General features: G+C 62.9%; 27 protein-coding genes and 1 pseudogene (1 of these 28 running past the window's edge). 10 read left to right on the forward strand and 18 right to left on the reverse strand.

The window, feature by feature from the left end; translation table 11 throughout:
• The 3 genes from ACYP2A_RS26030 to ACYP2A_RS26040 form a co-directional block, all read right to left on the reverse strand.
• Positions 1-2,050 (reverse strand): condensation domain-containing protein (locus ACYP2A_RS26030; RefSeq protein ID WP_459748810.1); only part of this gene is annotated, 2,050 nt, incomplete at its 3' end.
• Between the two features lie 11 nt (positions 2,051-2,061).
• Complete coding sequence (locus ACYP2A_RS26035; protein ID WP_459748811.1) at positions 2,062-17,658, reverse strand: non-ribosomal peptide synthase/polyketide synthase; 15,597 nt, start codon at positions 17,656-17,658, stop codon at positions 2,062-2,064.
• 151 nt (positions 17,659-17,809) lie between these two features.
• Complete coding sequence (locus tag ACYP2A_RS26040; protein WP_459748812.1) at positions 17,810-18,796, reverse strand: TauD/TfdA family dioxygenase; 987 nt, start codon at positions 18,794-18,796, stop codon at positions 17,810-17,812.
• Positions 18,797-19,031: 235 nt separating this feature from the next.
• Here ACYP2A_RS26040 and ACYP2A_RS26045 point away from each other — a divergent pair, with 235 nt between their 5' ends.
• On the forward strand, positions 19,032-19,991 hold the full coding sequence (locus ACYP2A_RS26045; protein ID WP_459748813.1) for a siderophore-interacting protein: 960 nt from the start codon (positions 19,032-19,034) through the stop codon (positions 19,989-19,991).
• A 71-nt stretch (positions 19,992-20,062) separates the two neighbouring features.
• On the opposite strand, the gene ACYP2A_RS26050 is transcribed toward ACYP2A_RS26045, so the two are convergent.
• The 4 genes from ACYP2A_RS26050 to ACYP2A_RS26065 all read right to left on the reverse strand — a co-directional run bounded on the left by ACYP2A_RS26050 (position 20,063) and on the right by ACYP2A_RS26065 (position 35,496).
• Positions 20,063-20,797, reverse strand: coding sequence for a thioesterase II family protein (locus tag ACYP2A_RS26050; RefSeq protein ID WP_459748814.1), 735 nt, complete (start codon positions 20,795-20,797; stop codon positions 20,063-20,065).
• 10 nt (positions 20,798-20,807) lie between these two features.
• Positions 20,808-21,053, reverse strand: a complete 246-nt coding sequence (locus ACYP2A_RS26055; protein ID WP_459748815.1) for an MbtH family protein — start codon at positions 21,051-21,053, stop codon at positions 20,808-20,810.
• An 81-nt stretch (positions 21,054-21,134) separates the two neighbouring features.
• A complete protein-coding gene (locus ACYP2A_RS26060) occupies positions 21,135-22,532 on the reverse strand; it encodes a diaminobutyrate--2-oxoglutarate transaminase (RefSeq protein ID WP_459748816.1) in 1,398 nt (465 codons plus the stop codon).
• 55 nt (positions 22,533-22,587) lie between these two features.
• Positions 22,588-35,496, reverse strand: coding sequence for a non-ribosomal peptide synthase/polyketide synthase (locus ACYP2A_RS26065; RefSeq protein WP_459748817.1), 12,909 nt, complete (start codon positions 35,494-35,496; stop codon positions 22,588-22,590).
• A gap of 300 nt (positions 35,497-35,796) precedes the next feature.
• On the opposite strand from ACYP2A_RS26065, the gene ACYP2A_RS26070 reads away from it, so the two are divergent.
• Positions 35,797-36,342 (forward strand): RNA polymerase factor sigma-70, encoded by a 546-nt coding sequence (locus ACYP2A_RS26070; RefSeq protein ID WP_459748818.1) that lies wholly within the window; start codon positions 35,797-35,799, stop codon positions 36,340-36,342.
• 23 nt (positions 36,343-36,365) lie between these two features.
• On the opposite strand, the gene ACYP2A_RS26075 is transcribed toward ACYP2A_RS26070, so the two are convergent.
• The 6 genes from ACYP2A_RS26075 to ACYP2A_RS26100 form a co-directional block, all read right to left on the reverse strand.
• Positions 36,366-37,292, reverse strand: a complete 927-nt coding sequence (locus ACYP2A_RS26075; protein ID WP_459748819.1) for a cation diffusion facilitator family transporter — start codon at positions 37,290-37,292, stop codon at positions 36,366-36,368.
• Between the two features lies 1 nt (position 37,293).
• A complete protein-coding gene (locus ACYP2A_RS26080; RefSeq protein WP_459748820.1) occupies positions 37,294-38,820 on the reverse strand; it encodes an APC family permease in 1,527 nt (508 codons plus the stop codon).
• A gap of 43 nt (positions 38,821-38,863) precedes the next feature.
• A complete protein-coding gene (locus ACYP2A_RS26085; RefSeq protein ID WP_459748821.1) occupies positions 38,864-39,610 on the reverse strand; it encodes a gamma-glutamyl-gamma-aminobutyrate hydrolase family protein in 747 nt (248 codons plus the stop codon).
• A gap of 56 nt (positions 39,611-39,666) precedes the next feature.
• Positions 39,667-40,947: an NAD(P)/FAD-dependent oxidoreductase gene (locus tag ACYP2A_RS26090; protein ID WP_459748822.1), complete on the reverse strand. Its 1,281-nt coding sequence runs from the start codon at positions 40,945-40,947 to the stop codon at positions 39,667-39,669.
• A gap of 40 nt (positions 40,948-40,987) precedes the next feature.
• Positions 40,988-42,481, reverse strand: a complete 1,494-nt coding sequence (locus ACYP2A_RS26095; RefSeq protein WP_459748823.1) for an aldehyde dehydrogenase — start codon at positions 42,479-42,481, stop codon at positions 40,988-40,990.
• A 135-nt stretch (positions 42,482-42,616) separates the two neighbouring features.
• A complete protein-coding gene (locus ACYP2A_RS26100; RefSeq protein WP_459748824.1) occupies positions 42,617-43,999 on the reverse strand; it encodes a glutamine synthetase family protein in 1,383 nt (460 codons plus the stop codon).
• A 101-nt stretch (positions 44,000-44,100) separates the two neighbouring features.
• Here ACYP2A_RS26100 and ACYP2A_RS26105 point away from each other — a divergent pair, with 101 nt between their 5' ends.
• Positions 44,101-44,988, forward strand: coding sequence for a LysR family transcriptional regulator (locus ACYP2A_RS26105; protein ID WP_459748825.1), 888 nt, complete (start codon positions 44,101-44,103; stop codon positions 44,986-44,988).
• Between the two features lie 12 nt (positions 44,989-45,000).
• Here ACYP2A_RS26105 and ACYP2A_RS26110 read toward each other — a convergent pair.
• The 5 genes and pseudogenes from ACYP2A_RS26110 to ACYP2A_RS26130 all read right to left on the reverse strand — a co-directional run.
• Positions 45,001-45,519, reverse strand: a pseudogene (locus tag ACYP2A_RS26110) (methyl-accepting chemotaxis protein); the annotation flags it as partial.
• 647 nt (positions 45,520-46,166) lie between these two features.
• Complete coding sequence (locus ACYP2A_RS26115) at positions 46,167-47,315, reverse strand: MFS transporter (RefSeq protein ID WP_459748826.1); 1,149 nt, start codon at positions 47,313-47,315, stop codon at positions 46,167-46,169.
• Between the two features lie 43 nt (positions 47,316-47,358).
• Positions 47,359-47,862 (reverse strand): DUF3237 domain-containing protein, encoded by a 504-nt coding sequence (locus ACYP2A_RS26120; RefSeq protein ID WP_459748827.1) that lies wholly within the window; start codon positions 47,860-47,862, stop codon positions 47,359-47,361.
• A 14-nt stretch (positions 47,863-47,876) separates the two neighbouring features.
• The gene (locus ACYP2A_RS26125; RefSeq protein WP_459748828.1) at positions 47,877-49,211 is read right to left on the reverse strand and encodes an alginate export family protein; all 1,335 of its coding nucleotides are present in this window, start codon (positions 49,209-49,211) and stop codon (positions 47,877-47,879) included.
• Between the two features lie 105 nt (positions 49,212-49,316).
• Entirely contained in the window at positions 49,317-50,546 is a 1,230-nt protein-coding gene (locus ACYP2A_RS26130) for a serine hydrolase domain-containing protein (protein WP_459748910.1), read from the reverse strand.
• Between the two features lie 181 nt (positions 50,547-50,727).
• Between ACYP2A_RS26130 and ACYP2A_RS26135 the strand changes: the two genes are divergently transcribed.
• From ACYP2A_RS26135 to ACYP2A_RS26165, 7 genes are all read left to right on the forward strand, one after another.
• Positions 50,728-51,357, forward strand: coding sequence for a TetR/AcrR family transcriptional regulator (locus tag ACYP2A_RS26135; protein WP_459748829.1), 630 nt, complete (start codon positions 50,728-50,730; stop codon positions 51,355-51,357).
• 308 nt (positions 51,358-51,665) lie between these two features.
• Positions 51,666-52,904, forward strand: a complete 1,239-nt coding sequence (locus tag ACYP2A_RS26140) for an OprD family porin (protein ID WP_459748830.1) — start codon at positions 51,666-51,668, stop codon at positions 52,902-52,904.
• 132 nt (positions 52,905-53,036) lie between these two features.
• Positions 53,037-53,843, forward strand: a complete 807-nt coding sequence (locus ACYP2A_RS26145) for an NAD-dependent epimerase/dehydratase family protein (RefSeq protein ID WP_459748831.1) — start codon at positions 53,037-53,039, stop codon at positions 53,841-53,843.
• Between the two features lie 55 nt (positions 53,844-53,898).
• Positions 53,899-54,870, forward strand: coding sequence for a TRAP transporter substrate-binding protein (locus tag ACYP2A_RS26150; protein WP_459748832.1), 972 nt, complete (start codon positions 53,899-53,901; stop codon positions 54,868-54,870).
• A gap of 70 nt (positions 54,871-54,940) precedes the next feature.
• Complete coding sequence (locus ACYP2A_RS26155; RefSeq protein ID WP_459748833.1) at positions 54,941-55,468, forward strand: TRAP transporter small permease; 528 nt, start codon at positions 54,941-54,943, stop codon at positions 55,466-55,468.
• The gene (locus ACYP2A_RS26160) at positions 55,469-56,749 is read left to right on the forward strand and encodes a TRAP transporter large permease (protein WP_459748834.1); all 1,281 of its coding nucleotides are present in this window, start codon (positions 55,469-55,471) and stop codon (positions 56,747-56,749) included. It begins immediately after the preceding gene.
• A gap of 69 nt (positions 56,750-56,818) precedes the next feature.
• Positions 56,819-57,671, forward strand: the 5' portion of a protein-coding gene (locus ACYP2A_RS26165) for an EamA family transporter (protein ID WP_459748835.1). It continues 71 nt past the right edge of the window; 853 of the gene's 924 nt are visible here — the first part of the coding sequence; the start codon lies at positions 56,819-56,821; the stop codon falls past the right edge of the window.

Raw genomic sequence — 57,671 nt, forward strand, 5'->3', positions numbered from 1 at the left:
TGAAGTGGAAATTTTCATCGGTGGCCTGGAACAGGCGCAAAACGTTGTGATGCGGCAACAGCGTACCCTTGGGCTTGCCGGTCGAGCCCGAGGTATAGATCACATAGGCCAGGTTTTCAGGTCGAGTGAGGTTGACCGGGTTGGCATCGCTGTAATCCGCCAGCCAGTCAGGACCGGCCTCCAGGATCACCGTCTGCACGCCGCCTTCCAACACCGGCAGTTGTCCTTGCACATGCGCCTGCGTCAGCAGCAAGCGGATGCCACTGTCTTCAACCATGTACGCCAGGCGGTCCTGCGGATACTCAGGGTCCAGCGGCACATAGGCGCCACCGGCCTTGAGGATGGCCAGCAGGCCGACCACCATCTCCAGGCTGCGCTCTACCGCCAGGCCTACCAGCACGTCCGGACCTACGCCCAGCTCGCGCAGCTTGTTCGCCAGGCGATTGGCTTGCTGGTTCAGCTCGGCGTAGCTCAATGACTGCTCGCCAAACATCAAAGCCGGTGCCTGAGGCGTTCTCTCGACCTGCTGCTCGATCAGTTGATGAATACACAGCTCGCTCGGGTAACTGGCTTCAGTGCGGTTCCAGTCATGCACAATCTGCTGATACTCAGCCGTATCCAGCAATTGCACCTCGACAATCCGCTGCTGTGGTTGACGCACAACACCTTGCAGCAAATTGACCCAGTGCCGCCCCATCCGCTCGATGGTCTGCCGATCAAACAGTTCTGTCGCAAAGGTCAGCGAGGCCCATAACCCGGTTTCGGATTCAAAGGTGTCCAGGCTCAAATCGAACTGGGCCGTGTGGTTGTCGTACTCCAGCGGTTGCAACTCAAGCCCTGGCAGCGCAATGCCCTTGCCTTTGACTTGAGTCTGGTGGTTGTACATCACCTGGAACAGCGGGTTATGACTCAGGCTACGCTCGGGATGCAGCGCCTCCACCAGTTGCTGGAATGGCAGATCCTGATGCGCCTGGGCATCGAGCACCGTCTGCCTGACCTGCTGCAACAGATCGTTGAAGCTCAAGTGCAGATCGAACTCGGCCTTGAGCACCTGGGTATTGACGAAGAAGCCGATCAGTTGCTCGGTCTCGACCCGCGTACGGTTGGCAATCGGTACACCGACGCGGATGTCGTTTTGCCCGGAATAACGCTGCAGCAGCATCTGAAACGAGGCCAGCAACAGCATGAACAGCGTGACGCCCTGACCTTGAGCCAATTGCTTGAGCGCCCGAACCAGATCAGTTGGCAGCTCAATGCCCAGGTTGTCGCCTGTATAGCTTCTGACCACAGGACGCGAATGATCGAGCGGCAATTCCAGCACCGGTTGCTCGCCTCCCAGCTGAGCCTGCCAGTAAGCCAGTTGCCGTTCCTGTTCACCGGCCTCCATCCAGTGACGCTGCCAGATCGCATAGTCGGCGTACTGGATCGGCATGTCCGGCAGACTGGCCGCTTGTCCGCGGCTGTACCCCACGTACAACTGCACCAGTTCATCGACCATGATCGGCATCGACCAGCCATCGGAGACGATATGGTGCAACGTCAGCACCAACACATGCTCCTCGATGGACCGTTGCAGCAGTCTTACCCGCAGCAGCGGTCCATTGAGTAGATCGAAGGGACGCGCCATTTCTTGCTCGACCCGCGCCTGGACAAGCGAATCCTCCGCAGACTCAAGCCTTTCGACATCGATACTGAAAGGCAGATCGGGATGAATCACCTGGATCGGCTTTTCACCGTCCATCTCAAAAGTCGTGCGCAACGTCTCATGCCGGGCAATCAGTGCCTGAAAGCTGTGTTGCAAGGCCTCAAGGTCCAGAATCCCGTTGAAACTCAGGGCCGTTGCAATGTTGTAGGCCGAGCTTTCAGGCTCCAGTTGCCACAAGAGCCACTGGCGTTGTTGGGCGTAAGAGAGCAAGGGCTGCTCGTCCGGCTCCCGCTTGAAGATGGGAGTGACCCCATACAGATTCACTTTCTGTTTTTTAAGCAAGGCCGCCAGGGCCTTGCGTTGTTTACCAGATAGCGACTTTACGGAGTCGAGTAGCTCTTGCACTGATGTATCTCCTACGAAATCAGCTCGTCAATTTCCTCTGCAGTAAGACGTTTAAGGGCCTCCAGGGATTTAGCCAGTTCATCCTGTAAAGGCGCATCCTGGTTATCTTTCTGCTCGGCGAGCTGGCAGAAATCACTCAATTGCGGGTGATCGAACAGGTCGCGCAGCGCCATCGAGACACCCAGTTGCTCACGCACACGCAGCATCACCTGGGTGGCCAGCAACGAGTGCCCGCCAAGCTCGAAGAAGCTGTCGTTCAGGCCAACCCTCTCCAGCTTGAGCACTTCGGCCCAGATGGCCGCCATCTGCTGTTGCACCTCGCTCTGCGGCGCCACATAGGCTTGCTGCATCTGACTGATATCAGGCTTGGGCAGGCCCTTGCGGTCCAGCTTGCCGTTAGGCGTCACCGGCAGGCGCTCCAGCAGCACGATATGCGCCGGCACCATGTAATCCGGCAAACGAGCCTTGAGCGCGGCCTTCAGGGCTGTGCGCACCGCCTCTTCGTCCGTTACCGCTGTGCCAGCCACCACATAGGCCACCAGTTGCGCACCACCGACACCGTCGATGGCCAGTACCACGGCCTCACGGACCTGATCGTCCTGCAACAGGCAAGCCTCGATCTCGCCCAGCTCGATACGGAAACCGCGCACCTTCACCTGATGGTCAATACGGCCCAGATAATCCATCAAACCATCCGTACGGGCACGGGTCAGGTCACCACTGCGGTAGACGCGCCCACCGTCAGCCCCCAACGGATCGGGGACGAAGCGCTCAGCGGTCATCGCTGGCCGGCCCAGATAACCCCGCGCAACACCCGTACCGCCCAGGTACAGCTCACCGGCAATCCCGACCGGCAACAGGTCCAGGTCAGCACCCAGCACATACGCACGGCGCTGCCCGACCAATGTTCCGATCGGCGCATAAGCCGCCCCGCAGTCATCAGAGGCGCGGGCCGTCCACAGCAGTGGTGTCACTACGGTTTCGGTCGGCCCGTAGCCGTTGAAAATGCGCTGTGGACGCAGGGTTTTCCAGACCAGCTCATAGGCGGCCTGAGGCACCGCATCGCCGCCGAAGCAATACACGCGCACAGCAGGCGGGTTACCGGCGGTGGCGGCGTATTCGGCCAGTTGTTGCAGGTAGGCCGGCGGCAGCGCGGTAACGCTCACCTCGAAACGGTGCAAGACCTCATAAACCTCTTCCGGGGTCCACATGTCGTCGCCACGCAACAGCAAGCGCGCGCCATGGCTCAGCGTGGTCAACCAGCGCTCATGGGCACCGTCGAACGCCAGCGACATGAACTGCAACTCACAGTCGTTCGGGGTCATTTCATAGCGTTCGCCAATGGCCAGGCAGTGCATGACGATCTGCCCGTGAGTCACCGCAACGCCCTTGGGCTGGCCGGTGGAACCGGAGGTGTAGATCACGTAGGCGAGGTTGTCTGCCGACAGGGCGACATCCGGCGTAGTCAGTGGATAGCCCGCCCATTGTTCCGGCCGATCCACCGCCAGGGCTTGCAGACCGTCTGCCAGTTGCAGACGCGCCAGCAAGTCGCTCTGGGTCAGCACCAGCGCGGCCTCACAATCCTTGATCATGTACAGCAAGCGGTCCTGCGGATAAGCCATGTCCAGGGGGACGTAAACGCCGCCGGCCTTGAGCACGGCCAGGAAGGTCACGATGATGTCGACCGAACGCCCCAGAGCGACTGCAACCCGTACTTCAGGTCCGACACCTGCTTCACGTAGCTTATGAGCCAGTTGATTGGCGCGCTGCACCAGCTCGCGGTAACTGAGCTGCCGTTCGCCGCACATCACCGCCACCGCCTGCGGTGCCTTGTCGGCCTGTTCCTGAATCAACTGATGGATGCATTTGCCTTGCGGGTAATGCCTGTCGAGCTGGCTCCAGTCTTCAATGACCTGGCGGCTTTCGCCCTCATCAAGCAAAGGCAGTTGCCCCAGCGGCAGATCCGCATGGCCCAGCACCGCTTGCAGCAGATGAGCAAAGTGGTCGGCAATCTGGCGCACACTCTGGTCGCTGAAGAAGTGCCGGTCATAGCTGTAGTGGATCGATAGGCTGTCATCCAGAACAATGCCCAGGCTCAGCGGGTAGTTGGTCTGTTCATGGTTATGCACACCCGAGAACAGCAAGCCTTGCGGGGTGGCTTGCTGCAAGGCCTCGGCCACCGGGTAGTTCTCGAAGACCAGCAGCGTGTCGAACAAGTCCTCGCCACTCCAGCCGGCCCAACGCTGGATTTCGTACAGCGGCGTGTGCTCCTGCTCGCGCAATTGCAGGTTCTGCGCCTGAAGTTGCTCGACCCAATCGGCCAGGCGTTGATCGGGCCGCGGACTGGCGATAACCGACAAGGTATTGATGAACAGACCCAGTTGCTGCTCGACACCGACAAGTTCGGTCGGGCGTCCGGCGACGGTGGCGCCGAACGTGACACATTCCTGCCCGGTGTAACGCTGCAATAGCAGTAACCAAGTGGCCTGCACCAAGGTATTGGTGGTGACGCGCAATTGCCGGGCAAAATCGCCCAGGTTCTGGGTGAATCGGGCATCGAGCTGGCAGGTGTATTCACCGCGCCCCGAAGCCTGCTCGCCAGCCCCCGGAGTAACCGCTCGCGCAAGACGGGTCGGGCCGGCCAGCTCGCTCAGTTGCTGTTTCCAGAATGTCTCACTGACGGCGGGATCCTGCTGTTGCAGCCAGGCAATGTAGTCGCGATAGCCGCCCGCCACCTGTGGCACCGGCTGGTCGGTGTAGCGTTGCAGGACCTCACCGAGCAGTTGGGCGTTACTCCAGCCATCCATCAGGATGTGGTGACTGGTAAAGATCAGATGATGACGTTTGTCACCCACGCGAATCAGCGTCAGGCGCAGCAGCGGATCGTTGAGCAAATCAAAACCTTGCTGCAGCTCTTTGCGCGCCAGATCGTCAAGCGCCTGTACAAGGTCGCTGCGGGTGCGCCAGTCCTCGATCACGAACGGCACCTGCATTTGCCGGGCGATGGCTTGCAGAGGTACCGCCAGGCTGGTGATGAAATTGGCGCGCAATACGTCCTGATTGTCGACGGTGGCCTGCCAGGCCTGACGGAATTTCTCGACCTCAAGCCCCTCGACATCAACGCGCATCTGGTTGATGTAGTCGCCCGCTTCCTGCTCGTACAGGCTGTGAAACAGCATGCCCTGCTGCATCGGCGACAGCGGGTACAGGTCGGCTATCTGTTCGGCGGCAATCGGCAAGCTGTCGAGCTGCGCCTGGGTCAGTGCGGCCAGCGGGAAGTCCGACGGCGTCACGCCGCGATGGCGCGGGTCGCCGCAATGGGCAATCAGCGCCTTGAGTTCTTCGCCATAAGCCTGCGCCAGTTGCTCGATGGTCTGCGCGTCGAACACCTCGCGGCTATAAGTCCAGTCCAGGCTCAGCTCACCGTCATACACCTGACCGTTCAGGCTCAGCAGGCTGTCCAGCGGCGCCTCAGGGCTTTGCTCCAGCCCGCCATGCTCTTTGGCCGGGATGAACAGGCGGGTCTCGCTGTCGAAACCGCCGTCGAACTGACCCAGATAGTTGAAGACGATTTCACCTTGCGCCAACTGGCTCAGGCTCTGGCGGGCCTGGTCATTGCCCAGATAACGCAACAGGCCGTAGCCGATGCCCTTGTTGGGGATTGCGCGCAGTTGTTCCTTGATCTGCTTGATCGACGCACCCAGCTCAGGCTGCGGGCTCAGTTTCACCGGGTACATGCTGGTGAACCAGCCCACGGTGCGGGTCAGGTCGAGGTCGTCGAACAGGTCTTCGCGGCCATGGCCTTCCAGGCGGATCAACGCTTGCGCCTGGCCGCTCCAGCGGCAGATCACCCGCGCCAGTGCGGTCAGCAAAAGATCGTTGATCTGCGTGCGATAGGCCGCAGGCGCTTGCTGCAACAGCTTCGAGGTCAACTCGCGGTCCAGACGGGTGTTGGCGTAGGCAGCATGCTTGCGCTGACGACCGCCCTGCGGATAGTCACAAGGCAAGGCATCGCTGCTGTCTTTCAGCTGTTCATGCCAGTAGCCCAGTTCGGCCTCGCAGGCCGGGCTGACGGCATAGTCCTGCAAATGAGTCGCCCAGGCCTTGAACGAGCTGGTTTTGGTCGGCAGTGCCGCTTTCTGACCGTCGACCTGCGCACGATAGGCCTGTTGCAGGTCTTCGAGCAGTACCCGCCACGACACGCCATCCACCACCAGGTGATGGACAACCAGCAGCAGACGCTGGCTGCCATCCGTCAGTTCGGCCAGCACTGCGCGCAGCAGCGGACCTTGCTCCAGGTTCAGGCTGCGTTGCGCCTCATTGCCCAGCGCTTCCAGTGCCTGAACATCGGCAACCTGACGGGTCCACAACAGTGAGTCTGAAGCGGCGTCCTGATAGTCAGCCTGCCAGGCGCCTTGCTGCTGTTCGAAGCGCAGGCGTAAGGCATCGTGGTGTTGCACCAACACCTGCAAGGCGCCGTGCAGATGAGTGGCGTCCAGCGCCTGAACCGGCGCCAGAAGCACCGACTGGTTCCAGTGCTGGCGCTGCGTGATGGGCTCGGCGAAAAACCATTGCTGGATCGGTGTCAGCGGTGAACGGCCGGTCACCGGCCCCTGGTCGATGACCAGCCCTTCGGCACGCCGTGCCACCTGGGCCAGCGCCTGCACCGTCTGGTGCTGGAACAGGTCCTTGGGCGTGAACTGAATACCGGCCTGGCGTGCGCGGCTGACCACTTGCAGCGAAATGATCGAATCGCCGCCCAGCTCGAAAAAGTTATCGGTCAGGCCAACCCGATCAAGCTTCAGAACGTCCTGCCAGATACCGGCGATCTGCTGCTCCAGCGCGCTCTGCGGCGCCACATAGTGCTGCTGCAGGTTACCTTCCGGTGCCGGCAGCGCCTTGCGGTCCAGCTTGCCGTTGGGCGTCAGCGGCAACTGGTCGAGGAACATCAGGTGCGCTGGCACCATGTAGTCCGGCAGGCTGTCCTTGAGCGCGCCGCGCAAGGTCTCGCGCAGTGCGGAAGAAGACTCGGCATCTTCAAACGTCCCGGTAGGCACGACATACGCCACCAACTGGTGACCGTTCGGTCCCTCATGCGCCAGTACCACGGCATCGCGTACGACGCTCTGCTCCTGCAAACGCGCTTCGACTTCACCCAGCTCGATACGGAAACCGCGGATCTTCACCTGATGGTCGACGCGACCGGCGTATTCGATCACACCGTCATCGAAGTAACGCGCCAGGTCACCGCTGCGGTACAGACGCCCGCCGCCCTGTTCGTCGAACGGGTCGGGAATGAAGCGCTCGGCCGTCAGGGCCGGGCGGGCGTGGTAGCCACGGGCAAGCAGGTCGCCACCGATCACCAGCTCTCCAATCGCCGCCTGGGTCACGATGTCACCCACCGTGTCCAGCACGTAAATTGAGCGCCCGTCCAGCACATGGCCGATGGGCACCAGAGTCGGCAGCGACTCGCTGCCATCCAGGTACGCCTGGCAATCGTGGGCGGTGACCGTGACCGTCGCCTCGGTCGGACCGTAGGTATTGAGCAGGCGAACAGACTCAAGACCGGCTTTTTTCCACGCAGCAATGCCTTCTGGCGGCATGGCTTCACCGCCGGAATGAACCTGACGAAGCCGGCCATAATCACGGCCCTTCTTGCTCTGGAAGTCCTTGGCCAGCATGAACCAGTAGGCAGTGGTCAAGTCGACCACGCTGATGTCCTTGTCGATCAGCACCTGATAGAACGTGTCGCTGTCCCAGACCTCCTTGCCACGAATCACCACAGAAGCACCGCAAATCAGCGCCGGGTACAACTGCTCGACGAACCCGTCGAAGTTGAAGGTCGCAAACTGCAGAATGCGGTCCTGCGGTGTCAGGTTGAAGAAGTCGATCGACACCCAGGCATGCCGCGTCAAGGAGCCATGCTGAATGCCGACACCTTTGGGCCGCCCCGTAGAACCAGAGGTGTACATCACATAGGCAAGGTTCTGCTGCGCGGTGCGGTTGTGCGGATTGGCCTCGCTGTACTCGGCCAGCCAGTGCCCGGAGGCCTCCATTTCCAGGCTTTCGATACCGTCAGGCACAGGCAACCGGTCCCTGAACTGCGCTTGCGTCAGCAATAGACGGGCACCACTGTTCTCCAGCATGTAAGCCAGGCGATCACGGGGATATTCAGGGTCCAGCGGCACATAGGCGCCACCGGCCTTGAGAATGCCCAACAGGCCCACGACCATCTCCAGGCCACGCTCAACGGCAACACCGACCGGCACATCCGGGCCTACGCCCAGCTCGATCAAGCGGTGCGCCAGACGATTGGCCCGGCGATTGAGCTCGCGGTAGCTCAGTTGCTGATCACCGAACAACAACGCGGTGTCATCCGGCGTGCGTTCGACCTGCTCCTCGATCAACTGGTGGATACAGCGCTCGCTCGGGTAAACGGACTGCTTGCGGCTCCACTGATCGACCAACTGGCGTTGCGTGTCGTGGCGGTGGATCGAAAGTTCACCGATGGGCGTCTCGGCATTGACGATCAGTGCCTGAAGCAATGTGCCGAAGTGGGCGGCCACTTGCGCGACCGCTTGCGCGTCGAAGTGCTGGCGATCATAGCTGTAGTGAACAGCCAGCGCGTCTTCCAGGCTGACGGTCAGGGTCAATGGGTAGTTGGTCTGCTCCAGGCTGGCCGTCGAACTGAACGACAATCCCGCCGGTGAGCCTTGTTGCAGGGCCTGTGCCACCGGATAGTTTTCGAACACCAGAATGTTGTCGAACAGCCCGTCAGTGCCCCAACCGGCCCAGCGCTGAACATCGTACAGCGGCGTGTGCTCGTACTCGCGCAACTGCAGGTTCTGCGCCTGGACCTGAGCGATCCAGTCACGTACCGGTTGCTCGGCTCGCGGACTGGCGATGACCGGCAGGGTGTTGATGAACAAACCGATCTGATCTTCGACGCCGGCCAGTTCAGCCGGACGCCCGGCGACAGTTGCACCGAAGCACACGCCCGCATGCCCGGTATAGCGTTGCAGCAACAGCAACCAGGCCGATTGCACCAGCGTATTGACCGTCACCTTGTGCTGCTGGGCAAAGGCTTTCAGCTTCTGGGTCGATGCAGCGCCAAAATCCTGATAATGGTCGCCATACCCCGACTCGCCAACCGTCAGGCTGCGGGTGGCCGCAACCAGTTGCACTGGCCCCTCCAGCTCAGCCAGCCGCGCTTTCCAGAATGTCTCGCTGGCTGTCGCGTCCTGACGCTGCAACCAGGCAATGTAATCGCGATAGCGCCCTGCAGGCAGCGCCACGGGTTGACCGGTGTAGCGTTGCAGCACCTCGCCCAGCAGTCGCGAGTTGCTCCACCCATCCATCAGGATATGGTGGTTGGTGTAGATCAGGTGATGTCGACGCTCGCCGGTACGCACCACCACCAGACGCAACAGCGGCGCATGGGTCAGTTCGAAGCCCTGCTGGCGCTCCTCGGTGGCCAACCTGTCCAGCTTCGTCTCTAAATCGACTTGAGCACTCAGGTCATGGCTGGCAAACGGCAGTTGCACCTGTTTGTAGACCACCTGGACCGGATGCTCAAGATCGCCCTGCAAGACCATCGCGCTGCGCAGGCTGTCATGAGCATCGACGGTGTGTTGCCAGGCCTGACGGAATTTCTCGACCTCCAGCCCTTCAACGTCGACGCGCATCTGGTTGATGTAATCGCCCGCCTCCTGCTCGTACAAGCTATGGAACAGCATGCCCTGCTGCATCGGCGACAACGGGTAAAGGTCGGCAATCTGTTCGGCAGCCATCGGCAAGCTGTCGAGCTGCGCCTGAGTCAACGCGGCCAGCGGGAAGTCCGACGGCGTCACGCCGCGATGACGCGGGTCGCAGCAATGGGCGATCAGTGCCTTGAGTTCTTCGCCGTAAGCGTGTGCCAGTTGCTCGATGGTCTGTGCATCGAACACCTCGCGGCTGTAGGTCCAGTCCAGGCTCAGCTCACCGTCATAGACCTGACCGTTGAGGCTCAGCAGGCTGTCCAGTGGCGCATCAGGGCTTTGCTCCAGCCCGCCATGCTCCTTGGCCGGGATGAACAGGCTGGTATCGCTGTCGAAACCGCCGTCGAACTGACCCAGATAGTTGAAGACGATTTCACCTTGAGCCAACTGGCTCAGGCTGTGGCGGGCCTCTGCATTGCCCAGATAACGCAGCAAACCGTAGCCGATGCCCTTGTTGGGGATCGCGCGCAGCTGTTCCTTGATCTGCTTGATCGACGCACCCAGCTCAGGCTGCGGGCTCAGTTTCACCGGGTACATGCTGGTGAACCAGCCCACGGTGCGGGTCAGGTCGAGGTCGTCGAACAGGTCCTCGCGGCCATGGCCTTCCAAGCGAATTAGCGCCTGCGCCTGGCCGCTCCAGCGGCAGATCACCCGCGCCAGTGCAGTCAGCAGCAAATCGTTGATCTGCGTGCGATAGGCCGCTGGCGCTTGCTGCAACAGCTTCGAGGTCAACTCGCGGTCCAGACGGGTATTGGCGTAGGCGGCATGCTTGCGCTGGCGACCGCCCTGCGGATGGTCACAAGGCAAGGCATCGCTGCTTCCGTTTAGCTGTTCATGCCAGTAGCCCAGTTCGGCCTCGCAGGCCGGGCTGACGGCATAGTCCTGCAAATGAGTCGCCCAAGCCTTGAACGAGCTGGTCTTGGCCGGTAACCGCACCGCATTGCCTGCCTGCAACTGGCTGTAGATCATCTGCAAATCTTCCAGCAGCACCCGCCACGACACGCCATCGACCACCAGGTGATGGACAACCAGCAGCAGACGCTGGCTACCATCTGCCAGTTCGGCCAGCACCGCACGCAGCAGCGGACCTTGTTCCAGATTCAGGCTGCGTTGCGCCTCATTGCCCAGCGCTTCCAGTGCCTGCACATCGGCAACCTGACGGGTCCACAACAGTGAGTCTGACGCGGAGCCCTGATAGTCCGCCTGCCAGGCGCCTTGCTGCTGTTCGAAGCGCAGGCGCAAGGCATCGTGGTGTTGCACCAACACTTGCAAGGCACCGCACAGATGAGTGGCGTCCAGCGCCTGAACCGGCGCCAGAAGCACCGACTGGTTCCAGTGCTGGCGCTGCGTGATGGGTTCGGCGAAGAACCATTGCTGGATCGGGGTCAGCGGCGAACGGCCGGTCACCGGGCCCTGGTCGATGACCAGCCCTTCGGCACGCCGCGCCACCTGAGCCAGAGCCTGCACCGTCTGGTGCTGGAACAGGTCCTTGGGCGTGAACTGAATACCGGCCTGGCGTGCGCGGCTGACCACTTGCAGGGAAATGATCGAATCGCCGCCCAGCTCGAAGAAGTTGTCGGTCAGGCCGACCTGGGCAAGCTTCAGAACATCCTGCCAGATACCGGCGATCTGCTGCTCCAGCGCGCTCTGCGGCGCCACATAGTGCTGCTGCAGGTTGCCTTCCGGTGCCGGCAACGCCTTACGGTCCAGCTTGCCGTTGGGCGTCAGCGGCAACTGGTCGATGAACACCAGATGCGCTGGCACCATGTAATCGGGCAGGCTGCCCTTGAGCGCGCCACGCAAGGTCTCGCGCAGCGCGGCAGAAGACTCGGCGCCTTCAACAGTCCGGGCGGGCACGACATACGCCACCAGTTGGTGACCGTTCGGCCCCTCGTGCGCCAGTACCACGGCATCGCGTACGACGCTCTGCTCCTGCAAGCGCGCTTCGATTTCACCCAGCTCGATACGGAAACCGCGAATTTTCACCTGATGGTCGACGCGACCGGCGTATTCGATCACACCGTCATCGAAGTAACGCGCCAAGTCACCGCTGCGGTACAGACGCCCGCCGCCTTGCTCATCGAACGGGTCGGGAATGAAGCGTTCGGCCGTCAGGGCCGGGCGGGCGTGGTAGCCACGGGCAAGGCCCTGACCACCAATAAGCAATTCGCCATAACTACCCGGAGCAACCACCTCCAGCGCATTCCCCAGCACGTAGACCCGCCGCTCGCCTACCGGTCTGCCGATAGGGGCATGGCCCGATGTACCTGCATAGGCCTGATCGACCGGCCAGATCAGCGGCGATACGACCGCCTCGGTCGGACCATAGGCGTTGAACCATTGCCGAGCCTGAAGACCTCCTGTTCCATCAGCCAGACGCAGGTCCCACGCCTCCCCCCCCAGAATGCAAGCCCGCACGCTGAGTGCATCGTCCTGGGTGATGCTTTCACGCAATTGGCTGGCATAGCCAGGCGGCAAGTCGAGAACGGAAACACCCTGTCGCCGGATCTGCGCAGCCAGTTGCTCCAGTGAGCCGCGGGCAAAATCACCCAGCACGACACGCGCGCCTTGAACCAGCGGCATGAAAATCTGTTCGGCCGCCGCATCGAAACTGACGGATGCAAATTGCAGCACGCAGTCGCGCTGGCTGATCGAGTACGTCTCGGCCGCTGCCAGACAATGCATGGCCAACGCGCCATGCGCCACAGTCACCCCTTTGGGCAAGCCCGTCGAACCCGAGGTATAGATCACATAAGCCAGGTTTTGCGGATGAACATGGCTGTCCGGGTTTGCCTCGCTGTAATCCTCCAGCCAGTGTGCAGACGGCTCGACGATCAGCGTCTGCAACGGTTCAGCCACCGGCAAGCGCTCAAGCAGGTGCGCTTGCGTCAACAGCAAGCCTGCACCGCTGTCTTGCAGCATGTAAGCAAGACGTTCTTGCGGGTATTCAATGTCCAGAGGCACATAGGCACCACCGGCCTTGAAGACGGCCAACACGCTCACCACCATGTCCGGGCCACGCTCAAGCGCAATGCCGACCCGAGTGTCCGGGCCCACGCCCAGCGCTCGCAGCCTGTGCGCCAGACGGTTGGCACGCAGGTTCAAGGCCTGATAACTCAGTGCCTGATCATCACAAACCAGGGCGATGGCGTCTGGCGCCTGGCGCGCCTGGGCTTCGATAAGGTGATGGACGCATTGATCGTTCGGATAACGCTGTTGTGCATGAGCCCAGTCATCGGTGATCTGCCGGTATTGCTCACGGTCCAGCAACGGCAGCTCGAAGATGCTGTGCCGAGGGGTGCGGACAAGCGCCTCTAACAGGTTAACCCAATGCCCTGCCAGGCGACTGATGCGTGCAGGGGTAAACAGATCGCAGGCGTAGTTGAACGAGGCCATCAACCCATCGGTACGCTCCATCGTATCCAGCACTAGGTCAAACTGCGCATTGCTTTCGGACAGGTCGACTTCTTCCGCGTGAAGCCCCTGCAGGCTGTCGCTGGAAACCTGATCGCCGACATCGCGCAAATGGTTGTACATCACCTGAAACAGCGGGTTGTACCCCAGCGTACGCTCAGGCTTTAGCGCCTCGACCAGCGCATCGAACGGCACATCCTTGTTGGCCTGCGCCTCTAGCGTGGTCTCCTTGACCGACGCCAGCAGCGCATCGAACGTCTGCACCGGATCGACCGCCACCCGGGCAACGAGGGTGTTGACGAAAAAGCCGATCAGCCCCTCCAGTTCATGGCGATTGCGGTTGGTCACCGGAATGCCGATATTGATCTTCTCGCTGCCGCTGTAACGCGACAGCAGGATCGCAAAGGACGACAGAAACACATGGAATAACGTGGCATTGGCGCCCACGGCAAGCGCACGCAATTTATCCGTCAGCCCGGCTGGCAGATGGATATCGATGCGCCCGCCCCGGTAGCTTTGCTCCTGGGGGCGCGGGTGATCGGCCGGCAGTTGCAGTACCGAGAAATCATCTTCGAGCTGCGCTTTCCAGAAGGTCAACTGCGTCTGCAATTGCCCGTCGGCCAGACGCTGGCGTTGCCAGGCGGCGTAATCGGCGTATTGCACCGGCAAGGCTGGCCGGCTCAGCGGTTGACCGCTGGTCTGGGCGTTATAACTGGCGGCCAGCTCACGGACCATGACGCTCATCGACCAGCCATCGGAGACGACGTGATGCATCAGCAAGGTCAGCAGATGCTCGTCGTCTGCGGTCTTGAATACCGTGACGCGAATCAGTGGCCCGCTGGCCAGATCGAAAACGCTGGCGACTTGTTCTTCGATTCGACGAGTGACCGCGTCAGCGCCCTGCCCGCTCAGGTCTTCAGAGTGGATGACAACCGGCGCCGCCGGCAGAATCCGCTGCAATGGCTGACCGTCCTGTTCTTCAAAAATCGTGCGCAGCGACTCATGCCTGGCCACCAGCGCATCGAAAGCCGCCTGCAAGGCCCGCCAATCCAGTGCGCCTTGCAGCCTGACCGCCAGCGGCGTGTTGTAAGCCGTGCTTTGCGGATTGAGCTTCCAGAACAGCCACTGCCGGTACTGAGCATGGGAAACCGCCAGCGGCGTGCTGCGATCAAGCAGCTCGATACCGGCGTCATCGGAGCGTCCAAGCCCCTGAACCGATGCCGCGAAAGATTGCAGGTCATGGGTATCAAACAGCGCACGCAACGGGATATCGACGTCCAGTTGCTTCCTGGCCCGCGACACTACCTGAGTGGCCAGCAATGAATGCCCGCCCAGTGCAAAGAAGTTATCCGTCAGCCCCACCCGCTCGACCTGCAGCACCTGCGCCCAGATCTCGGCCAGTTGAATCTGCAACGCCGTGACCGGCGCCACATAGCTGGCCACATTCGCCATCGGCTCAGGTAACGCTTTTACATCCACCTTGCCGTTGGCCGTGACCGGCAATTGCTCCAGCGCCAGCATATGGGTCGGCTGCATGTGTTCGGGCAGGGTCTGTTTCAGCTCAGCACGAATCGCGTCGATAAACGCCTGTTGCGCGGCGTCACCCGAAACAGGCGTTGCCGGCACCAGCCAGGCCGCCAGTTGCGCGCTGGCGTCCTCGCCAATGACCCGCACCACGGCATTGCTGATCGCCGGCAATTGGCGCAGGCGGCTTTCGATTTCTGCCAGCTCCACACGATAGCCGCGAATCTTCACCTGGCCGTCCATGCGCCCGGCAAACACCAGTTCACCCTGGGCATTGCAGCGCACCCAGTCGCCGGTGCGGTACATGCGCGAACCATTGGAGCCGGCAGGATCCGGCACGAAACGTTCGGCAGTCAGTGCCGCCTGACCCAGATAACCCCGCGCCAGGCCAGCGCCGGCAATGAACAGCTCGCCACGCGCAGAACCTGGCACCGCGAGCAGGCAATCGCTCAATACCTGGGCGCGGATATTGTCCAGCGGTCGGCCCAGCACCGGCTGGCCAGCCATGTCATGGGTCAGGACACCGACGGTGGTTTCCGTCGGGCCGTAGTGGTTGATCACACGCAGTTCGGGCGCCAGTTGCGCGATGTGCGCCAGCAGGCCGGCCGAGCAGCTTTCGCCACCGACGATCAGGCAGCGGCGTGGCAAGGCCGTCGCGCCGGCCGCGAGCATGGCCTGCAAGTGTGACGGGACGATTTTCAAGGCGTCGATGGCATGCTGGTGCATGTAGGCGGCGAAGGCATCGGCGTCGAGCACGGCGGGCTTGTCGAGCATGTGCAGGGTCTTGCCGGCGCACAGCGCGCCGTAGAACACGGTATGCCCCAGGTCGGCCGCCGGGGTGGTGACCATCGCCAGGTTCTGGATGTCATCCAGCGGCAAGCGGCGCGACACGCCTTGCACATAGTTCACCAGCGCCGCATGACTGATCGCCACGCCCTTTGGCGTGCCGGTGGTGCCGGAGGTGTAAATCACATAGGCCAGGTTATCCGCGGCAACCGCGACTGCAGGCGCGTCGCTGCGACGCTGTGCCTGATCCAGATTGATCCGCTGTACCGCTTCAGGCAACGCACCGTTCCAGTCAGCTCTGGCCAACAGCAGGCGCACGTCGCTGTCGGCCAGCATGAAGTCCAGACGCTCACGTGGCTGATCAGGCTCCAGCGGCAGATACGCAGCGCCGGCCTTCAGTACCGCCAGAATGCCCACCAGCATGTCAGTGGAGCGATCAGCGATCACGCCAACCCGTTGATCAGGCTGTACGCCACTTTCGAGCAGCACATGAGCGAATGCATTGGCCCGCTCGGTCAGCGTCAGGTAATCGATCTGCTGCTCGCCGCTGACCGCCGCTACGCGATGTGGATCGGCCTTGGCGGCCTGCTCGATCAGTTGATGAATGCACAGGCCTGCGCCGTCGACGCTGGCTTGCTCAGTGGCTGTCGACCGCTCAGGCAACGACAGCGGCAACTCACCGACTGCATGGGCCGATCTGGCGGCCAGGCCTTCGAGCAATTGCAGCCAGTGTTGCTGCAAGGTGGCGACAGTCGAGGCCTCGAACACGTCCAGCGCGTAAGTGAAGACCGCCTGCAGCCGGCCGGCGCTTTCGTAGGTGTCCAGCGACAGATCGAAGCGCGCGCTGTGTTTGTCCAGTGCGACTTTTTCCAGCGCCAGCCCGGAGCGGGTGGTGATCTGCCCGGCATCGACCACGGTCGGCTGGTGATTGAACAGCACCTGGAACAACGGATTGCGGCCCAGGCTGCGCTGCGGCTCGAACACCTCGACCAGACGCTCGAACGGCAACTCCTGATGCCCTTGCGCACCCAGCGCCGTCTCCTTGACCCGTTGCAGCAACTCGCGCACATCGATCAGCGGATCGATCTCGGTATGCAGCACCTGGGTGTTGATAAAGCAGCCAATCAGCCCTTCAACCTCAGCGCGATTACGGTTGGCCACCGGCACGCCGACACGAATCGCCTGCTGGCCGCTGTAGCGATGCAGCAGCACCTTGAACGCCGCCAGCAGCACCATGAACAGCGTGACGCCCTGCTCGCGGGCCAGACCGCGCAGGCGCTCGGCAAGCGCCGGATCGACCTGAAACTCATGACGCGCACCGCGATAGCTCGGCGTCAGCGGGCGAGCGTGATCGAGGGGCAACTCCAGCGGCGCATGCTCGTCGCCCAGCTTGGTGCGCCAGTAGTCCAGTTGACGCTCCTGCTCACCGGCTTCCAGCCAGCTGCGCTGCCACAGGGCATAGTCGCGGTACTGAATCGGCAGCGGCTGCAACGCCGCTTCACTGCCGCTGCTGGCGGCGTCGTAGAGGCGGATGAACTCGTCGATCAGGACGTTATAGGACCAGCCGTCGGCAACGATGTGATGCAGGGTCAGCAGCAGCACATGCTCCTGCCCGGCCAGCTTCAGCAACTGCACGCGCAGCAGCGGCCCCTGGGCCAGATCGAAAGGCGCCAATGCTTCGGCGTCGGCCAATGCGCGAACCTGCTCCTCACGCTTGTCGGCATCCAGCCCGGTCAGGTCATGGCTGACGATGGTCACCGCAAACGGTTCGACAATCCGCTGGCTGACTTGGCCATCCTGCTCACTGAACACGCAGCGCAACGTCTCGTGACGCGCGACCAGGCCATCGAAGGCGCTGTGCAAGGCAGCCTGATCCAGTTCGCCATTCAGGCGCACGGCCATGGGCAGGTTGTAGGCGGCGCCCTGCGGATCGAGTTGCCACAAAAACCACATCCGCCGCTGGGCATAGGACAGTCCATCGCGCTCTTCGCTGGCCACCTCGCTCGGGATTGGAAAAAGAGCAAAATCCACCCCCTGCTGCTGCAAGCCGACGAGGAAAAGACGGCGTTTTTCCTGAGGCAGTTCGATAAAGCGGCGGGCGAGTTTCAGAGCGTCTTGGGCATTCATGCAATGCGTCCTTGTCGAATAGGAAGCGGGGCCAGTTGGCCCGGTCGATCCCACTAGAACGAAACAGCAAGAGGTTGATTTAGCCCGCCAGCGCAAATGCAAACCGGCCCATCAAGGGCCGGTCGCAAGGGTTTTGCCAAACGTATGAAGGTCAGCCGCGAAGCGCTTCGGAATACCCCTGCGCCATCGCCACGACCACCTTGCGGCTGCCGGTAAACGGCGAGCGCGCATGCGCCGCCAGCATGTTGTCGAGCATCAGCACATCGTTTTTGAGCCAGGGAAAACTGATGGTGCATTCGTCCAGCACGCCCCGAATCTCGTCCAGCAGGCTGTCTTCGATCGGGCTGCCGTCGCCGTAGTAGACGTTACGCGGCAGGTCTTCCTCATCGACGATGTCCAGCAGGCTCTCGCGCACTTCCGGTTGCAGGTTGGAGATGTGGAACAGGTGCGCCTGGTTGAACCAGACCCACTCTTTGGTCACCGGATGCTGAGCTACGGACTGGCAGATCTGCCGGGTGCGCAGTTCGCCGTCGTCTTTCCACTCGCACTGGATATTGTGTGCGCGGCAGTAGGCCTCGACGACCGCCGGATCCTCGGTGTTGAACACCTGGTCCCAGTCCACGTCCAGGCCGTTACCGTAATTGCGCACGTACATCAGGCGTTTTTCGATAAAGCGCTCGCGAATCGCGACCGGGATGCGCCGGTAGACTTCACGGCTGTCGGCAATCGGCGTCTCGCCACCGGTTTCAGCCGGGATCACACTGTAGAACCAGATCTTCATCGGCCACTCCAGGGTATAGGCCTGCTCGTTGTGCAGTGGAATGCTCTGGTGCGCCGGGTATTCGGTGGAGGTATAGACCCCCTTGGCAACATTGCTGCGCGGCGTCGAACCGAACTCGTAGTTCAACAGCGGATGGCCGAACGAAGAGGCGAACTCGCGGAACGCTTCATTGCCCGCCACCTCGAAACCGCGAAACAGGATGCCGCCACTTTCGATCAGGTGCCGGTCCACCAGCGGTTTCAACTCGGCAAACGCCTCTTGCAGGCTGATGCCCGGCTCAGGTGCCTGGATCAGCAGCGGCAGATTGCCCTTGTGCGCTTGCAGCGGCTTGATATCGAAACTCAGCACTTCACTCATGCAATAAACCTCGGGTGCTTGCGAATGCCGGCGGCCGGATCGTCCACGGGCCTGGCACTCGAACAATGATGGGTAGGCGGATCACCAACACACAGGCACAACAATTTCTGTTTCAGGCTGAACGAGTGCGCAGCCCGGAAAATTAGCCGCCCGTCGACAGATCGACGCATGGTTAAACCCTGTGGGCAACGGTTCGTCATTCAGGTATCCATCCTTGTAAAAGGCGGCTCTCCCCATGCTCTCCACCCTTTCCAAAAACCTGCGCAGCGCCGTACAGAAAGTCATCCCGGCGAAAAAGCCCAGTTACCGCATTTTCGACATTGCACTCAGAGAACGCATCGACATCAGCCCGTCCCTGACCCGCTTCGTCTTCACCGGTCCCGAGGTCGCGCACATGCAAACCCTCGCCCCGGACCAGCGCGTCAAGCTGCTGTTCCCCACCCCCGATGGCCAGCCTCCGCAATTGCTGCTGGAGGACAACTGGCACCAGACCCTGCGCAATCTGGAGGCGGCCAACAAGCCGCCGATGCGCACCTACACCATCCGCGCCTTGCGCACCGAACAGGCCGAGGTCGATGTCGAGTTCGTGCTGCATGGCGAAACCGGGCCGGCCTCGCGCTGGGCCACCCATGCCAAGGCAGGCGACCGGTTGCAGATGGTTGCGCCCTACCGTGATTACCCAGGCGATCCGGGCGGTTATGAATGGCAGCCGCCGGCAGGCATTCGCCATGTGTTACTGATTGGCGACGAGACGGCGTTGCCGGCGATTGCCGGGATTATCGAGGAACTGGCCGACAGGCCGCAGCCGCCGCAGGTGCAGGCGTTTATCGAGGTGCCGTATGCCGGTGACCGATTGGCTATTCGTCAGCCGGCCAATGCCCAGGTCAACTGGCTGGTGCGTGATGAACAGCAGCTTGAGCATGGCGAAGGCATGCGCAAGGCGGCGTTGGAGCTGGCGACCTTGCCGGAGTCAGCGGCACGGGCCAAGGCACCGCAGAAGATCCAGGAAGTGGATATCGACACACAGATTCTGTGGGATCTGGCCAGGCCGTCGGACAGCGAGTTTTACGCGTGGGTGGCGGGGGAATCGGCAGCGGTCATGGCGATTCGTCGGCATTTTGTTGGCGAGATGGGGCTGGATCGGCGGGCGTTGACGTTTATGGGCTATTGGCGGTTGGGGCGGGTTCTGGATTAAGGCCTTTCGCGGTTAAAACCGCTCCTACGAGTGCGCGCGACCGTAGGAGCGGCTTTAGCCGCGAACAGCCATCACGCACACGCAAGCCGTGAAGACCTGCGCACATCCACCTCAAGACAATTCCTGAGAATGCGCAGCACCTTGGCTTCCTGCTCGTGAATGAAGAAATGCTTGCCCGGCAGCATTTCCAGCGAGAAGTTGGCGGCGCTTTCGACCTGCCAGGCGATCAATTGCTCCTGGGTGGCCTTGTCTTCCTTGCCGCCCAATACATGCACCGGGCAGTTCAAGCGCGGCCTGCTGCGGTACGCGTAGAGGCCGCACAGGCGAAAGTCGGCGCGCAGGACCGGCAGGGTCAGGTCCATCAGTTCCTGGTTATCCAGCACCTCTTGCGGGGTGCCGTTCAGGTCGCGCAGCTCGGTCTTGAGTTCGTCGTCGGTCTTCGGGTCGGCGAAGCCTTTGGCGTAGTCGTCGCGCTGCGAGGGTGCGGCGGTGCCGGAGGCGAACAGCGACACCGGTGGCGGGGCGCCGAACTCGCGCAGGGCGTGGGCCATTTCAAAGGCCAGCAGCGCGCCCAGGCTATGCCCGAACAGGGCGTAGGGACCGTTGATGCGCGGGATGATTTCCTTGACCAGTTGCCGGGCCAGGGCCTGCATGTCGGTCTGCAACGGCTCGCCGAGGCGTGCGCCGCGGCCGGGCAGCTCGACTGGCTGCACGCTCAGCCACTCGGGCAGCTTGCGCCGCCAGCGGCTATAGACCATGGCGCTGGCGCCAGAATACGGCAGGCAGAAGAGTTGCACGTGTGTCATGGCGCAGACCTCAATGAACGGCTTGGCCTTCCTGTTTCAGGCGCGCCTGTTCTTCCATGTGCTTGCGCAGGCTCAAGGGGCGCATGTCGGTCCAGACTTCTTCGATGTAGGCCAGGCACTCTTTCTTGAAGCCGCTCTTGCCAACGGTGCGCCAGCCTTTCGGAACTTCCTTGTAGTCGGGCCAGATGGAGTATTGCTCTTCATGGTTGACGACGACCTGGAACAGGATGTCTTCGCGGTCGAATACTGAGGTCATGGTGTTGCTCCGTAGTAAGTCTGAAGGTCGCGAGCGGCGCCGGGCCGGCTCTAAGAGTTAAACGAGTGATACGGAAAAAAATTAAGCGGACGCCACTGCCGCGTGCACGGCCTTGGCAAAAATCCGCGCCACTTCATCGACCTGCTCGGCGGTGATGATCAGCGGCGGCAGGAAGCGCACCACGCTGCTGTGGCGGCCGCCCAGTTCCAGAATCAACCCGCGCTTGAGGCACTCGCGCTGAATGCGCCCGGCCAGCGCGCCGTCGGTCGGTGGGTGGCCCTGGGCGTCGGGCTGGCCGTGCGGGTCGACCACTTCGACGCCGAGCATCAAGCCCAGGCCGCGCACGTCGCCCAGTTGCGGCACCTGCTTTTGCAGCGCAAGCAAATGGTTGCGCAGGCGCTGCCCCACTTCGGCAGCGTGGCTGACGAGGTTGTGTTCTTCGATGTAACGAATCACCGCCGAACCTGCGGCCATGGCCATCTGATTGCCGCGGAAGGTGCCGGCGTGCGCGCCTGGCTGCCAGCTGTCGAGCCAGTCCTGGTAGACCATGACGGCCAGCGGCAGGCTGCCGCCGATGGCCTTGGACATCACCACCACGTCCGGGACGATGCCGGCGTGCTCGAAGGCGAACAGCTTGCCGGTGCGGCCGAAACCGGTCTGGATCTCGTCGATGATCAGCGGAATGTGGTGCCGCGCGGTGATCTCGCGCAAGCCGCGCAGCCAGGTGTTGGCCGCCGGAATCACCCCGGCTTCGCCCTGCACCGCTTCGACGATGATCGCCGCCGGCGGCTGCACGCCGCTTTCCGGGTCGCTGAGCAGATTTTCCAGGTAATGCAGGTTGGTCTTCACGCCCGCCTCGCCACCCTGACCGAACGGGCAGCGATAGTCGTAGGGGAATGGCATGAATTGCACACCGGTGCTGAGCAGCGCACCCAGCGGGGTCTTGGCCTTGAGGTTGCCCATCAGGCTCAGCGCGCCCTGGCTCATGCCGTGGTAGCCGCCATGAAAGGCGATGACCGTGCTGCGGCCGGTGGCGATGCGCACCAGTTTCAGCGCCGCCTCTACCGCATCGGTGCCGGTCGGGCCGGTGAACTGAATCCTGGCCTTGGTCGCGAATTCCGGCGGCAGTACGGCAAACAGGTCCTGGACGAAGCGGTCCTTGACCGGCGTGCTCAGGTCCAGGGTGTGCAGCGGCAGTTCATCGTCGAGCACCTGGCGAATCGCATCGGTGACCACCGGGTGGTTATGCCCCAGCGCCACGGTGCCGGCGCCGGCCAGGCAGTCGATGAACACCCGGCCTTCGACGTCCTCGACATAGATGCCACGGGCACGCTTGAGCGCCAGCGGAATCCGGCGCGGGTAACTGCGCGCGTTGGACTCCTGCTGTTTTTGCCGGGCCAGGATCGGGTTGTCCTCGAACCGGTAATCCTTGTCTTCGTCGTGGGCCTTGATCGGGCTTTCGGCAAACGCTGTGCTCATGGTTGCGCTCCTGAATAAGATGAAAAGCCGTAGGTGAAAATGTTGAAGACCATCGTCACAGCGCCTCCAGACGAGCCATCAGGTCGTCGATGGCGCTGACTTTCTGCTCGGTCAGCGCGGCACCGTCGAGGGTTTCGATGTGCTGCGCCAGTTCCTGCACGGTGCTGCACTCGAACATCGCCCGCAGCGGGACGCTGCGTTGCAGGGCCTGCTGGACCCGCGAGGCGATCTGGGTGGCCAGCAGCGAGTGGCCGCCCAGGTCGAAGAAGTTGTCGGTGACGCCGACCCGCTCGACGCCGAGCACTTCGCTCCAGATCCGCGCCAGGGTGATTTCAAGCTCGGAGCCCGGCGCCTGATAGTGTTCGCTGGCGCTGAACTCCAGGGCTGGCAGGGCCTTGCGGTCGAGCTTGCCGTTAGGGTTGAGCGGCAGTTTGTCGAGCACCTGCCAGTGACGCGGCACCATGTACTCGGGCAGGCTCTGCGCCAGATGCGTTTTCAGTGCGTCGACGTCCGGCGTGGTGTTTTTGCCGACCACATAGCCGACCAGGTACTGGCCGGTGGCGGTGTGTTGCGCGGCCACGGCGGCGTCGTGTACATCCGGCCACTGGCGCAGCCGCGCTTCGATTTCACCCAGCTCGATGCGGTAGCCACGAATCTTCACCTGATGGTCGACGCGGCCGACGTACTCCAGCACGCCATCGTCGCGACGGCGGGCCAGGTCGCCGCTGCGGTACAGGCGTTCGCCCGGTGCGCCGAACGGGTCAGGCAGGTAGCTGGTAGCGGTGCGCAGCGGGTCGTTGAGGTAGCCGCGGCCCACCCCGGTGCCGGCAATGAACAGCTCGCCATGCGCCAGGGTCGCCACCGGTTGCAGTTCATCGTCGAGCAGGTACAGGCGGTTGTTGTCGGTTGGGGTACCGATCGGCAGGTAGCTGCCGGAGGTGGACGCCTCGTCAACGGGGAACAGCGCCACGTCGTCGGAACACTCGGCAGGCCCGTAGGCGTTGACCAGCGTGACCCTCGGGTAACGTTGCAACCACTGTTGCGCCAGTGCCGGTGGCATGGCTTCGCCGGTCGGCAGCAGCCAGCGCAGGTGATCGAGCGTGGCCGGCGGCTCGGCGAGCAGGCTCTGGATCAGCGACGGTACGCTTTCGAGCACGCTGATGCCGGTGTCCTGTACATGGTGCAGCAAGGCGGCCGGGTCATGGGCGATCAGGTCCGGGACGATCTCGACCCGCGCGCCGCACAGCGCGGCGGCGAGGAACTGCCACACCGAGATGTCGAAGCTTTGCGAGGCGGTCTGGGCGATTACCGAGTGTTCGTCGAGGTTGAAGTACGGCACCTTGCTCAGCTGGTTATTGAGCATGCCCGCCTGATGAACCGCCACGCCCTTGGGCACGCCGGTGGAGCCGGAGGTGTAGATCACGTACGCCAGGTGCTGGCCGCTGACGGCGATGTTGAGTGCCGATTCATTGCCTGCGCCGTCCTGAATCGTGTCCCAGACCAGCAACTGTGGGCGGCCAGCGGCGCAGCCCAGTTCTTCAAGCAGCTCTTCGGCTTGCTGGCGGCAGGCGGCGCTGCACACCAGCACCTGCGCGGCACTGGTGTCGACGATTTGCGCCAGGCGCTGTTGCGGGTGCGCAGGGTCCAGCGGCAAATAGCCGGCGCCGGCCTTGAGGGTGCCGACCATCATGCCCAGCAGCGGCAAGCTGCGTTCAGCGAGAAGCGCCACGGGCTGGTCGGGCTGCACCCCGGCCGCCAGCAACGCATGACCCAGACGATTGGCGCGGCGATCCAGCTCCGTGTAGCTCCACTCCTCACCCATACAGGCAGCCGCGATGCGCTCGGGGTGCGCAGCCACGCGGGCTTCGAACAGTGGCACATAACCCTGTTGCAGCGGGTAGTCGCGGTCGCTGCGGTTGCAGTCCTCGATCAGGAAGCGACGCTCGTCATCGTCCACCAGTGCCAGTGCCGCGAAGTCCCGTTCAAAGCCGTCGGCCAGGGCCAGCAGCAGGCGCTGGAAATCGCCGAGCAGGCGCTCGATGGTCGGTGCGTCGAAGAAGCGCTGGTCGTAGGACAGGTGCAGGCCCAGGTCGTCGCCGGGGTAGCAGACCACGGTCAGCGGGTAGTTGGTGTGCGTCCGGCCAGAGCCGGAGCGCGCATTGAGGCCTTCGGCACCTTGCAGCACGGTGGCGTCGACCGGGGCGTTTTCGAACACGAACAGGCTGTCGAACAGCGGCTGGCCCTTGGGCAGTTCGCTGCATTCCTGAATGCTCACCAGCGGCAGATGCTCGTGCTCGCGCAGTTCCAGGTTGCGCTCGAACAGTTGCTGCAACCACTGGCGCACGCTCAGGCGCTCGCCGGCGGCCGGCATCGGCACGCGCAGCGGGATGCTGTTGATGAACAGGCCGACGCAGTGCTGCATCTGCGGCAGGCTCGCCGGGCGACCGGCCACGGTGACGCCGAACAAGACGTCGCGCTCACCACTGTAGCGACGCAGCACCAGCGACCAGGCGGCCTGGGCAAAGGTGTTGACGGTCAACTGGTGCGCTTGCGCCAGCTCCTTCAAACGCAGGCCTTGCTCCGGCAGCAGGCGGCTGTAGGCATCGCCGACGATCATGCCGCCGTTGTCGTGCAGGATCGGCCGGTCGCTGGGGATCAGCGTCGGGCGTTCGAAGCCGCTCAGCGCCTGGCGCCAGTACGTGCTGGATTGCTCCAAGCCCTGATGATGCAGCCACGAAATGAACTCGCGATAGCGCGGCGGCGCGCTCAGGCTGGCCTCGCGGCCTTCGCCAAGGGCCTGATAGAAGGCGAAGAAATCGCCCATCATGATCGAACGGCACCAGGCATCGATGAGGATGTGGTGGTTGCTCATGATGAACCAGTGCCGATCGCTGGCCAGACGAATCAGGCGCAGGCGCAGCGGCGGTGTTTCCAGCAGGTTGAAGCCGGCCAGGCGCTCGCTTTCGAGCAGGTTTTGCAGACGCTCTTCATGGCCGTCGGCGGGCAGCGCGCTCCAGTCGAGGAACTCGACGCCGTCACCGTCGCCGCGATGAATGATCTGCAGCATCTGCTCGCCGGTATTCCAGGCGAACGAGGCGCGCAGCGCTTCGTGGCGAGCGACGACCAGGCGCCAGGCACGCTCGAAGCGTGGCACGTCGAGCACGCTGTCGATGCTGTAGCGGTCCTGCATGAAGTAGATGCCGGTACCGGCTTCCAGCAGGGTGTGCAGCAGCATGCCTTCCTGCATCGGGGTTAGCGGGAAGATGTCGTCGATGGTGTTGAACGGCAGCGGCAAGGCATCCAGTTGCGGCTGGCTCAGGTGCGCCAGCGGGAAGTCCGACGGCGTGATGCCGCCGGCTTCGGGCGCCACACAATGGGCGATCAACGCGCGCAGTTCGGTCTGATAACTGGCCGCCAGACGCTCGATGGTTTCAGGGCGGAACAGCTTGTCGCTGAAGGTCCAGCGCAGGGTCAGCTCGCCGCCGTACACCTGGCCGTCGACGCTCAGCCAGTTCGGCAGCGCGGCATCCGGCGCATGTTGCGCACCGCCCGCCTCGTCCAGCGGACGCAACAGCGCGTCGTCGGCAAAGCCCTGGTCGAACTGGCCCAGGTAGTTGAAGGTGATCCGCGCCTGGGGCAAGGCGGCCATGGCGCGACGACTGTGCGCGTCGGCCAGATAGCTGAGCACGCCATGACCCAGGCCCTTGTGCGGCACGCCGCGCAGGTGTTCCTTGATCGCCTTGAGGCTGGCGCCGGGACCACCGGCGGGCGTCAGGCGCAGCGGGTAGGCGCTGGTGAACCAGCCGACAGTGCGGCTCAGGTCGATGTCGTCGAACAGCTCTTCGCGGCCATGGCCCTCAAGCTGCACCAGGGCCGAAGCCTGCCCGGTCCAGGCGCACAGGGTACGCGCCAGCGCGGTGAGCAGCAGGTCGTCGACCCGTGCGCGATAGGCTTGCGGCGCGTGGTTGAGCAATTGGCGGGTGGTGTCGGCGTCCAGCGTCAGGCTGACCCGGCGTGCATCGCGCTCCAGATTCGGCTCGCCGCTGAAATCACGTGGCAGCTCACTCGCCCCCCCTTGCAACTGCGCCTGCCACCAGCCCAGTTCTTCGCGCAGCGACTCGCTGCCGGCATAGGCGTGCAAGCGTCCGGCCCAGTCGCGCAGCGAGCTGGTCTTGGCCGGCAGGCTGATGGTTTGACCGTGTTCCAGTTGGCGATAAACCGTTTGCAGGTCTTCGAGCAGCACCCGCCAGGACACGCCGTCCACCGCCAGGTGATGGATGGCCAGCAGCAGACGCTCGGGGGCGCCGGGCACCAGCACTGCGCGCAGCAGCGGGCCGTGTTGCAGGTCGAGGCTTTGCTGGGCCTGCTCGAACACCGCCAGGCGTTGTTCGGCGTTGTCGGCCAGGCGCACCCAGAGCAGTGCCTGAGTGGCGTCATGCGCCGGGTATTCGGCGTGTGCATCAGGCGCAAAGCGCAGGCGCAGGGCGTCGTGATGCGCCACCAGGGCTTGCAGCGCCTGCTCCAGCAACACCGCTTGCAGCGGTTGAGCGCTTTGCAGCAGCAACGACTGGTTCCAGTGTTGCGGATGGGTGTGCGGCGTCTCGAAGAACCAGTGCTGAATCGGCGTCAGAGCCGTCTCACCCAGCACCGGACCTTGATCGATGCTCAGGCGCTGGCTCTGCTTGGCCGCCGCCGCGAGGGTGCGCACGGTCTGGTGCAGGAACAGGTCCTTGGCACTGAAATGCACCCCGGCCTGCCGCGCACGGCTGACCACCTGAATCGACAGAATCGAGTCGCCGCCCAGCGAGAAGAAGTTATCGTCGATGCCGATGCGCGGCACGCCGAGGACCGATTGCCAGACTTCGGCCAGGCTCTGCTCGACCGGGTTGCGCGGCGCCTGGTAGTCGTTCTGTGCGGCAGCCAGGTCCGGCTGCGGCAAGGCGCGGCGGTCGAGCTTGCCGTTGGCGGTCAGCGGGAAACGCTCCAGCACCATCAGGTGCGCGGGCACCATGTGTTCCGGCAGCGCGACCAGCAGTTGTGCTTTGAGCTGCGCAATCAGTTGATCGGCGGGCTGTTGCGATTCAGCCAGCAGATAGCCGACCAGCTGTTTGCCGGACGGGCCGTCGAGGGCCAGCACCACGGCTTCACGCACGTCTTCGTGGGCCAGCAGGCTGGCTTCGATTTCGCCCAGTTCGATACGGAAACCACGCACCTTGACCTGTTGGTCGATACGCCCGAGGTATTCCAGCTGGCCGTCGCGGCCCTGGCGCACCAGGTCGCCGGTGCGGTACAGGCGACCGCCTGCATCACCAAACGGATCGGCGACAAAGCGCTCGGCGCTGAGGCCGGCGCGGCCCAGATAACCACGCGCCAGGCCGTAGCCGCCGACATACAGTTCGCCGCTGGCACCGGCCGGCACCAGCGCCAGATCGGCGTCGAGCACATACAGGCTGCGGGCGCCGACCACGCGGCCGATCGGTACGCTACCCAGCCCTTCCGGCAGCACGTCGGGGGCGGCACAGGCAGTCGGCATGACCACGGTTTCGGTCGGGCCGTAGGCATTGAACACGGTCTGCGGGCTGAAGGTGTCGCGCAGGGTGTGCAGGTGCTCCGGGGTCAGCGCTTCGCCGCCGGTGATGATCAGGCGCACCGGTAACTGTTCATCATGGCTGCGCAGCCACTGCGCCAGTTGCCCGCCGTAGCTGGGAGTAAAACCGAGCACGTTGATGTTGTGCCTGCGGATCAAGCCGCAGATCGACTCGGCATCCCACTGGCCTTGCTCGCGCAGCACCACTTCGGCGCCGAACAGCAGCGGCACCAGCAAACGCTCGGTGGCCGCATCGAAGTTGATCGAATAGAAATGCAGCTCGCAGTCGGCAGGGTTGGTGCCGAACAGTTCGCCCACGGCCTGGCAGTGCATGGCTAGCGGACCTTGCTCCACGGCCACGCCCTTGGGCAGGCCGGTGGAGCCGGAGGTGTAGATCAGGTAAGCCAGATGTTCGGGCAGGCTGCGCGATGCAGGGTCGCTGCTCGGGTAAGCCGCCAGCGCCGGCAGGTCCTGTTCCAGGCTCCAGGCATAGACAGTGGCCGGCAGCGGCGCGAGTTGTTCGAACAGGATGTCATGGCCGAGCAACACGCTGATGTTGCTGTCTTCGATCATGTAGCGCAGGCGCTGTTGCGGGTATTCCGGGTCCAGCGGCACATAGGCGCCACCGGCCTTGAGCACCGCCAGCAGGCCGACCACCATGTCCAGCGAACGGCGCAGGGCCAGGCCCACGCGCACCTCGGGGCCGACGCCCAGCTCGATCAGTTGATGCGCCAGGCGGTTGGCCCGCGCATTGAGCTCGGCATAGGTCAGCGTCTCGCCGGCGCAGGTCAGCGCATGGCCATACGGCGTGGCCTGGACCTGGCGCTGGAACAGCGCCGCCACGCTGAGCGGGGTTTCTTCGTTCAGCGCCGGGCCTCGGCCGCTGTCGAGCAAGGCCTGGCGTTCAGACGTGGTCAGCAGCGGCAGTTCACTCAGGCGCGTGTCCGGTGCGTCGAGCATGCCGCGCAGCAGTTGTTGCCAGTGGCCGGCCATGGCTTCGATGCGCTCGGCGTCGAACAGGTCGGTGCTGTAGGTCAGGCAGCAACGCAGTTGTGCGTCGAAGTCGGTGACTTCCAGGTTGAGGTCGAACTTGGTGGCGCGGGCATCGTTGACCAGATAATCGACCTGCACGCCGCCGGCCAGGGCGCGCTGCTGCTGGAACTCCCAGCGCTGCACGTTGCACATCACCTGGAACAGCGGGTTGAACGCCGCGCTGCGTTGCGGGTGCAGGGCCTCGACCAGATGGTCGAACGGAATGTCCTGATGCGACTGGCCGTCGATGGCCACCTGACGCACGTGGTCGAGCAGTTCGCTGACGCGCATCTGCCCATGCGGCTGAATACGCAGCACCTGGGTGTTGAGGAAGGCGCCGATCAGCCCTTCGCTTTCCGGGCGAATGCGGTTGGCCAGCGGCACGCCGATGCGCAGGTCGTCCTGGCCGCCGTAGCGGTACAACAAGACGCTGAGTGCAGCGGTCATGGTCATGAACAGGGTCAGGCCGCGCTCGCTGTTGAAGCGGCTGACCCGACGCGCCAGCACCTCGTCCAGATCGAAGCGATGCAGCTCGCCGCGATGGCTTTGAACGGCCGGGCGTGGACGGTCGGTGGGCAGGGTCAGCAGCGGTTGCTCGCCGCCCAGTTGCGCCAGCCAGTAATCGCGCTGGCGCTGCATTTCGCCGGCTTCGAGCCACTGGCGATGCCAGGCGCTGTAATCCAGGTATTGCACCGGCAACGGCGCCAGCGGCGACTCGCGGCCTTCGACGAAGGCGCCATACAACGCCGACAGTTCGCGGGCGAAAATGTCCATCGCCCAGCCTTCGGTGACGATGTGGTGCAGGGTGATCAGCAGGTGATAGTCCTGCTCGGCGCTTTGCACCAGGCAGACGCGCAAGAGTGGGCCGCGCTCCAGATCGAACGGCGCATGCGCCTGTTCATCGGCCAGACGTTCGATGCTTGCCTGACGCTCGGCCTCGGGTTGCGCGCTGATGTCCAGTTGCGTCATCTGCACATCGGACTGTTCGGCGACCCGCTGCCAGGGCTTGCCGTTGTCGCTCGGAAAGGTGGTGCGCAGGCTTTCGTGGCGCTCGATCAACGCCTGCAAGGCCCGCTCGAAGGCCGGCACATCCAGGGCACCGCGCAAGCGCGCCATGCCGCCGACGTTGTACGCCGGGCTGTCCGGGTCCAGTTGCCAGAGGAACCACATGCGCTGCTGCGAATACGACAGCGGCACGCGCTGGTTGCGGTCGATCAGCGCGATAACGCCCTGGTTATCGACCAGACCGTTGGCCTGCGCACGCGCCACCCAGGCGGCGAATGCAAGCAAGGTGCGCGACTCGAACAGGCTGCGCAGCGGCAGCTCGACGCCGAATGCCTGCCGCGCACGCGAGACAATGCGCGTGGCCAGCAACGAATGCCCGCCCAGTTCGAAGAAGTCGTCGTCAAGGCCAACCTGTTCCAGCTCAAGCATCTCGCGCCAGATCGCCGCCAGGCCGCGCTCCAGATCATTGCGCGGCGCACGGTACTCACGCAGCGCCGCCTCCGGTTGTGGCAAGGCGCGGCGGTCGAGTTTGCCGCTGGGTGTCAGCGGCAGTTCCGCCAGGCGCAGCACGTGCGCCGGGATCATCGGCTCGGGCAAGGCGGCGCGCAGCGCGCTACGAATGCGTTCGCTCAGGTCCACCGGCGACTCATCGCCGTCGGCCACCAGGTACGCCAGCAACTGCCCGCCACCGGCGCCTTCGCCGAGAATCACCACGGCCTGGCGCACGCCGGGCTGCGCGAGGATTTCGCTGCGAATTTCGTCCAGCTCGATGCGCACGCCGCGCAATTTGACCTGCTCGTCCAGGCGGCCGAGGTAGTCCAGCGCGCCGTCGCCACGCCAGCGCGCCAGGTCGCCGCTGCGGTATACGCGAGCGCCGTCTGCGGCCGGCAAGAAGCGGCTGGCGGTCAGCGCCGGCTGGCCCAGATAGCCACGCGCCAGGGCGTTGCCGCCCAGCAGCAGTTCGCCCCGCGCACCGACCGGCGCCAGTTGCCAGTCGGCCTCGCGGATTTCGGTGACCACGTTGCTCAATGGCCGGCCGATCGGCACCCGCGCGCCGGGCTCACCGACGCAGGCCCAGTGGGTGACGTTGATCGCGCTTTCGGTCGGGCCATAGCGGTTGTGCAAGGCGACCTGCGGCAGGCGCTGCTGAATGCGCCGGCACAGTTCGGCCGGCAGCGCCTCGCCACCAGAGAACAGGTGACGCAGGCTGCTGCACTGCGCAACCTGGGGTTCGTCGATGAACAGTTGCAGTAACGGCGGCACGAAGTGCAGCAGGGTCACGCCGTGTTCGCTGACCAGCTCGACCAGCCGGCGCGGGTCGCGGTGTTCGCCATTGGCGGCCAGCACCAACTGGCTGCCGGAGATCAGCGGCAGGAAGCATTCCCACAGCGAAACGTCGAAGCTCAGCGGCGCCTTTTGCAGCAGCACATCGCGTGGGCCGACCGCGTATTCGCGCTGCATCCAGCCCAGCCGCTCGACCAGTGCGCCGTAGCTGTTGCCGACCGCCTTGGGCAGGCCCGTGGAGCCAGAGGTGTAGATCACATAGGCAAGGTTGTGCGGGTGTACGTCGATGGCCGGCGCGCTGTCGGCGCCCGGGCCGTTGGCGACTGCGTCCAGCGCCAGGGTCGTGACCGTGTGCGGCACCTCGAAAGCGTCCAGCACCTGCTGCTGACCCAGCAGCAAGGCAATGGCGCTGTCGGCGAGCATGTACTGCAAACGCTCTCGCGGGTAATCCGGGTCGAGCGGCACATAAACGCCACCGGCCTTGATGATGGCAACCACCGCGACCATCAGCTCCAGCGAACGCTCGGCCAGCACGCCGACGCGCACTTCCGGGCCGACACCTTGCGCTTGCAGGCGCAGCGCCAGATGGTTGGCCTGGCGCTCGAGTTCGGTGTAGCTCAACGACTGGCCGGCGAAGGTCAGCGCGGTTTGCCCTGGCGTGCTGGCCGCTTGCAGCGACAGACGCTGCGCCAGTTGCCAGCCCGGCTGTGGCTGCGGGTTGCTGCCCCAGCTGTGCAGTTGCCGGGATTCTTGTTCACTCAGCAACGGCAGGTCGCCCAGCGCCTGATCGGGGTGTGCACAGACCTGCTCCAGCAGGCTGACAAAGTGCCCGGCAAAGCGCTTGATGGTCGCGGCGTCAAACAGCTCGACGGCGTAGTCGAACGACAGGCGAATGCGCCCTTGCGGGTCTTCTTCGCTGTGCAGTTGCAGGTCGCACTTGGCCTCGCGGCTGTGCCATGGCAACTCTTCGGCGAGCAGGCCGGGCAGGCGCTTGAGCGCATCGGTGTTGCGTTGCAGGTGGTTGAACATCACCTCGAAACCGGCCGCATCGCCCAAAGCCGCACTGACCTGTTCGTAGTCGATGGTTTGATTGGCCTGGGCCGCTTGCACGCGGGTACTGACCGCCGTCAGCAAGCTATGGAAATCCTGGCGCGAATCCAGCTGCGAACGCAGCACCTGGGTGTTGATGAAGAAGCCGATCAGGCCCTGGGTTTCGAGCAGCGGGCGGTTGGCGTTGGGCACGCCGACGCGGATGTCGTTCTGGCCGGTGTAGCGCTGCAACAGGGTCTGGAACGCGGCGAGCAACAGGCTGAAGGTACTGACCTGACGGCTGCGCGCCAGGCCGTGGATACGCTCGCCCAGCGCCTTGTCCAGGCGCAGGCTCAGGCGCTCGGCGGCCGATGGCGTGGCGCTGCGCGGGCGGTCCAGCGGCAGGGCCAGCGGCTCGCGCTCGCCTTCCAGGGCCTCGCGCCAGTAGTCGAGCTGACGCTGCTGTTCGCCAGCATCGACGCTGTCGCGCTGCCAGTTGGCATAGTCGGCGTACTGGACAGCCAGCGGTTCCAGCGTCAGGTTCTGGCCCTGACTGTAAGCGGCATACAGGCGGGCGAACTCGTCGAGCAGAATGCCCAGCGACCAGCCGTCGGCGACGATGTGTTGCAGGGTCACCAGCAGCAGGTGATCGTCCTCGTCGAGGCTGACCAGCTTCACCCGAAACAGCGGGCCTTGCTCCAGATCGAAACGGCTGTGCGCTTCGGCTTCCTGAATCGTGCGGGCGCGGGCTTCACGCTCGGCCGCTGGCAGTTCGCTGAGGTCTTCGCGCAGCAGCGACCAGTCGCTGCTGCCGAGGATGCGTTGCAGGCCGATGCCGTCCTGCTGCAAGAAGCGTGTGCGCAGGGCTTCGTGGCGTTCGATCAGGGTGCTGAAGGCGCGCTGCACCGCCGGCACGTCCAGCTCGCCGCGCAGGCGCAGGCCGCCGGGGATGTTGTAGGCAACGCTGTCTGGTTGCAGCTGCCAGAGGAACCACAGGCGATTCTGCGCCGCCGACTGCGCCAGCGCGCCGTCGCGAGGCAGGCGTGCAATGCCGGTGGACTGAGCGCTGCGGCCTTCGACGGCGGCGGTGAATTGCGCCAGGGTCGGGGCCTCGTAGAGGGTGCGCAGTTGCACGTCCAGGCCCAGTTCGTCGCGCAGTTCGGCGACCATCTGGATCGCCTGGATCGAGTTGCCGCCCTGGCCAAAGAAGCTGGCGTCAGCACTCAGGGTCTCGACCTTGAGGGACTCGCACCAGGCGCGATGAATGCGCTGTGCCACTGTCTGGGCATTGACCGTCTGGGCAGCGGCCGTTGGCTCGCCCTGACACCACAGGGTGACCGCTTGCAAGGTGCCGTCCTTGAGCTGCGCAGCGCAGGCCGAGCGTTGCAGTTTGCCGCTGGACGTCTTGGGCAGGCTGCCCGGCTCCAGCAACGCGACCAGCGCCGGGGTTTCACGGTGCACTTCGGCGACCGCCTGGCGAATTTGCTCGATCAGTTGTTCGGGCGATTGCTGGTGTTGCGCACGGCGCCCGACTTCGGCGGCGATGCCAAACGATTCGACGCCGTCATGCTGCACAGCAAACACCGACACACGGCCCTTGCGTACGGCCTCGATCTGGCTTTCGACGGTGCGTTCGATGTCCTGTGGATAAAGATTCTGGCCACGCACGATCAGCATGTCCTTGATCCGCCCGCTGACGTACAACTGGCCGTCCTGGATGAAACCCAGGTCGCCGGTGCGCAGCCAGTGGCCGCCGTCACGTTCGAAGAAGGCCTTGGCGCTCGCCTCTGGGTTGCGCCAGTAGCCACGGGCGATGCTCGGGCCGCTGCTGCAAATTTCGCCGACCTGACCTTCGCCCAACACCGCGCCCGTGGCGACGTCGAGGATCAGCACCGGGTGCTCCGGCTGCGGCCAGCCGCAACTGGCCAGCGTGCTGCCCTGCCCAGGCACGGCGCGATGGGCGCCCAGCGCCTCGGCGTCCAGTTGCAGGCTGTCGATGCCCTGCCCCGGCCGGCTGCCAGTAACGAACAGCGTGGCCTCGGCCAGGCCATAGCTGGCCAGGTAGTTTTTCGCCTCGAAGCCACAGGCGGCAAAGCGCCCGGCAAAGTCGTGCAGGCTGTCCTGACGAATCGGCTCGGCGCCGGAAAACGCCACGCGCCAGTGGCGCAGATCCAGCCCGGCCAGCTTGCTGTCGTTGATACGCTCGAAGCACAGGCGGTAGGCGAAATCCGGGCCGCCGCTGATGGTGCCGCCAAAGCGGCTGATCGCGTCCAGCCAGCGCAACGGGCGCTCAAGGAAATACTGCGGCGACATCAGCACCACGCCGACGCCGCTGTAGATACCTTGCAGTAAACCGCCGATCAGGCCCATGTCGTGGTACAGCGGCAGCCAGCTGACGATCACGTCCTGCGCGTCGATGGCGTAGCCCTGGCGGATCAGGAACGAGTTGGCTTCCAGGTTGGCATTGCTGACCTGCACGCCCTTGGGCGTCGAGGTGGAGCCGGAGGTGTACTGCAGGAACGCGATGTCTTCGGCCAGTGGCGCATGGGTGGTCCATGGGCCTGCCACGTCAGCGTTCAGCTCATCGACCGCCAGCAATTGCGGCATGCGCGCCCCATGCTGCGCCCCGGTTTCGCGTAGTGCCGACAGCAACTGCGCAGCGGTGAGAATCACGCTCGGCTGGGCATCGGCGACGATCGACAGCAGGCGCTCCAGGTGCTGCGAGCGGGTCGATTCCGGCGGGTAGGCCGGCACCGCAATGACCCCGGCGTACAGGCAGGCGAAGAACGCCGCCACGTAGTCAGGGCCGCTGGGCAGCAGCAACAGTGCGCGGTCACCGGGCTTGAATTGCCGGGCCAGTTCGCTGGCGATGACTTGCGCCCGGGCATCGAGCTGGCGATAGGTGAGCACCAGGCCCTCTTCGCTTTGGCCATCGAGAAAGCGCAAGGCAGGGTCATCGCCACGTGTCGCGGCGTGGCGCATCAATGCGTGAGCCAGAGATGTCGGGCGCTCGAAGAAGTTTGCCATCGCTGTACCAGTCCTCAATCCATGCGTGGGGCACGGCGCTCTGCACCAGACTCTGTGACTGGGAGACGACCGCGTTTACATGGAGGTGAAGACGGGTATCGAACAGAAAAAATTAGTGATTTGTAACGGCATGAGTGCACCAAAACAAAGCGTAATGGCTCTGTAATAGCACTGAAATAGCACTAAGCTAATATCCTAAAAAATAATGATTATCATTTGACACGTTGTTGCGCCAGCACTACCTTGTCACCGCCGTAGGGAAATCGACCTCTTTATCACTTTCGTCGCATAGGCAAAATCATGCAGGAATATGGATCCGTAAAGCCCGCTCAAGAAACTTCGACACCGTCGCTTCTGGAAGCCTTACTGGATAACCGTAATACCCTGATCAAGACCGCTGCCCGGATTACGGGCTGCCACAGTCGAGCTGAAGATGTGGTGCAGGATGCATTTTTGAGACTGGCCAACACCCCCAAGGTGACGCTGCCGCTCAGAGCACAGATCAGTTATGTATTTCGTATTGTCCGCAACCTCGCCATTGACCACTACCGCAAACAGGCGATGGAACAGAAGTACTCCGGCACTGAGGAAGAAGGTCTGAACGTTGCCGTTCAAGGGTCTACTCCAGAAAGCCAGAACCTCGATCATGAGACCTTGATGATCGTCGACGCCGCCCTCAACGAACTGCCGAAACGCACCCGCTACGCCTTTGAAAGCTACCGTTTGCACGGCGTTCCACAAAAAGACATCGCCAAGGAACTGGGCGTGTCACCGACCCTGGTCAACTTCATGATCCGCGACGCGATGGTGCATTGCCGCAAGGTATTGGGCGAGCGCGTTCAGTAATGACGAATGCCTGAAACAAAAATTTAGCGTGCCCATTGCGGGTCGGTGGTAAAGGCGATGGTCAGCCAGCGGTTCGGCCCTTCCCCACCGATGGCCTCGCCGATCACGTCGCGCACGGCATCCCATTCGGCCAGGGTCCAGGCCGGCCAGTCTTGCGGCACGATGAAGTACAGCTCGATCTGCCGGGCGCGGCCGACTTTGGCCACATAGGCCTGCCAGTCGTGAAAGCCATACTGCGCAACCACCTTGGCGGCAACCTCATCGACCTGCTGCTTGAGTGCCGGCGGCGTCACCATCAGTACATCCGAAAACGCCTGGCGAATGGTCAGCACCGGAATCGGGATGATGATCAGACAGATGATCGCCAGCACCGCAGGGTCGATATACGGGCCGAGCCAGGCCCACGCCGTGTCCTCCAGCAAGGCACCGACGATGAAGGCGATCAGCAGCGCCAGCGAGATGCTGCCGGACATGATCCAGGCCTTGGCGTCGAGTGCGACGAAGTCTGAGCGGATGCGCTTATTGGCACGAAATTCCAGCACCGCCAGGCTGAAGCAGATCAGGCTGGTGACCGCCGCATAGACAATCGCAAAGCCGAACTCCAGATGTCGCCCGCCACTGAGCAGGCTGCCGATGGCGTTGATCAATGCGTACAGCGACACGCCGCACAGCAGCGTGCCGTTGATTGCCAGCACCATCGGCTCCAGGTGCCAGAAGCCCATGTTGAAGCGTTCGGCCAGGCGCCGGCTGGCATCGCCCTCGGTGGTGTGGCGGCGGATCAGCGTGGCGACGATCAGCGCCAGCACACTCATGCTGGCATCGGCCAGCGAATAGACGCCGTCGAAGACGATCGAGAACGAACCCGACAGCAGGCCGAAGATGATGCCGAAGCCGGCCACCAGCACGGTGATGATGATCGACAGGCGCAGCAGGCCTTGCTCGGTGTTCACGTCAAACTCCAGCTTCCAAGTTATGCGACGTGCGCAGGTGCGCGCGTTGCAGGGTTTGCCCGGCGAAGTAATCCGGGGTCAGCCAGCGGAAGATGCCCATCAGCACCACGCCCAGCAGCAGGATCACCACGGCGATGATGAACACCAGCCCCACGCCACCGATGTGCGAGCCGCTGCCGAACTCCGGCGAGGTGCTGTCGACGGCGGTCTGGGCGAAGATCACCGCCAGCGCACTGCCGCCGAGCAGCGGGCACAGGCCGCGCAGCAACAGGTGGCGGACGCTGTCGAACAGGCTGTGGCGGAAATACCAGACACAGGCAAACGCGGTCAGCGAGTAGTAGAAGCAGATCATCATGCCCAGCGCGGTGATGGTGTCGGCCAGCACGTTCTCACTGAGCAGGCGCATGCTGACATAGAAGATCGCCGCTGCGGCCCCTGCGCACAGGGTGGCGAAACGCGGCGCCAGCGAACGCGGGCAGATGCTCGCAAAACGCTTGGGCAGCGCCTGGTAATAGCCCATGGCGAACAGCGTGCGCGCCGGCGAAATGAACGTCGATTGCAACGACGCTGCGGTGCTGGCCAGCACGGCGATGGACATCAGGATCGCCAGCGGCCCCATCACCGGACCCGCCAGGTGGGCGAAGACGTTTTCCTGAATGGTCGGGTTGCCCAACCCCAGGCCCTGGTCGGCAACGCCGGCAAAGCGCAGCGTGGCGATGGCCGTGACCAGGTACAGACCGAGGATCACCAGCACCGTCAGCGCGGCGGCGCGACCCGGCACCGCATGGCTGCTGACCGACTCTTCGCTGACCGTCAGGCACACGTCCCAGCCCCAGAAAATGAAGATCGACAGCGACAGCCCGGCGGCAAACGACGAGAACGAGTCGATGCTCCACGGATTGAACCAGTTGGCATCGAATTCCAGCGCCGGCCCTTGCGGTGCCTCACCGAAGGCGGCGATGCAGAAGCCCAGCAGCACGAACAACTGCAAGGCGACCAGTACATACTGCACGCCCATGGTGGTGCCGATACCACGGCAGCAGATCCACACCGCAATACCGATGAACACGCAGCAGGTGAGGATATTGACCCACAGGTTATCGCTGAGCGCGATGAGGGCTTCATGCCCGGTCAACTGGCCAAGAAACAGATAGAAAAAGTCCACCGCCACGCCGGCCAGATTGGACAAGACAATGGTGGTCGCGGCCACCAGCCCCCAGCCGCCGATCCAGCCCATCACCGGCCCGAAGGCCCGTGCCGACCAGGTGAACGAAGTGCCGCTGTCGGGCTCGGCGGCGTTCAGTTCGCGGTAGCCCAGAGCAACCAGCAGCATGGGAATGAAGCCCACCAGAAAGATCGCCGGCAAATGCGCCCCGACCTCGCGCACGGTGGGCCCGAGCGCGCCGGTCAGGGTATAGACCGGCGCGATGGTCGAGATGCCCAGTACCACACAGGCCAGCAGGCCCAGACTGCCACTGGCCAGACCCTTGGAGCCGGTGCGCGCAGGTGTTTCGCCGTTATGACTCATTCAGTGTCCGCCGTTTTATTGGAATTATGGCTGGTGGGGAACGTTACCGATTGCGCGCATACGCCTGGCACGCTTCACGGAAGGCTTCGAACATCCGCAACGATTCGGGATTTTCCAGAAAGCGCCATTCGGGGTGCCATTGCACGCCCAGCACGAAGCCTGGCGAATGCTCGGTCGACACCGCTTCAATCAGCCCGTCGGGGGCCAGTGCTTCGGCCCGCAGGTCGGGCGCCAACTGGTCAATGCCCTGGCTGTGCAGGGAGTTGACCTGAAATTCGGACGCTAGCCCCAGACGCTCCAGCACCCCGCCCTTTTGCACGGTCACGCCATGCTGCGGTGCGTATTGCTCGGCCAGTGAGTCGCTTTTTGGCTCGCGGTGATCCAGATAGCCAGGCAGTTCCTGCACCCGTTGATGCAGGGTGCCGCCCAGGGTCACGTTGAGTTCCTGAAAGCCCCGGCAGATGCACATCACCGGCACGCCCTGGTCGATGGCGGCGCGCAGCAGCGGCAAGGTCACGGCATCGCGCCAGGCGTCGTGCTGGGTGCCTTCGGCGCTGGGCGCGCCGTGGTAATGGTGCGGCTCGACATTCGAGGGCGAGCCGGTAAACAGGATACCGTCCAGCTGTTGCAACAACAGCTGCGGATCGGTCGGTGTGCTCAGCGCAGGCAGCACCAGGGGGATACCGGCAAACGCCGCCGCTTCAACGTACTTGTCGCCCACGGTGTGCGAGGCGTATTTGCCCAGCATCTGCCGGCAGGCGGTAACGCCAATCAGGGGAAGACGAGACATGGTGGATCCTCGCATCGGAAACATTGTGTGTGGGGACGGCGTTGGTTTTGGGATGTTTACACGCCCAGCCGGTCACGCAACTGGTAGTACGAAGCGCCGAGCGCGGTAAACGGTACGCGCAGCAAACGCCCGCCCGGGAACGGGTAATGCGGTAAGCCGGCGAAGGCGTCGAAGCGTTCGGCTTGGCCGCGCAGGGCTTCGGCGAGCAGCTTGCCGGCCAGGTGCGTGTAGGTCACGCCATGCCCGCTGCAACCCTGGGAGTAGTAGATGTTGTCGCCCAGCCGGCCGACTTGCGGCAGGCGCGACAGGGTCAGCAGAAAGTTGCCGGTCCAGGTGTAATCGAACTTCACGTTTTTCAGTTGCGGGAACACCTTGAGCAGCTTGGGCCGGATGATCGCTTCGATATCGGCCGGGTCACGCGCGCCGTAGACCACGCCGCCGCCGAAGATCAGGCGCTTGTCGGCGCTGAGGCGGTAGTAGTCGAGCAGGTAGTTGCAGTCTTCGACGCAGTAATCCTGCGGCAGCAGGCTGCTGGCCAGTTCATCGCCCAAGGGTTCGGTGGTGATCACCTGGGTGCCGCACGGCATCGACTTGGACGCCAGTTCTGGCACCAGATCGCCCAGATAAGCGTTGCCGGCCACCACCACGAACTTTGCCCGCACCTGCCCCAGCGGCGTGTGCACCACCGGGTTCGGGCCGCGATCGATACGCGTGGCCGGGCTTTGTTCATGAATCCGCCCGCCGAGTTTGACCACGGCATCGGCTTCGCCCAGCGCCAGGTTCAGCGGGTGAATGTGCCCGCCGCTCATGTCGAGCATGCCGCCGACATAACGGTCGGTGCCGACGATCTGCTGGATGCGCTGGGTGTCGAGCAATTCCAGCTGTGTGTGGCCGTAGCGTTCCCAGAGTTGCTGTTGCGACTCCAGGTGTCCCATCTGCCGACTGGTAATGGCAGCGAACACGCCACCGTCTTTCAGGTCGCACTGGATACCGTATTTAGCCACCCGCTCACGGATGATGCGCCCGCCTTCGAAGGCCATCTCGCCCAGCAACCGCGCCTGGTGCGGGTCGACGGTTTTTTCGATGACGTCGATGTCGCGGCTGTAGCTGTTGACGATCTGCCCGCCGTTACGCCCCGAGGCGCCAAAGCCTACCTTCGCGGCCTCCAGCACGGTGACGGAAAAGCCCTGTTCCAGCAGAAACAGCGCGGTGGACAGGCCGGTGTAACCGGCGCCGATGACACACACATCGGTCTCGATCGACTCGCTCAGCACCGGGTATTCAGCGTGGTAGTTGCGCGAGTCGGCGTAGTAGCTTTGAACGTGTTGTTGCTGCATGGTCGATTCTCCGAGGCTGGGCGGCCTGCGCCGCCGGCCCTTACAACTTGATCCAGGTGGCTTTGAGTTCGGTGTACTTGTCGAAGGCGTGCAGCGACTTGTCGCGGCCATTACCCGATTGCTTGAAGCCACCGAACGGCGCGGTCATATCGCCGCCGTCGTACTGATTGACCCACACGCTGCCGGCGCGCAATGCCTTGGCGGTCAGGTGCGCCTTGGACAGATCGGCTGTCCAGACACCGGCGGCCAGGCCGTAGACGGTGTCGTTGGCGATACGGATCGCTTCCTCGACGCTGTCGAAGGCGATCACTGACAGCACCGGGCCGAAGATTTCTTCACGGGCAATGCGCATGGCGTTGTCGACGCCATCGAACAGGGTCGGCTCGACGTACAAACCGCCGGTGTCGTGCAAGGTGCGCTGGCCACCGCTGAGCAGTTGCGCGCCATCGGTTAAACCCGCGTCGATGTAACCGAGCACGGTGTCGAGTTGCGTGGCGTCTACCAGTGCGCCGACCCGCGTGTCGGGGTCCAGTGCATGGCCCGGCTGCCAGGCTTTCAGCGCTTCGACCACCATGGGTACAAAGCGGTCCTTGATCGAGCGCTCGACCAGCAGGCGCGAACCTGCGGTACACACTTCGCCCTGGTTGAAGGCGATGGCGCTGGCGGCGGCTTCAGCGGCAGCCGCCAGGTCAGGCGCATCGGCAAACACGATGTTCGGGCTCTTGCCGCCGGCTTCGAGCCACACGCGCTTGAGGTTCGATTCGCCGGCATAGACCATCAGTTGTTTGGCGATGCGGGTGGAGCCGGTGAACACCAGCGTGTCGATGTCCATGTGCAGGCCCAACGCCTTGCCGGCGGTGTGGCCGAAGCCCGGCAGCACGTTGAGCACACCGGCCGGAAGACCGGCCTCGACCGCAAGCGCAGCAATGCGGATCGCGGTCAGCGGCGACTTTTCCGAAGGCTTGAGAATCACCGAGTTGCCGGCCGCCAACGCAGGCCCCAGTTTCCAGCAGGCCATCATCAGCGGAAAATTCCACGGCACGATGGCGGCGACCACACCGACGGCCTCGCGGGTGACCAGACCCAACTGGTCATGCGGGGTGGCGGCGACCTCGTCGTACAGCTTGTCGACTGCTTCGGCGCTCCAGCGAATGGCATTGGCTGCACCCGGTATGTCGATCTGCACGGCATCGGCAATCGGCTTGCCCATGTCGAGGGTTTCGAGCAAGGCCAGCTCGTGGGCATTGGCGAGCATCAATTCGGCAAAGCGGATCAATACTTTTTTGCGCGCAGCCGGCGCCTGGTGCGCCCAGACGCCACTGTCGAAACGGGCACGGGCCACGCTGACGGCGCGGTTCACATCGTCGACATCGCAACTGGCGACCTGCGCCAGCAAACGGCCGTCGACAGGGCTGATGCAATCGAGCGTCGCATCGCAAACGGCGGCGACGTAGTGACCATCGATAAAGGCGCGGCCTTCGATGGACAGGCTCTGGAACAGCTGTTCCCAGTAATCACGTGACGGGATATTCATGGTTTTTCTCTTCAAGACCGGACACCGCTATTCCCGTAGGAGCGGCTTTAGCCGCGAATGGGTCCACCACAGAATTGCGGCGTATGCTTCCCGGCTAAAGCCGGTCCTACGGATCATCAGACAGCATGTCCGGGTTTAAACGGTATGCAGATACCAGTTGTATTCCAGATCGGAGATCGACACTTCGAACTCGGCCATTTCGCTCTCTTTGCACGCGACGAAGATGTCGATGTACTCGGGGCTGATGTACTGGTTCATGATTTCGCTGTCGTCCAGTTCGCGCAGGGCGTCGCGCAGGTTGTTCGGCAGGCTCTGCTCGAGTTGCTCGTACGAGTTGCCTTCGATTGGCGCGCACGGTTCAAGCTTTTGCGTCAGGCCATGGTGAATGCCGGCCAGGATCGCCGACATCATCAGGTACGGGTTGGCATCGGCGCCGGCGACACGTTGTTCGATACGGATCGCGCTGTCATTGCCGGTCGGCACACGAACCGCAACGGTGCGGTTGTCCAGGCCCCAGCTCGGCGCGTTGGGTACATAGAACTGCGCACCAAAGCGGCGGTACGAGTTGACGTTGGGGCACAGGAACGCCATCGAGGCCGGCATGGTTTCCAGGATGCCGGCGATGGCGTGGCGCAGCGGTGCGTGCGCTTCGGGATCATCGGTGGCGAAGATGTTCTTGCCGGTGGCCTTGTCGAGCAACGAGATATGCACGTGCAAACCGTTGCCGGCCTGGCCCGGATACGGCTTGGCCATGAAGGTGGTGTCCATTTCATGGTCGTAGGCGATGTTCTTGATCAGGCGCTTGAGCAGCACCGCGTAGTCGCAGGCCAGTATCGCGTCTTCGACGTGGTGCAGGTTGACCTCGAATTGCGCCGGCGCACTTTCCTTGACGATGGCGTCGGCCGGAATGCCCTGCTCCTTGGCGGCCTCAAGAATGTCTTGCAGGCATTCGGCGTATTCGTCCAGGTCATCGATCAGGTACACCTGGGTCGAATGCGGGCGCTTGCCGGAAATCGGCGAGCGCGGCGGCTGTGGCCGGCCGTTGATGTTCTCCTGGTCGATCAGATAGAACTCCAGCTCGAACGCTGCGCAAATGGTCAGGCCCAGCGTATCGAACCTGGCGACGATCTGGCGCAGCACTTCGCGCGGGTCGGCGAAGAATGGCTGGCCGTCGAGTTCGTGCATGGTCATCAGCAATTGCGCAGTCGGGCGCTTCTGCCAGGGTTCGTAAGCCAGGGTGCCGGGAATCGGGTAGCAGATCCGGTCGGAGTCGCCGATGTCCAGGCCAAGCCCGGTGCTTTCCACCGTCGAGCCATTGATGTCCAGAGCGAACAGTGAGGCCGGCAGGTTAATGCCGCGCTCGTAGACCTTGTGCAGGCTGGGACGCTCGATGCGCTTGCCGCGCACCACGCCGTTCATGTCGGAAATGAGCAGATCGACATATTGCACATCGGGGTAGGTTCGCAGGAACTCACTGACTTCATCTGAAACGATGGCGCGCGGGGATACCGACGACATGATGGAACACCTTTGATGGTTTTTTTGGTGGGGCGTGATTTGACTCTAAATGACAATCGATGCAATAAACATTGGCGCTTTAGCAACCTGAGTTTGCACCCATGCAATATGAGATCAACCATAACGACCTGGCGCTGGTACTGGCGCTGGTGCGCGGACGCTCGCTGGCGCGGGCATCCGAGCTGCTGCAGGTCGATATTTCAACGGTGTTCCGTTCGATCCGGCGACTGGAAAGTTCGCTGGGCAGCGCCTTGTTCGAAAAGAGCCGGCGCGGCTACATTCCCAACGAGACGGCGCAGGCCATGGCCGAGCAGGCCGAGCGCGCCGAACAGGCTCTGGGCGCGGCACGCATGGCCTTGCGTCAGGGTGAACAGGTGGTCAGCGGCACGGTGCGCCTGACCTGTACCGAGGCGGTGCTGCACAGCCTGATGCTGCCAGCGCTGGCCGGGTTCATGCCGGCTTATCCGGCACTGAATCTGGAGCTGTCGACGTCCAACAACTTCGCCAACCTCAGCCGCCGCGATGCCGACATCGCCCTGCGCCTGACCGACACGCCGCCCGAGCATCTGGTGGGCCGCCATCTGGGCAGCGCCGCCTATGTGATTTGCGGCCACCCGGATTTTCGGCAGGCGCTACTCAGCGATCCGGCGTCGGTGCCGTGGGTCGCCCCGGACGACTCAATGCCCGAGCATGTCTCGGTGATCTGGCGCGAGCGTACTTATCCACAGGTGGTGCCGCGCTACCGTTGCAGCAGCATGGCGGCGGTGGCGCAGATGGTCAGCGCAGGGCTCGGTGTCGCGGCCTTGACCGACTTTACCGCCCGCGACCTGCATGGCGTCGAAGCCCTGAGCGAGCCGCTGGTGGGTTGCAGCACCGAAGTCTGGCTGCTGACCCGCCCCGATTGCCGGGACTTGCGCTCGGTGCAGACGCTGTTCGATGAACTGACCCCGAGATTGCGCGAAACGCTGGAGCAGGCAGCCGACGTCTAGGCCGTTCGGCTTTCAAGGCATCTTGAAGCGCTCCAGCAATGCGCCTTGTTCAGTGGCGCAGGCGCGCAGGGTGGCCAGTTCGGCCACCGAGGTTCTGGCATGGATATCCAGCTCGGCGGCCAGCGCACGCACACGGGTCACGGCGGCGTTGATCTGTTCGGACACCGCACGCTGTTGCTGGGCGGCACTGTCTATCTGGCTGTTCATGGTCGACATCTGCACCACGCCCTCGCCGACGCCGTACAGCGACTCGATCAAGGTGTCGAACAGCTGCGCGGTTTCGCGGCCGCGCTGTTGATTGGCAGCCATCGACTGCACCACACCGGCGGTGTCTTTTTGCAGCGCCTCGATGATGCTGCGGGTTTCTTCGACCGAGTGCTGGGTGCGCCTGGCCAGATTGCGCACCTCGTCGGCGACCACCGCAAAACCGCGACCATGCTCGCCTGCGCGCGCAGCCTCTATCGCCGCATTGAGGGCCAGCAGGTTGGTCTGTTCGGCAATGTCGCGAATGATGTCCAGCACGCTGCCGATACGCCCGCTTTTGGCTGACAATTGATCGACCTGCTGGTTGGCCCTGGCCAGTTCATCGACCTGGCTGGCCACCAGCGTGGTGGTGCGTTCGATCAGTTCGGTGCCGTCCTCGATGGTCTGCAAAATCGCGCCTGAAGTCTGTGCCGCCGAGGCCGTGCTGCGGGCGATGTCCTGGGCCGAGATATTCATTTGGTGAACCGCCGTGGCGACCTGATCGATGTCCAGCCGTTGCTGATCCATGACCGCCAGGTTTTGCTCGCTGCCCTGAATCGACTGCGCTGACACCCGGCTCAATTCGCCTGCGGTTTCCTTGACCCGCTGGATGACCGGTTGCAGCCCATCGAGAAATCCATTCAGGCCGAGCATCACGTCGCCCAGCTCACCGCCCCTCGCCCCGTCAAGACGGACAGACAAGTCCCGATGCAGACTCTGGGTCATGGCCGCTATGTCCCGCAGCGGGCGGAACATCCAGGCAGTTGCCATGACCACGGCGCCCATGAGCAACGTACAAACGGTGACAACCAGCATGAGCTGATCGCCGCTCATGCCCGGTGCCAGAATCATGATCAACACACTGGCCAGAATGGCCAGGCACGCCCCGACCATTACGATCACTCGTGCACGCAACGTGGCGAACAGGCCCCGGCTCATACGGCACGCTGACGGGTCAGAACAAGCATGACCAGCATCAGCACCCCGCCCAATACCACGGTGCCGGACGACAGCATGAAGATGCCTTGCCGGCTGTCTTCGTGCATGAACAAGGCCAGCAAGGTCGGCGCAGCGGCGGCCGCCGACACCTGCACCACACCGACCAGCCGGGTCAGGCGCCCTTCGGGGTCGTGGGTGACCACCGAGGACATGTAATAGGACAGCGCCAGGTTCCAGCCCAGGTTCATCAGGAATACGGCAACGGCCAGGTCCGCCGCATCATGGATCTGCGCAGCGAACAGATAAATCGACAGCAACACGATCAACGAACCTGCAAGGATCATCGGCACTCGACCCAACCGGCGTCCCAGCAGGCTGGGCAAGGCCGCACCCGGCAAGCCGCCCAGCAACCCCACACTGATCGCCCAGCCGATATCGACCGGCGCAATGCCGGCATCAGCACCGATGCCCTCGACAAACCCCCACAGCGAGTAGATCGACAATTGCAGCAACAACATGCCCACCAACGAGCAGACACCGATGAGGGTCAGGCCCGACAGACGCCCGTTGGTACGCGCCGGCAGCACTTCGTCGACCTGCCGCGCCGGCAGGCACACGCACGCCAGGCACACCAGTGCATACCAGCCGGCAACGAAGTAGATGGCCCAATAAAAGCCCAGGCGTTCGGCGATGATCGGCATGACCGCTGCACTGAAGGCAAACAGCGCGGTTTGTACGAACAACAGAATGCCGTAAGAACGATCCTGCCCGCTCATTCTTCCCAGGCAGTAAATGGCGTAGGAATACAGCACGCCTGCGCACACCCCAGAGACCAGCCGCAAGGCCAGCAAGTGGTCGAACTGCTCGACACTGGCGGTGAAAAAGTTCGACAGAAACAACAACAGCGCGCTGCCCAGGCCGATGCTGCGTGCGCCCAGGCGGCGGATCATCGGCAGGCACAACAGGGTGCCAAGAATCGAGCCGCACATTTCGGCCGACATGACCCAGCTCTGCTGCACCAGAGTCAGGGTCAGACGCTCGGCCAACAGGCCAATGAAGATCGGTTGCACGCCGATCACGATGATCGATGCTGCCGCGATGAAGATGCAGGCCACACGCACAGCCATTGGGTGAATTGTTTTCATCAGGGATACCCGTATGTAAATAGAGCGCTCAGTGGCTGTGGGGTCAGGCCAGGCGATAACAGTGGATGACCACCTGGTCTGCCGTCGGGTAGACGGCACGGCCGATGAACGTGCCCTGCCCAAGCCCATCGAGACGCCCGCGCGGCACCTGAAACCTCGGCGTGCAGGTGCAGCGGTAATGCGCCTCGTCGATCGGCCACAGGCCTTGCGCTTCAAGCGCCTGGCCCTGCTCACTCATTACGATCAAGCCGGTGTTATGGATATTGATCAGTTCGCCCTGCTCGGTGCGCAGGCTGTAGCGGGCATCCAGTTCACCGACGCCGTCAGCACGCTGCCGATAGAAGTCGGCACCGCCCGGCAGCACCTCGCCACGCAGTACCTGGCCACCGGTTGCAGCGCCTTCGAAGCGCCCGCCCAGAATCGGGTAATTGCTGCGCTGCCCATCGGCACATTCGCCCAGCGTCTGCACAGCCACCGTCACTTGCAACGTCATCACCCACTCCAGCGGCGGCACCTGGCGCCCTGATTGCACGATTGTCGTCATCATGTTTTATCCCGGAATCAGTAGCGGTAGGTGAAATACAGCTCAAGCGCGCTGAAGCGTTCGTCATTGCCGAACACCTGTCTGGCGGCGGCCTTGGCCGTTACCCAGTTGTACGACAGCGAGGTATACAGGCGCGGCGTGGGCGTCCAGTCGAGGTACACCACCGTCTCGTCGGCAAAGCGCCGGTCACTGACCGGGGCGCCTTGATAGTTGTCCTTGTCGAGCCAGAATTGATAGTGGATGGCGCCCAGGGTGAAGGTGTCGCTCAGGCGGTTCTTGAGCGAGAACTGCTGAACCCTTTCGTTGCTGTTGAACAACAGGTAGTTGCCCACCACATCGCCGACCAGCCAGGTGCTCCAGTCCACAAAGCCTTTGGACAGCGGGTCCCAGGCTTTCTGGCGGTTGTCGGCCAGGTTGTCGTCACCGGAGAACGTCGCGTAGCGGTAGCCAAGCACCGGCGTGAACGGCAGGGTATCGAAGGTGTAGTCGGCCTGTGCATACCAGGCGCTGGCATCGTAGTCGACGCCTTCGCCACTGCCGCGTTCGATGGCGTATTCGCCATTCAGACTCAGGGCCGGCAGACCCGGAATCCGTGCGTTCAGCGCACGCAGGTTGTACACCTGCATGCCATCGCGGCGTGCCTGCACCCGTCCCTTGCGGGCCAATGCATCGACTTTGAGCGCGGTGGCGCCCAGCGCGACCTGGCCGCCCAGGTCGTAGTCGAGGTTGCCACCGGTCATGCGAAAGTCGCCCAGATGGTCGTCGGTGCGCAAGCTGAAGGCCTGGGCCTGCCACGCACCGTCGCCCCAGGCCAGAATCGCCGAATCCTTGAAAGCGGTACGCGGCCCTAACCAATAGGCGCCGTCACCGAACGCATCGAGGTTACCGTCCATGACGATAAAGCCGGTGCCAATCTTGTAGTTCTGCCGTCCGGCGGTAAATTTCCAGTGGCCGGCGCGCAAGCCGGCGTACAGCTCCTCGGTGGTGGTGTTGCCGTCGGAACTGCGGGTAAAGCCGCCGGCATCGCCATCGCCCAGGGTGGTGGCGGCGACCACCGAGCCGCCGGCCAATAAACCCAGCTCATTGCCCAACGAATAATCCAGGGTCACGCCCGGCTTGATGTACACCTCCTGCCAGCCGATCTTGCTGCCGCCATTGCTGCCGTTACGAATATCGACCCGGCCGGCGCCGAAGTTCACGCCACGGGTGGTGACGGTGGCCGCACCCGCCGCGAAATTGACCTCCCCCTTGAGGTTGCCCTCTTCGAAGGCATAGCCGGCCCATGAGGGCTGACTGGCCAACGGCAGGCCGAGTGCGAGCAGCACGCAGGAAAAACGTGTTGTTGAGTACATATGAAGCTCCTGTGCGTTTGTTTTTGTATTACAGGGCAGTGGTAAAGGTGGCGCAGTCGGCCACAAGGCCTGGCAAGACCAGGCTGAACTCTTGTTATGGGTCGATCAGATGCGGTTGCGAGTCAGTTGCGCGGTGATGGCGCGGAACATGCGCACGCTGTCGGCATCCAGGTCGGTAACCGCTTCGGGCAACGACGACTGTTTGACGATCACCACTTGCGAAGGGATGTCGACAAACAGGTACTGGCCATGAATACCGCCGGCCATCAGCGCCTGGCTGTGGTCGTTGAACACGTACCACTGGCTGCGGTAGGACGCGCCGGGGGTCCATTGCGCGAAACTCTGGTTTTTGGCGTAGATCGCCGGATCGCTGCCGCTGGCAATCGCCTCGATGGCGCTTTCGGCAAGCAGTCGTTCACCGTTGTGAAGCCCTTTGCTGGCGAGCAGTTGGCCGAAGCGGGCCATGTCGCGCAACGTGGCGCTGAAACCTGCGCCGGCGACACTGCGGCCCCAGGGGTCAGCCATGAAATAGCCGTCGCGCTCACACCCCAGCGATTTCCAGACCCGCTCCAGCAGCGCATGACACGAAACGCCCGAAGCGCGCTCCATCACCCAGGCCAACGCTTCGGTGGTGGCGGTCACATAGTGGAAAAAGCCGCCATGTTCGCCGCGCTTCTGCAGGGAAGGCAGGTACTGGTACAGCGAGGCAAAGCGCGCATATTCCGCCGGTGCCGGCTGAAAGCCGCAGGCATAGCCGTATTGCGAGCTTTCCGAGTCCGGATCGTCGTAAACCTCGCTGTAGGCAATGGCCACTGCCATGTCGAACAACTGGCGCACCGTAGCATCGCCAAAGGCACTGCCTTGCAGTTCGGGCACGTAGCTCTGGGCCTGCGCCTCGCAATCGAGCAGGCCCTGCTGAACCAGTTGTTCACCAAGCACACCGATCAGCGATTTGGTCACCGAGAACATGATGTGCCGGTCCGTCGCTTGCTGGCCGTTGAAGTAGCGCTCATGCACCACACGGCCCTGCTGCATGATCAGAAAACCATCGGTCTTGCTCGCCAGCAGGTGGTCCATGACATTCACCGACAGGCCGCAGACACTCTCGAACGACAGGTCATCAAGGTCCTGAGGTGCTAACGGTAACGGCGTACTGCAAGGGCCGGCCTGCACATCGATGGTCGGGCGCAGCCGCGCCAGATGACGAAACCCCCAACGATTGAACGGCGGGCGCATCCAGTTGCTCCAGGTTACCCGTCGTGCCTGCACGGCCGGAAAGCCTTCCATCAGCGCAGGTTGATCCTGCTCGGCCTTGAATGCCGAATGGGCCTGCATGTACTGGGTGACAAGGGGATGGTCAAGAATTTCGCTCATTGGGGCGGGTCCTGGAAAATGACTCTGCATTGGAATATGGCGAAATAATTAAACCTATAAAAACTTTTAGTCAATAAAATATTTGCCCAATAAAAGAGCGTACGCCTATCATTTGGCTCAAGGTCAGGATTCAGGAGTGCACGTGAGCGGATTGCGGGAACATCAAAAGGAACAGCGTCGCCAGGCTATCGCCAAAGCGGCCATTGAGCTGTTCCAGAGCCAGGGATTTCAGGCCACCACCATCGAGCAGATCGCCAAGGTGGCGGGGGTTTCAGCGCCGACGGTGTTCAAGTATTTCGGCAGCAAGCAGGAAATCATTCTGGAGATGATCCGCGAGGCCGACCAACGTGCGATTCGCGATCTGAGCGAGCATGTGTGCTATTTCGATGACCCGGTCGATGCGCTCTGCCACCTGGAAAGCCTGCTGGTGGGCTATAGCCTTGAAGTGCTGCCGGCGGCGTTGTGGAAGGAACTGCTGCCGCTGATTCTGACCGGCGGTACCGAGTTGCCGGAAGCCTACCGTCAGCTCAACAGTGCCTTGCAGGCGGAAATCGCCACTGTGCTGCGCGACCTGCAGAGCGCTGGCAAACTAAGGCCCGATCTGGATGTGGCGCAGGCGGCGTTCATGCTCAACGATTATTCACACCTGCAACTGCTGCGTCTGACCAGCAGTGCCACACCGGATATTCAGGCGCACCGCGAAAGCGTGCGGATGGCCACCCGGTTCATGTTCGAAGGTATGCGTAATCCACTGTTGCCCGTCTGCGACTAAAGTCGCGGCCGTTGTGCGTTGACAATATCTCCAGCCGTTGTTAATAATCCACGCAGTCATACGATAACGCACAACAAAAACAACAATGAGTGAGTCTAACTATGTCGCCTTCATCTACTACGCGCCCCTGTGCGCGGCATTATTGTTGTCTTTCTTCCCCGGCCAGTAACTTCAGTGCAGCGGGCTCTTTAAAGAGCAACTAGCAGCCTGCCTGTTTGTTTGCGCACACCTGTTTTATCCCCCTCCTGCCACGCGCTGCGCGTGCCTGGCAGATGGACTGTCTCATCCAGAACGGAAGCACAACAATAATGAAAATCCGCCAAACCCTTCCTTTTGCCCTGATCAGCGCCGGTGTCATCGGCAGCCTGCCTGGCGTCGGTGTCGCCGCAGGTTTCGTCGACGATACCAAGGCCACGCTGGGCCTGCGCAACTTCTACATCAACCGTAACTTCGTCGACCCCAACAACGCGCAGAGCAAGGCCGAGGAATGGACCCAGAGCTTTATCCTCGATGCCCGCTCCGGCTTTACCGAGGGCACGGTCGGGTTCGGTGTGGATGTACTGGGGCTGTACTCGCTCAAGCTCGATGGCGGTGGCGGCACTTATGGCACCGCCCTGCTGCCGCGCCACAGCGACGGCCGTCCGGCCGATGACTATGGCCGGCTGGGTGTGGCCGGCAAGGCCCGGTTTTCCAAGACCGAGCTGAAAATCGGCGAATGGATGCCGGTGCTGCCGATCCTGCGCGCCGACGATGGTCGCTCGCTGCCGCAAACCCTGCGCGGCGGGCAGATCACCTCGAAAGAAATCGACGGCCTGACGCTCTACGGCGGTCAGTTCCGCGCCAACAGCCCGCGCAATGACGCGAGCATGGAAGACATGAGCTACGGCGGCGGCCTGTCGGACCGCTTCAATTTTGTCGGTGGCGAATACACCTTTAACCAGAACCGCACGATGGTCGGCCTGTGGAACGCGGTGCTCAAGGACGTTTACGAGCAGCAGTACCTGCAACTGACCCACAGCCAGCCGATCGGCGACTGGACCCTGGGTGCCAACCTGGGCTATTTCCAGGGCGAAGACGACGGCTCACGACGCGCCGGGCGCCTGGACAACAAAACCTGGTCGGGCATGTTCTCGGCCAAGTTCGGTGGCAGCACATTCTATGTCGGCCTGCAGAGGGTCAACGGCGACACCTGGATGCGCGTCAACGGCACCAGCGGCGGCACCCTGGCCAACGACAGCTATAACGCCAGCTTCGACAACGCTGAAGAGCGCTCCTGGCAAGTGCGTCATGACTACAACTTCGTCGCCCTGGGCGTGCCTGGGCTGACCCTGATGAACCGTTATATCAGCGGCCATGATGTGCGCAGCGGCGCAGTCACCGATGGCAAGGAATGGGTACGCGAATCGGAATTGGCGTACGTCATTCAGAGCGGCACCTTCAAGAGCCTCAACATCAAGTGGCGTAACTCGACCATTCGTCGCGACTTCAGCACCAACGAATTTGACGAGAACCGGCTGATCTTCAACTACCCGTTGTCGATTCTGTAACAAAGCCCCGGCAAAGTTGATTCACGTACGACTCTGGGCGAATTGACAAGCAGCAAAACAGCTGTCGATAATCGCCCAAGTCATACGACAACACATAACGCACAACAACCATAACAACGAGCAGAGCTGGCCATGACCACAACACCTTTCAATCGCCTGCTGCTCACCGGTGCAGCAGGCGGCCTGGGCAAGGTTCTTCGCGAACGCCTCAAAGGCAGCGCCACGATCCTGCGCCTTTCAGATATCAGCCCGATGGACCCCGCCACCGGCCCGCACGAAGAAGTCGTGCAGTGCGACCTGGCCGACAAGGCCGCAGTGCATGAGCTGGTCGCCGGCGTCGATGCCATCGTCCACTTTGGTGGCGTATCGACCGAACATTCCTTTGAGGACATCCTCGGCCCGAACATCTGCGGCGTGTTTCATATCTATGAAGCGGCGCGCAAACACGGGGTCAAGCGGGTGATCTTCGCCAGCTCCAACCACACCATCGGTTTCTATAAACAGGACGAACAGATCGACGCCCGTTCGCCGCGTCGTCCTGACAGCTACTATGGCTTGTCCAAATGCTACGGCGAAGACATGGCCAGCTTCTATTTCGACCGCTACGGCATCGAGACCGTCAGCCTGCGCATCGGCTCCTCGTTCCCGGAGCCGAACAACCGGCGGATGCTCAGCACCTGGCTGAGCTATGACGACCTGACCCAGTTGATCGAGCGCGGGCTGTTCACCGCCAACGTCGGCCACACCGTGGTCTATGGCGCCTCGGCCAACCCGACCGTCTGGTGGGACAACCGCTACGCCGCGCACCTGGGTTACGCGCCCAAGGATTCTTCAGAACAATTCAGCGCCGCCGTCGAGGCCCAGCCGCAACCGGCGGAGGATGACCCGGCCAGGGTGTATCAGGGCGGCGCGTTCGTCGCCTCCGGCCCCTTTGACTGATCCTGCTGTAAACGCCTCACAACGAAACAACATAATAACAACACGGAGTTTCATCATGACCTTCAAACGCAAGTTGCTCCTTGCCGTTCTTCCGTTGGCGATTAGCTTGTCTTCGACCGCTTCGGCGCTGGAGATCAAGTTCGCCGAAATCCACCCGGCCGGCTACCCGACCGTGGTGGCTGAAGAGAACATGGGCAAGAAACTCGTCAAGGACACCGACGGCAAGATCACTTTCAAGATGTTCGCCGGCGGCGTGCTCGGCTCCGAGAAAGAAGTCGTCGAACAAGTGCAGATCGGCGCTGTGCAGATGGCCCGCGTCAGCCTCGGTATCGTCGGCCCTGTGGTGCCGGACGTGAACGTGTTCAACATGCCGTTCGTGTTCCGCGACCACGAGCACATGCGCAAGATCATCGATGGCGAGATCGGCCAGGAAATCCTCGACAAGATCACCAACTCGGACTTCAACCTGGTGGCCCTGGCGTGGATGGACGGCGGCACGCGCAACCTCTACACCAAGAAGCCGGTGCGCAAGATCGAAGACCTCAAGGGCATGAAAATCCGTGTGCAGGGCAACCCGCTGTTCATCGACATGATGAACGCCATGGGCGGCAACGGCATCGCGATGGACACCGGCGAGATCTTCAGCGCCCTGCAGACCGGCGTGATCGACGGTGCGGAAAACAACCCGCCGACCCTGCTGGAACATAACCACTTCCAGAGCGCCAAGTACTACACGCTGACCGGTCACTTGATCCTGCCGGAGCCGGTGGTGATCTCCAAGTCCACCTGGAACAAGCTCACCCCAGAGCAACAGGCGCTGGTCAAGAAAGTTGCCCGTGAAGCGCAGATGGAAGAGCGCGTGCTGTGGGACGCCAAGTCAGCGGCCAGCGAAGAGAAACTCAAGGCGGCCGGTGTCGAGTTCATCACCGTCGACAAGAAGCCCTTCTTCGACGCCACCCAGTCGGTACGTGACAAATACGGCGCGCCGTACGCCGACCTGATGAAACGCATCGCAGCAGTCCAGTAATACCCGTTTCCCTCTCCCGGATGACCTCTGCAGGCGCGGCCCCCACCGCCCTGCAGCCTTGGATGTGCCTATGAAAACGTTCTTTCTGCGTCTGAACGATGTGTTGTACAGCAGCTGCATCTGGATTGCGGGCCTGTCGATCCTGACCATGACGCTGATCATTCCGTGGGGCATTTTTGCCCGCTACGTGCTGGGCACCGGCTCCAGCTGGCCGGAGCCGGTCGCGATTCTGTTGATGATGGTGTTCTGCTTTATCGGTGCGGCGGCCAGTTACCGGGCCGGTGCGCACATGGCCGTGTCGATGGCCACCGACCGTATGCCTGAGCCACTGCGCAAGGCGTTTGCCGTGCTGGTGCAATTTTTGATGATTGCGGTGTGCGTGTACATGACCTGGTACGGCGCCAAGTTGTGCATCACCACCTGGAACCAGTTCCTGGCCTCATTGCCGGGTGTGCGGGTCGGCATGACCTATGCGCCCATCCCGATTGGCGGCCTGCTGACGCTGAGCTTTGTGCTGGAAAAACTCATTCTGGGCGATCAAAGCCATCGCAAGGTCGTGCGCTTTGACCACATCGAAGAAAACGAAGGGGCCGCATAAATGGATGCCTTGATTCTTTTGGGCAGTTTCATCCTGCTCATCCTGATCGGCATGCCGGTCGCCTATGCGTTGGGGCTTTCTGCGCTGATCGGTGCCTGGTGGATCGATATTCCGTTACAGGCGATGCTGATTCAGGTCGCCAGCGGTGTTAACAAATTCTCGCTACTGGCCATTCCGTTCTTCGTGCTGGCCGGGGCGATCATGGCCGAAGGCGGCATGTCGCGACGACTGGTGGCATTTGCCGGCGTACTGGTGGGCTTCGTACGTGGCGGCTTGTCGCTGGTCAACATCGTCGCATCGACCTTTTTTGGCGCGATTTCCGGCTCGTCGGTGGCTGACACGGCCTCGGTCGGCTCGGTGCTGATTCCGGAAATGGAGCGCAAGGGCTACCCGCGCGACTTCTCCACGGCCGTGACCGTCAGCGGTTCGGTACAAGCGCTGCTGACCCCACCCAGCCATAACTCCGTGCTCTATTCGCTGGCCGCCGGCGGCACGGTGTCCATCGCTTCGCTGTTCATGGCCGGCGTCATGCCGGGGCTGCTGATGAGCGCCATCCTGATGGGCTTGTGCCTGATTTTCGCCAAGAAGCGTAATTACCCTAAAGGTGAAGTGATCCCGCTGCGTCAGGCGCTGAAAATCGCCGCCGACGCACTCTGGGGCCTGATGGCCATGGTCATCATCCTCGGCGGGATTCTGTCCGGGGTGTTCACCGCGACCGAGTCGGCAGCGATTGCCGTGGTCTGGTCGTTCTTCGTGACCATGTTCATCTACCGCGACTACAAGTGGCGTGACCTGCCCAAACTGATGCACCGCACGGTACGGACCATCTCCATCGTGATGATCCTGATCGGCTTTGCCGCCAGTTTCGGCTACGTCATGACCCTGATGCAGATCCCGGCGAAGATCACCACCGCGTTCCTGACCCTGTCGGACAACCGCTATGTGATCCTGATGTGCATCAACGTCATGCTGTTGCTGTTGGGCACGGTGATGGACATGGCGCCGCTGATCCTGATCCTGACCCCGATCCTGCTGCCGGTGATCACCGGTATCGGCGTGGACCCTGTGCAGTTCGGCATGATCATGCTGGTCAACCTGGGGATCGGCTTGATTACACCGCCGGTGGGCGCGGTGTTGTTTGTCGGCTCGGCGATCGGCAAGGTCAGTATCGAGTCGACGGTCAAGGCGCTGCTGCCGTTCTATGCCGCGCTGTTTCTGGTACTGATGGCGGTGACCTACATTCCAGCCATTTCGCTGTGGCTGCCTAGCGTCGTGCTGTAACGTTCAGCGGCAACCTCAACAGGCGGGCCGCAATGGCCCGCCTTTTCTTTGCAAATGGATTTTGTGCTCATGGCTGTTCCCTCTGCTTCTCCCCTTCCCCTGCCTCGGCATATCGCCGTGGCAATCCTGGCGCTGCTGGCCTGCTGCTTTGCCGGCAACCATATTGCGGCGCGCTTTGCCTTCGATGACAGCACCGGCGTACTGCTGGCGATTTTGTGTCGCTCCGGGATTACCTTGCTGGCGCTGGCCGGCCTGTTGTTGTGGCAGCGCCAGTCGCTGAGCCTGCCGGCGGGTGCCTGGCGCTGGCAATTGCTGCTGGGCTTGCTGATCGCCACGCAAAGCCTGTGCCTGTACTCGGCGGTGGCGCGGATTCCGGTGGCGCTGGCGTTGCTGGTGGGCAACACCTTCCCGATCATTCTGGCGCTGCTGGCGTGGGCCCTCGGCGGACCGCGCCCGACCCGGCGCACCGCATTGCTGATGGGCATGATCCTGGTCGGCCTGGTGCTGGCGCTGGATGTGCCGGCACGGCTGGCCGCCAGCGGCGAGTCCAACCCGCACTGGACCCTCGGCGTCAGCCTGGCCTTTTGTGCCGCCTGTGTATTTGCCTGTGCGCTGTGGATCACCGACCACAAACTGGCTGCGGTACGCGGCCCGGTGCGCAGCCTGCTGACCTTGCTGGTGGTGTTCGTCAGCATGCTGGCGGCAGGCGCCAGCGGGGTGATGCCTTCGGGCTTGTCGATGCCGGGCAGCAGCACCGGCTGGGTGGCGCTGGCCAGCCTGGTGGTGCTGTATGGCATGGCCTTCACCTTGTTGTTCGTCTGCGTACCGCGCCTGAACATGGCGCAGAACGCCCCGGTGATGAACATCGAACCGATCGCCACCCTGATCCTCGGCTGGGCCCTGTTGAACCAGAGCCTGAGCG

This window comes from Pseudomonas sp. 3A(2025) (genome assembly GCF_054589175.1).

Bases quoted from the DNA above. Each gene is read 5' to 3' on its own strand.
- ACYP2A_RS26145 (WP_459748831.1), top strand. From the start codon at position 53,037: ATGACCACAACACCTTTCAATCGCCTGCTGCTCACCGGTGCAGCAGGC.
- ACYP2A_RS26040 (WP_459748812.1), bottom strand. From the start codon at position 18,796: ATGAGTGAAGTGCTGAGTTTCGATATCAAGCCGCTGCAAGCGCACAAG.
- ACYP2A_RS26140 (WP_459748830.1), top strand. From the start codon at position 51,666: ATGAAAATCCGCCAAACCCTTCCTTTTGCCCTGATCAGCGCCGGTGTC.
- ACYP2A_RS26130 (WP_459748910.1), bottom strand. From the start codon at position 50,546: ATGCAGGCCCATTCGGCATTCAAGGCCGAGCAGGATCAACCTGCGCTG.
- ACYP2A_RS26120 (WP_459748827.1), bottom strand. From the start codon at position 47,862: ATGATGACGACAATCGTGCAATCAGGGCGCCAGGTGCCGCCGCTGGAG.
- ACYP2A_RS26045 (WP_459748813.1), top strand. From the start codon at position 19,032: ATGCTCTCCACCCTTTCCAAAAACCTGCGCAGCGCCGTACAGAAAGTC.
- ACYP2A_RS26155 (WP_459748833.1), top strand. From the start codon at position 54,941: ATGAAAACGTTCTTTCTGCGTCTGAACGATGTGTTGTACAGCAGCTGC.
- ACYP2A_RS26050 (WP_459748814.1), bottom strand. From the start codon at position 20,797: ATGACACACGTGCAACTCTTCTGCCTGCCGTATTCTGGCGCCAGCGCC.
- ACYP2A_RS26150 (WP_459748832.1), top strand. From the start codon at position 53,899: ATGACCTTCAAACGCAAGTTGCTCCTTGCCGTTCTTCCGTTGGCGATT.
- ACYP2A_RS26065 (WP_459748817.1), bottom strand. From the start codon at position 35,496: ATGGCAAACTTCTTCGAGCGCCCGACATCTCTGGCTCACGCATTGATG.
- ACYP2A_RS26090 (WP_459748822.1), bottom strand. From the start codon at position 40,947: ATGCAGCAACAACACGTTCAAAGCTACTACGCCGACTCGCGCAACTAC.
- ACYP2A_RS26085 (WP_459748821.1), bottom strand. From the start codon at position 39,610: ATGTCTCGTCTTCCCCTGATTGGCGTTACCGCCTGCCGGCAGATGCTG.
- ACYP2A_RS26115 (WP_459748826.1), bottom strand. From the start codon at position 47,315: ATGAAAACAATTCACCCAATGGCTGTGCGTGTGGCCTGCATCTTCATC.
- ACYP2A_RS26035 (WP_459748811.1), bottom strand. From the start codon at position 17,658: ATGAATGCCCAAGACGCTCTGAAACTCGCCCGCCGCTTTATCGAACTG.
- ACYP2A_RS26070 (WP_459748818.1), top strand. From the start codon at position 35,797: ATGCAGGAATATGGATCCGTAAAGCCCGCTCAAGAAACTTCGACACCG.
- ACYP2A_RS26080 (WP_459748820.1), bottom strand. From the start codon at position 38,820: ATGAGTCATAACGGCGAAACACCTGCGCGCACCGGCTCCAAGGGTCTG.
- ACYP2A_RS26095 (WP_459748823.1), bottom strand. From the start codon at position 42,481: ATGAATATCCCGTCACGTGATTACTGGGAACAGCTGTTCCAGAGCCTG.
- ACYP2A_RS26055 (WP_459748815.1), bottom strand. From the start codon at position 21,053: ATGACCTCAGTATTCGACCGCGAAGACATCCTGTTCCAGGTCGTCGTC.
- ACYP2A_RS26100 (WP_459748824.1), bottom strand. From the start codon at position 43,999: ATGTCGTCGGTATCCCCGCGCGCCATCGTTTCAGATGAAGTCAGTGAG.
- ACYP2A_RS26105 (WP_459748825.1), top strand. From the start codon at position 44,101: ATGCAATATGAGATCAACCATAACGACCTGGCGCTGGTACTGGCGCTG.
- ACYP2A_RS26060 (WP_459748816.1), bottom strand. From the start codon at position 22,532: ATGAGCACAGCGTTTGCCGAAAGCCCGATCAAGGCCCACGACGAAGAC.
- ACYP2A_RS26125 (WP_459748828.1), bottom strand. From the start codon at position 49,211: ATGTACTCAACAACACGTTTTTCCTGCGTGCTGCTCGCACTCGGCCTG.
- ACYP2A_RS26160 (WP_459748834.1), top strand. From the start codon at position 55,469: ATGGATGCCTTGATTCTTTTGGGCAGTTTCATCCTGCTCATCCTGATC.